At 64.5% G+C, this 45,690-nt stretch carries 49 protein-coding genes and 6 pseudogenes; 29 read left to right on the top strand and 26 right to left on the bottom strand.

Annotation, left to right across the window (positions count from 1 at the left end):
* Window positions 1-321 precede the first annotated feature (321 nt).
* Window positions 322-1,557: pseudogene (locus AB0H42_RS31600) on the bottom strand (IS3 family transposase).
* A gap of 253 nt (window positions 1,558-1,810) precedes the next feature.
* Between AB0H42_RS31600 and AB0H42_RS31605 the strand changes: the two are divergent.
* Entirely contained in the window at window positions 1,811-2,557 is a 747-nt protein-coding gene (locus tag AB0H42_RS31605) for a helix-turn-helix domain-containing protein (protein WP_357062705.1), read from the top strand.
* A 49-nt stretch (window positions 2,558-2,606) separates the two neighbouring features.
* On the opposite strand, the gene AB0H42_RS31610 is transcribed toward AB0H42_RS31605, so the two are convergent.
* The 15 genes and pseudogenes from AB0H42_RS31610 to AB0H42_RS31680 form a co-directional block, all read right to left on the bottom strand.
* Complete coding sequence (locus AB0H42_RS31610; protein ID WP_357062756.1) at window positions 2,607-2,990, bottom strand: transposase; 384 nt, start codon at window positions 2,988-2,990, stop codon at window positions 2,607-2,609.
* A gap of 423 nt (window positions 2,991-3,413) precedes the next feature.
* Entirely contained in the window at window positions 3,414-4,610 is a 1,197-nt protein-coding gene (locus AB0H42_RS31615; protein WP_357062706.1) for a cytochrome P450, read from the bottom strand.
* Window positions 4,611-4,640: 30 nt separating this feature from the next.
* Window positions 4,641-5,699 carry a PDR/VanB family oxidoreductase gene (locus AB0H42_RS31620; RefSeq protein ID WP_357062708.1) on the bottom strand — a complete coding sequence of 353 codons (1,059 nt, stop codon included), beginning with the start codon at window positions 5,697-5,699 and terminating at the stop codon, window positions 4,641-4,643.
* 121 nt (window positions 5,700-5,820) lie between these two features.
* On the bottom strand, window positions 5,821-6,687 hold the full coding sequence (locus AB0H42_RS31625) for an alpha/beta hydrolase (protein WP_357062709.1): 867 nt from the start codon (window positions 6,685-6,687) through the stop codon (window positions 5,821-5,823).
* A 24-nt stretch (window positions 6,688-6,711) separates the two neighbouring features.
* Window positions 6,712-7,500 (bottom strand): enoyl-CoA hydratase/isomerase family protein, encoded by a 789-nt coding sequence (locus AB0H42_RS31630; RefSeq protein WP_357062711.1) that lies wholly within the window; start codon window positions 7,498-7,500, stop codon window positions 6,712-6,714.
* A 13-nt stretch (window positions 7,501-7,513) separates the two neighbouring features.
* A complete protein-coding gene (locus AB0H42_RS31635) occupies window positions 7,514-8,083 on the bottom strand; it encodes a flavin reductase family protein (protein ID WP_357062713.1) in 570 nt (189 codons plus the stop codon).
* Window positions 8,077-9,144: an LLM class flavin-dependent oxidoreductase gene (locus tag AB0H42_RS31640; protein WP_357062715.1), complete on the bottom strand. Its 1,068-nt coding sequence runs from the start codon at window positions 9,142-9,144 to the stop codon at window positions 8,077-8,079. The genes AB0H42_RS31635 and AB0H42_RS31640 overlap by 7 nt, the downstream gene beginning before the upstream one ends.
* A 379-nt stretch (window positions 9,145-9,523) precedes the next feature.
* Window positions 9,524-9,674 (bottom strand): annotated as a pseudogene (locus AB0H42_RS31645) (IS1380 family transposase); the annotation flags it as partial.
* Window positions 9,675-9,708: 34 nt separating this feature from the next.
* A pseudogene (locus AB0H42_RS31650) lies at window positions 9,709-9,993 on the bottom strand (IS3 family transposase); the annotation flags it as partial.
* A 324-nt stretch (window positions 9,994-10,317) separates the two neighbouring features.
* Window positions 10,318-10,851, bottom strand: a complete 534-nt coding sequence (locus tag AB0H42_RS31655; RefSeq protein WP_357062716.1) for a chorismate mutase — start codon at window positions 10,849-10,851, stop codon at window positions 10,318-10,320.
* A 169-nt stretch (window positions 10,852-11,020) separates the two neighbouring features.
* Window positions 11,021-11,251, bottom strand: coding sequence for a hypothetical protein (locus AB0H42_RS31660; protein ID WP_357062717.1), 231 nt, complete (start codon window positions 11,249-11,251; stop codon window positions 11,021-11,023).
* Window positions 11,252-11,336: 85 nt separating this feature from the next.
* Entirely contained in the window at window positions 11,337-12,119 is a 783-nt protein-coding gene (locus AB0H42_RS31665; protein ID WP_357062718.1) for an SAM-dependent methyltransferase, read from the bottom strand.
* Window positions 12,120-12,257: 138 nt separating this feature from the next.
* Window positions 12,258-13,424 (bottom strand): acyl-CoA dehydrogenase family protein, encoded by a 1,167-nt coding sequence (locus AB0H42_RS31670; RefSeq protein WP_357062719.1) that lies wholly within the window; start codon window positions 13,422-13,424, stop codon window positions 12,258-12,260.
* Between the two features lie 174 nt (window positions 13,425-13,598).
* Window positions 13,599-14,663 (bottom strand): aldo/keto reductase, encoded by a 1,065-nt coding sequence (locus AB0H42_RS31675; protein WP_357062721.1) that lies wholly within the window; start codon window positions 14,661-14,663, stop codon window positions 13,599-13,601.
* A gap of 68 nt (window positions 14,664-14,731) precedes the next feature.
* Window positions 14,732-15,457 carry an SDR family oxidoreductase gene (locus AB0H42_RS31680; protein ID WP_357062723.1) on the bottom strand — a complete coding sequence of 242 codons (726 nt, stop codon included), beginning with the start codon at window positions 15,455-15,457 and terminating at the stop codon, window positions 14,732-14,734.
* Window positions 15,458-15,595: 138 nt separating this feature from the next.
* On the opposite strand from AB0H42_RS31680, the gene AB0H42_RS31685 reads away from it, so the two are divergent.
* Complete coding sequence (locus AB0H42_RS31685; protein WP_357062724.1) at window positions 15,596-16,159, top strand: TetR/AcrR family transcriptional regulator; 564 nt, start codon at window positions 15,596-15,598, stop codon at window positions 16,157-16,159.
* A gap of 250 nt (window positions 16,160-16,409) precedes the next feature.
* On the opposite strand, the gene AB0H42_RS31690 is transcribed toward AB0H42_RS31685, so the two are convergent.
* A complete protein-coding gene (locus AB0H42_RS31690) occupies window positions 16,410-17,048 on the bottom strand; it encodes a TetR/AcrR family transcriptional regulator (protein ID WP_357062726.1) in 639 nt (212 codons plus the stop codon).
* 130 nt (window positions 17,049-17,178) lie between these two features.
* Between AB0H42_RS31690 and AB0H42_RS31695 the strand changes: the two genes are divergently transcribed.
* From AB0H42_RS31695 to AB0H42_RS31715, 5 genes are all read left to right on the top strand, one after another.
* Entirely contained in the window at window positions 17,179-17,610 is a 432-nt protein-coding gene (locus AB0H42_RS31695; RefSeq protein ID WP_357062727.1) for an Ohr family peroxiredoxin, read from the top strand.
* 30 nt (window positions 17,611-17,640) lie between these two features.
* Window positions 17,641-18,216, top strand: coding sequence for a hypothetical protein (locus tag AB0H42_RS31700; RefSeq protein WP_063129791.1), 576 nt, complete (start codon window positions 17,641-17,643; stop codon window positions 18,214-18,216).
* Window positions 18,216-19,628: an NAD(P)/FAD-dependent oxidoreductase gene (locus AB0H42_RS31705; protein ID WP_357062729.1), complete on the top strand. Its 1,413-nt coding sequence runs from the start codon at window positions 18,216-18,218 to the stop codon at window positions 19,626-19,628. The genes AB0H42_RS31700 and AB0H42_RS31705 overlap by 1 nt, the downstream gene beginning before the upstream one ends.
* Before the next feature lie 1,180 nt (window positions 19,629-20,808).
* Window positions 20,809-22,182 (top strand): FAD-binding oxidoreductase, encoded by a 1,374-nt coding sequence (locus AB0H42_RS31710; RefSeq protein WP_357062731.1) that lies wholly within the window; start codon window positions 20,809-20,811, stop codon window positions 22,180-22,182.
* Window positions 22,183-22,287: 105 nt separating this feature from the next.
* Window positions 22,288-22,509 (top strand): NAD-dependent epimerase/dehydratase family protein, encoded by a 222-nt coding sequence (locus AB0H42_RS31715; RefSeq protein WP_357062732.1) that lies wholly within the window; start codon window positions 22,288-22,290, stop codon window positions 22,507-22,509.
* A gap of 495 nt (window positions 22,510-23,004) precedes the next feature.
* On the opposite strand, the gene AB0H42_RS31720 is transcribed toward AB0H42_RS31715, so the two are convergent.
* From AB0H42_RS31720 to AB0H42_RS31730, 3 genes are all read right to left on the bottom strand, one after another.
* Window positions 23,005-23,211, bottom strand: coding sequence for an SAM-dependent methyltransferase (locus AB0H42_RS31720; protein ID WP_063129796.1), 207 nt, complete (start codon window positions 23,209-23,211; stop codon window positions 23,005-23,007).
* A gap of 111 nt (window positions 23,212-23,322) precedes the next feature.
* Window positions 23,323-24,084: a heme-binding protein gene (locus AB0H42_RS31725; protein ID WP_357062734.1), complete on the bottom strand. Its 762-nt coding sequence runs from the start codon at window positions 24,082-24,084 to the stop codon at window positions 23,323-23,325.
* 32 nt (window positions 24,085-24,116) lie between these two features.
* A complete protein-coding gene (locus AB0H42_RS31730) occupies window positions 24,117-25,085 on the bottom strand; it encodes an NADP-dependent oxidoreductase (protein ID WP_063129799.1) in 969 nt (322 codons plus the stop codon).
* Window positions 25,086-25,299: 214 nt separating this feature from the next.
* On the opposite strand from AB0H42_RS31730, the gene AB0H42_RS31735 reads away from it, so the two are divergent.
* On the top strand, window positions 25,300-25,662 hold the full coding sequence (locus tag AB0H42_RS31735; RefSeq protein ID WP_357062735.1) for a helix-turn-helix domain-containing protein: 363 nt from the start codon (window positions 25,300-25,302) through the stop codon (window positions 25,660-25,662).
* Window positions 25,663-25,887: 225 nt separating this feature from the next.
* Here AB0H42_RS31735 and AB0H42_RS31740 read toward each other — a convergent pair whose 3' ends face one another.
* Entirely contained in the window at window positions 25,888-26,025 is a 138-nt protein-coding gene (locus AB0H42_RS31740; RefSeq protein ID WP_357062737.1) for a VOC family protein, read from the bottom strand.
* Between the two features lie 89 nt (window positions 26,026-26,114).
* Here AB0H42_RS31740 and AB0H42_RS31745 point away from each other — a divergent pair, with 89 nt between their 5' ends.
* The 3 genes from AB0H42_RS31745 (at window position 26,115) to AB0H42_RS31755 (ending at window position 27,828) form a co-directional block, all read left to right on the top strand.
* Window positions 26,115-26,693 (top strand): hypothetical protein, encoded by a 579-nt coding sequence (locus AB0H42_RS31745; protein WP_063129818.1) that lies wholly within the window; start codon window positions 26,115-26,117, stop codon window positions 26,691-26,693.
* Window positions 26,693-27,073: a hypothetical protein gene (locus tag AB0H42_RS31750; protein WP_357062739.1), complete on the top strand. Its 381-nt coding sequence runs from the start codon at window positions 26,693-26,695 to the stop codon at window positions 27,071-27,073. The genes AB0H42_RS31745 and AB0H42_RS31750 overlap by 1 nt, the downstream gene beginning before the upstream one ends.
* A 107-nt stretch (window positions 27,074-27,180) precedes the next feature.
* Window positions 27,181-27,828 (top strand): SDR family oxidoreductase, encoded by a 648-nt coding sequence (locus AB0H42_RS31755; RefSeq protein WP_357062741.1) that lies wholly within the window; start codon window positions 27,181-27,183, stop codon window positions 27,826-27,828.
* A 75-nt stretch (window positions 27,829-27,903) separates the two neighbouring features.
* Here AB0H42_RS31755 and AB0H42_RS31760 read toward each other — a convergent pair whose 3' ends face one another.
* Window positions 27,904-28,428 carry a CGNR zinc finger domain-containing protein gene (locus AB0H42_RS31760; RefSeq protein WP_063129821.1) on the bottom strand — a complete coding sequence of 175 codons (525 nt, stop codon included), beginning with the start codon at window positions 28,426-28,428 and terminating at the stop codon, window positions 27,904-27,906.
* A 25-nt stretch (window positions 28,429-28,453) separates the two neighbouring features.
* Between AB0H42_RS31760 and AB0H42_RS31765 the strand changes: the two genes are divergently transcribed.
* Complete coding sequence (locus AB0H42_RS31765) at window positions 28,454-28,645, top strand: hypothetical protein (RefSeq protein WP_063129822.1); 192 nt, start codon at window positions 28,454-28,456, stop codon at window positions 28,643-28,645.
* A 22-nt stretch (window positions 28,646-28,667) separates the two neighbouring features.
* Here AB0H42_RS31765 and AB0H42_RS31770 read toward each other — a convergent pair whose 3' ends face one another.
* Window positions 28,668-29,135, bottom strand: a complete 468-nt coding sequence (locus tag AB0H42_RS31770) for a N,N-dimethylformamidase beta subunit family domain-containing protein (protein WP_357062743.1) — start codon at window positions 29,133-29,135, stop codon at window positions 28,668-28,670.
* Window positions 29,136-29,553: 418 nt separating this feature from the next.
* Here AB0H42_RS31770 and AB0H42_RS31775 point away from each other — a divergent pair, with 418 nt between their 5' ends.
* The 4 genes and pseudogenes from AB0H42_RS31775 (at window position 29,554) to AB0H42_RS31790 (ending at window position 32,216) form a co-directional block, all read left to right on the top strand.
* A complete protein-coding gene (locus tag AB0H42_RS31775; protein WP_063129824.1) occupies window positions 29,554-30,351 on the top strand; it encodes an IclR family transcriptional regulator in 798 nt (265 codons plus the stop codon).
* A 13-nt stretch (window positions 30,352-30,364) separates the two neighbouring features.
* The gene (locus AB0H42_RS31780) at window positions 30,365-31,231 is read left to right on the top strand and encodes a sugar phosphate isomerase/epimerase family protein (RefSeq protein ID WP_063129825.1); all 867 of its coding nucleotides are present in this window, start codon (window positions 30,365-30,367) and stop codon (window positions 31,229-31,231) included.
* A gap of 232 nt (window positions 31,232-31,463) precedes the next feature.
* A pseudogene (locus AB0H42_RS31785) lies at window positions 31,464-31,628 on the top strand (helix-turn-helix domain-containing protein); the annotation flags it as partial.
* A gap of 45 nt (window positions 31,629-31,673) precedes the next feature.
* Entirely contained in the window at window positions 31,674-32,216 is a 543-nt protein-coding gene (locus AB0H42_RS31790; RefSeq protein ID WP_232330642.1) for an IclR family transcriptional regulator, read from the top strand.
* Window positions 32,217-32,277: 61 nt separating this feature from the next.
* Here the strand turns inward: AB0H42_RS31790 and AB0H42_RS31795 are convergent, their stop codons facing one another.
* The gene (locus AB0H42_RS31795; RefSeq protein WP_357062744.1) at window positions 32,278-33,051 is read right to left on the bottom strand and encodes a sugar phosphate isomerase/epimerase; all 774 of its coding nucleotides are present in this window, start codon (window positions 33,049-33,051) and stop codon (window positions 32,278-32,280) included.
* 278 nt (window positions 33,052-33,329) lie between these two features.
* Between AB0H42_RS31795 and AB0H42_RS31800 the strand changes: the two genes are divergently transcribed.
* The gene (locus AB0H42_RS31800) at window positions 33,330-34,772 is read left to right on the top strand and encodes an aromatic acid/H+ symport family MFS transporter (RefSeq protein ID WP_063129827.1); all 1,443 of its coding nucleotides are present in this window, start codon (window positions 33,330-33,332) and stop codon (window positions 34,770-34,772) included.
* Window positions 34,750-35,607, top strand: a complete 858-nt coding sequence (locus tag AB0H42_RS31805) for an alpha/beta hydrolase (RefSeq protein ID WP_357062746.1) — start codon at window positions 34,750-34,752, stop codon at window positions 35,605-35,607. Before AB0H42_RS31800 ends, AB0H42_RS31805 begins: the two co-directional genes overlap by 23 nt.
* Before the next feature lie 80 nt (window positions 35,608-35,687).
* Here the strand turns inward: AB0H42_RS31805 and AB0H42_RS31810 are convergent, their stop codons facing one another.
* Complete coding sequence (locus AB0H42_RS31810) at window positions 35,688-36,584, bottom strand: alpha/beta hydrolase (RefSeq protein ID WP_232330639.1); 897 nt, start codon at window positions 36,582-36,584, stop codon at window positions 35,688-35,690.
* 341 nt (window positions 36,585-36,925) lie between these two features.
* Between AB0H42_RS31810 and AB0H42_RS31815 the strand changes: the two genes are divergently transcribed.
* From AB0H42_RS31815 to AB0H42_RS31865, 11 genes and pseudogenes are all read left to right on the top strand, one after another.
* Entirely contained in the window at window positions 36,926-37,783 is an 858-nt protein-coding gene (locus tag AB0H42_RS31815; RefSeq protein ID WP_232330640.1) for a TIM barrel protein, read from the top strand.
* Between the two features lie 96 nt (window positions 37,784-37,879).
* The gene (locus AB0H42_RS31820; RefSeq protein ID WP_357062748.1) at window positions 37,880-38,950 is read left to right on the top strand and encodes a Gfo/Idh/MocA family oxidoreductase; all 1,071 of its coding nucleotides are present in this window, start codon (window positions 37,880-37,882) and stop codon (window positions 38,948-38,950) included.
* An 85-nt stretch (window positions 38,951-39,035) separates the two neighbouring features.
* A complete protein-coding gene (locus AB0H42_RS31825; protein ID WP_063129831.1) occupies window positions 39,036-39,647 on the top strand; it encodes a nuclear transport factor 2 family protein in 612 nt (203 codons plus the stop codon).
* Window positions 39,648-39,762: 115 nt separating this feature from the next.
* Complete coding sequence (locus AB0H42_RS31830; protein WP_357062749.1) at window positions 39,763-40,650, top strand: dioxygenase; 888 nt, start codon at window positions 39,763-39,765, stop codon at window positions 40,648-40,650.
* 41 nt (window positions 40,651-40,691) lie between these two features.
* Window positions 40,692-41,714 carry a maleylacetate reductase gene (locus tag AB0H42_RS31835; RefSeq protein WP_232330643.1) on the top strand — a complete coding sequence of 341 codons (1,023 nt, stop codon included), beginning with the start codon at window positions 40,692-40,694 and terminating at the stop codon, window positions 41,712-41,714.
* An 85-nt stretch (window positions 41,715-41,799) separates the two neighbouring features.
* A complete protein-coding gene (locus tag AB0H42_RS31840; protein ID WP_063129834.1) occupies window positions 41,800-42,552 on the top strand; it encodes an alpha/beta hydrolase in 753 nt (250 codons plus the stop codon).
* 72 nt (window positions 42,553-42,624) lie between these two features.
* Window positions 42,625-43,506 carry a rhodanese-like domain-containing protein gene (locus AB0H42_RS31845; protein WP_357062751.1) on the top strand — a complete coding sequence of 294 codons (882 nt, stop codon included), beginning with the start codon at window positions 42,625-42,627 and terminating at the stop codon, window positions 43,504-43,506.
* 33 nt (window positions 43,507-43,539) lie between these two features.
* A pseudogene (locus tag AB0H42_RS31850) lies at window positions 43,540-43,593 on the top strand (hypothetical protein); the annotation flags it as partial.
* A 37-nt stretch (window positions 43,594-43,630) separates the two neighbouring features.
* A pseudogene (locus AB0H42_RS31855) lies at window positions 43,631-43,789 on the top strand (hypothetical protein); the annotation flags it as partial.
* Window positions 43,790-43,929: 140 nt separating this feature from the next.
* The gene (locus AB0H42_RS31860) at window positions 43,930-44,322 is read left to right on the top strand and encodes a hypothetical protein (RefSeq protein ID WP_357062757.1); all 393 of its coding nucleotides are present in this window, start codon (window positions 43,930-43,932) and stop codon (window positions 44,320-44,322) included.
* Window positions 44,323-44,442: 120 nt separating this feature from the next.
* The gene (locus tag AB0H42_RS31865; RefSeq protein ID WP_357062753.1) at window positions 44,443-45,069 is read left to right on the top strand and encodes a pentapeptide repeat-containing protein; all 627 of its coding nucleotides are present in this window, start codon (window positions 44,443-44,445) and stop codon (window positions 45,067-45,069) included.
* 84 nt (window positions 45,070-45,153) lie between these two features.
* On the opposite strand, the gene AB0H42_RS31870 is transcribed toward AB0H42_RS31865, so the two are convergent.
* Window positions 45,154-45,543 carry a serine hydrolase gene (locus AB0H42_RS31870; protein WP_357062755.1) on the bottom strand — a complete coding sequence of 130 codons (390 nt, stop codon included), beginning with the start codon at window positions 45,541-45,543 and terminating at the stop codon, window positions 45,154-45,156.
* Between the last annotated feature and the right edge of the window lie 147 nt (window positions 45,544-45,690).

Consider the following 45,690-nt stretch of genomic DNA (forward strand, 5'->3'; position numbering starts at 1 on the left):
TATACTCAACACGCTCGCGCTGTTTTATGGTGAGCGGATAACTGGGAATTAAACGGAACGGTCACTGTTCCGCCCACAAAAATTCTGACACTCTCTGCCGGATCAACGGCGGTCGCGGTGTGGCTGGACTTGTGCGGATCGATGCCGATCAGCATCATCAGATTCGGTTCCTCGTCTCATCGGGTGGGGAATCCATGGCCGACATGTCGACTTCAAGAACCTCTCACAGCAGCTTGTCGCCACACCTCTGTCGAGTCAGACCGTGAACGGAGACCGGACGGGTAGACACATTGTCAAGCCCCGGGTTTTATGGAGAGCGGATTAATTGGTTTCCAGGCTTGCCGTGACCGGGTCGGCCACGGCATGTAGTTGCTCGTATTCGGCTGGTGGAACGTGTCCGAGCTCGCCGTGAAACCTCCGATTGTTGTACCAGTCGATGTACTCGACGGTCGCGAACTCGAGGTCATCGAGCCCGCGCCACGGGCCCTTGTTACGGACGAGTTCGGCCTTGAACAGCGAGTTGAACGCCTCGGCCATCGCGTTGTCGTAGGAATCGCCTACCGAGCCAACCGAAGCGACCGCGCCGGCCTCGGCGAGGCGCTGCGTGTAGCGAATCACACGATATTGGACTCCTCTGTCGGAGTGGTGGGTCAGTCCGGCCAGGTCAGCGCCATCGGCTCGCCGCCGCCAGATCGCCATCTGCAGCGCGTCGAGCGCGAGGTCGGTGTAGAGACTGGTGCTGACCTGCCAGCCCACGATCATCCGCGAGTACACGTCCAGCACGAACGCCGCGTAGACCCATCCTGCGCTGGTGCGGACATAGGTCAGGTCCGCGACCCACAGCTGGTTGGGCCGCGACGCGGTGAAGTCGCGTTCGACCAGATCGGCAGGCCGGGCGGTTTCCGCGGCGGGTCTGGTGGTGCGCGGGACCTTATCGCGCAGCAACCCGCGTAGTCCGGCGCACCGCATGAGCCGCTCGACCGTGCATCGTGCGATGTCATGACCTTGCCGGTTCAATTTCGGCCCAGACCTTTCGGGCGCCGTAGACGCCGTAGTTCTGCTCGTGGACCCGCTCGATCACTTCGAGGAGTTCGGCGTCACGCAGCGTCCGCGTGCTGGCCGGGCGGGTCTTGTGGGCGTAGTAGGTCGACGATGCGATCGCAGCGGGCGTCTGTTCGAGCGCCGCAAGGACCGGCTGGACACCGTGTTCGACCCTGTGGGCGTCGACGAACTCGACCTTCATCGCGACGGACGGTCCAACTCCGCCGCGAAGAAAGACGCCGCGGACTCGAGGATCTGGTTCGCCCGCCGCAACTCACGGTTCTCCCGCTCGAGCTCGGCGATGCGGGCCCGCTCGCTCGTGGTCGGGCCCGGGCGCAATCCCTCGTCGCGTTCAGCACGACTGACCCAGGTCCGCAACGCTTCGGGGTGGATACCGAGCTGATCGGCGATCCGCTTCACCGCACCGGCACGCGCGGCCGGATCCTTCCTCGCCTCGACCGCCAACCGCGTCGCGCGCTCACGCAGCTCGTCGGGGTACTTCTTCGGTGCAGCCATGACTTCGAATCCTCCGGGTCTTCGATGTCTCCATCAAACCCGGGGCGCAACACATCACGGGCAAGTCAACCGCTAGGGCGACAGACGGTTCACGAGTCAGTCCGTCCGCACTCCTACGGCACGCTACGGGGCAGCTGACCCCGACTACGAAACCGCTGCCATACAGATAAGTCGACGGTTCAGGGTCTTGCTGCCGGTAGAGTCGAAGGGCGCGCTCGATATAATCAGTGCGCCGATCAAGGGAGATCAAGAGATGCCTGCCATGACGGGGAAAGGGAAGCTCAGCGTAACAGCACGCGCCTTCGGGATTCTCGATCTGCTGCGGGACAGCATCTCGATCACCCTCTCAGGCGTGGTCGCTGCCACGGAACTGCCCCCGGCCACCGCACATCGATATCTCGCCGAGCTCGTCGAACTCGGCGCGCTCGAGAGACTCTCGAACGGGGGCTACCGGCTAGGATTCCGCATGTGGGAGCTCGGGGCGGCGACGGACTGGAGTCGCCGAGTCAGAACGGCGGTCGCCCCGTACATCGAAGCGCTGTCGATGGAGACGGGGCACGCGATGGTGCTCTCGAAGTTCGACAACGGGCGCCTGGTATGCATTGAGCGTCGATGGGGGCGGGAACCGCGAATCTACATCGTGCACTCCGGCCAGGAGGTCCCCCTGCTGGACACGAGTGCCGGATGGGTTGTTCTCGCATCGCAAAGCCCTGAAGCAGTGCATACCTATATGGACGGCGCCGCTGTGCCGTCGCGAGAGGACGGTCTCCTCACAAAGCTGGACAAAGTGCGCAGGAACGGATTCGCCGTCGCGCGCGGTGAGCCGATCCCGAGTCAGCTGTCGCTTTCAGTGCCGGTCTCGAACGGCGCGCAGGGAACCGACTACGTGCTCACCCTGCTTGCAGCGCCGGGATCGAATCAACTCGATCGGTACCTTCCCAAGTTGACCGGCTTCGCGCGGGACATCGAACTCCGCATTCGCCAGACCGATCGCGCTTAACCTCGATTTTTCGTGAGTGGTGTCGGCGGGGTCAATTCGGTTTGGGTTGCTAATTCCGCTGGTCGGGGCAGCGTGAGCTGCCCCGACCAGCGGGTTGGCTGCCGGATTCCACAGGCCCGGAAAGGGCGCGCCTTCCTGATTCGCAGGGACGGTTGATGCTGGTCAGGGGGCTGCGAGGCGCAGTGAATGCAGTGGCCGCGAGAGCGGTGAATGGGTGGTGGGCCGGCAGACGCAGGTGAACACGCCGGGCGTGACGAGCGAGGCGGGCGGGAATCGAGAACAGCCGTAACCGTGGGGCTTTTGCTTCCCATCGGCGTGCGGGTGTCTGACCGAATGCCAGGGTCTGCATCCAGGCGGTGAGGTCCATCGCGAGTGTGACCAGATGACCACCCTGGTGTGAACCGGCACGTCGACACACCGCCACACAGCCCACCAATTAGAAAGCGAATTCCTGGTGCGGGACACTAGATCCTGTTTGCCGAAATCGACGCGGTCGCGTGTGCAGCACGCACGCTGGTTCCTCGCGTACTCCTCCTCATCCCGCTCGCCGGACCCGCACTATCTGGCAGTACTGGCCGCGTCCCGGCTTTGTCAGGGCTGCTCCCGCCCTCCCCGGCACCACCCGGATCAGGCTGCCCTCAGCTCCTCCGACCTGCTACGACAGGCCGAAAACGAAGGTCTCTCACCTCCATTCGAAACACAGCGCCTCACGGCGCAAACCGAAAGTGGGGCCAGAGCCCTTAAAAAATCCACCGTCCCCATCGCGGACAGGGCACGGTGATTCGGGCCCGGAGGAGGGCAGGTCCCGGGGTCCCCGCCCCGGTTCACCTCACCGGCCGTCGAGTCGCGGAGCCGCCTACGCCGGCTCCCACTCGATCTTCAGCGGGAGCACACTGAACGAGCGCATCGTGTTGCTGGGAATCGTCTCCGGCTCGCCGACGAGCGTGATGGACCGAGCGCGCTTGACCAGCGCCCCCAACAGCGCGAGAGCTTCCAACCGCGCGACGTGCTGACCGATGCACTGGTGTATGCCCATCCCGAACCCGACGTGACCGGAGGGGTCGCGCGAAAGATCGAAGGCGTCCGGATCCTTCCAGCGCCGCGGATCGCGATTGGCGCCCGTGATCGAGAGCCAGATCTTCTTGCCAACGGGAATGACCGAACCGGCGAAACGCGTGTCCTCGACGGCGGAGCGGAACATCACCGTCAGCGGACTGTGCAGCCGGACGCTCTCCTCGAACGCGACACGGGCCAGAGACGGATCACTGCGGAGACGCTGATACTGGTCCGGGCGTGCCGCGAGGGCGAGCAGGGTCGCGGTGATGCCGTTCACCGTGGTGTCAACGCCGGCCGTAAGGAGTGATCGCACCAGCATCGGCGCCTGATCGTGTCGGATCTCGCCGCGGTCGGCGGCGGCGTAGATCTGCGCACCGAAGCCGACGCTGTCCAAGGCTTTGCGCTGGCACTGCTCCGCGACCCACTTCTCGACCGGCGGCAGCATCGGCTCGAGTACCCGGACGAGCTCGTTGCGCGGGCCGCCGGTGTTGAAGTTGTAGTGGCCGTAGGGCAGGAGGTTCTCACGGCCGTCAGGCCGCATGCCGACCGCGTCCGGGAAGACCCGCAGCGGGTAAACCCGGGCGATGTCCAGCGCGCCATCGACGACATCCCGCGCGGAGAGCTCATCGACGAGCTTTTCGGCGTCGGCCTCCCACTGGGCGCGGAGACGACGCATCGCCCTCGGGCCGATGATGTTCATGGTGACCGCGCGGGTCGCGTCGTGCCACGGCGGATCCGCTTCAATGAGGGCGCTGGGTGGGCGCCATTGCTTGTCACTGCGACGACTGAGGAGGCCGATGCCGTTCGAGCTCTCGAACGACTGCCAGTCGCTGAAGATCGTGCGCACGTGCTCGTATCTGGCAGTCCCATAGCAGCCGTACTTGGTGAAGTAGACCAAATCGCCGAGCTCACGGACGTGCGCATGGAAGTCGTTGTGGTTGGCGCGTGCTTCGGGGGAATAGGGATCGAGATCCGTCTCGACGACAGAACCGGTCACATTCTCGGTCCTCGTTGACATATTCGTCTCCTACAGGTCCAGGGTCAGGTGGTCATCGATCGATCGGGAGACGCAGATGAACATGCATGAGTTGTCGGCGCGCTCGGCCTCGTCGAGGAGGGAGTCGCGGTGATCCGGCCTGCCCGAGATCACAGCCGTCTCGCAGGTTCCGCAGACACCCATCCCGCAGGAGCTCAGGACCGGCACGCCCGCCTCTTGCACGACTTCGAGGATCGACTTCTCCGGGACGACATCTATCTCCACTCCGCGCCGGACGAGACGGATACGGAAGGATGTGGCACGCGCGGGGGCGGAGAGCACGACCGCTTGGAAGCGCTCCATCTTCAGCAGATGGGCGTCGTCTCGCCCCACCGCCGCGGACTGCAGCTCGTCGAGGAAGCTCTGCGGTCCGCATGCGTACACCGGGATGCGCACCGCGTCGCGATACGCTGCGCTCAGATCGAGTCGCCGCCCCTCCTCGCTCGCATAGAGCTCGACATGAGGACCGCGCTCTGCGAGCTCGTCTGCCATGGCCATGGAACGGCGTGTCCGTCCCGTATAGAGGAGCCGATATGGAAGCTCCATCCGCTCGACGGCTTCGATCATCGGCAAGAGGGGCGTGATGCCGATGCCGCCGGCGAGGAACAGGTACTCGGCCGCTGGCACGAGCCTGAAGTTGTTCCTCGGCCCTCCCACGGCGACGAGGTCTCCGACTTCGAGCGTGTCATGCAGATAGGCCGATCCTCCTTGTCCCCCCACGTCGAGCCGAACGGCGATCTCATAGGTCAGCGGATCCCAGCGGTCACCGCAGAGGGAGTACTGGCGAACGAGGCCGTTGGGAAGGTGGAGGTCTATGTGTGATCCGGGAGTCCAATCGGCGAGTCGGTCACCGAGGGGGTGGCGCAGCTTCACGCGTATCACGCCATCGGCGATCGGAGTCTTCTCCGCGACGCGCAGCGCGTCCGCCGCCGTTGCGCCTGTCGTCACATCGCTGACGCCCATTGCCGGGGCCTCCTCCAACTCAGAGCCAGGTCGCGCGTTCGAGGTTCGACCTTCGGCGGTCTCGACGTCTCTCGTCGTGAACGGCATCGTCCCGGTGTCCAGTGCTTCTTGTGATAGGTGAATGGTGTCGTGGTGTCCGACGCCCTCATCGAGGGACGTCGGACGTGTGCCGCGGAGCCGACCTGAATCACCGGGGCGGAGCTCTCGGTCATGGGAACCTTGCTCCGGCGGTCGGGCGCGGATGGGCGTGACACCAGAAGTCGGAGATGATGCCGACGAGCTCCTCGGCGCGATCGATGTTCGGGGAGTGCCGGTGGTTGATGAGCCGGACCACGACATCGGGGTTCGCTCTGCGCACGTGATCGGTCCAGTCCCTCTGAACCAGCTCGTCTTTCGTGCAGCGAATGAGCATGATCGGCTGCGGCACCTCTCCCAGGGGACGCGGCCAGGTGTCGTCGACCGGATGCTGCAAGGATGCGGGCACCGAGATCGCCGGCGCACTGACCGCTTTGAAATGACCCGGCACGCTCGCCCACCGAAACCTCTCCGACACATGGTCGTCGAAGTAGGCGGAGTCGTCCATCAGCAACCGAACGATCTTCGCGATGCCGTCTCGCGTGCCGTCCCACTCGCCCAGCTCCCGCTTGGCCTTCTCCGTGCGCCAGGGGCCTCCCGTGCCCGCAATGCTCACGGCCGATCGTACCGGGAACGACTCCGGAAGGGTCAGCGAGCGAAGGGCGACGGATCCGCCGAAAGACGTGCCGACGACGTCCACAGGCTCCGTCACTCCGACCGCGATCAGGAACGCGGCGAGATGGACGATGCGGAAGGAGTAGGGAGACCGGTCGAGGAACACCACCTTGTCCGTGCCTCCGAAGCCGAGCATGTCCGGCACGAGGACACGACGAGTCTCCGCGAAGGCGCTGATCGCGTTCTTCCAGCTCGTCGATGCACTGCCTCCCCACCCTCCGTCGTGGAGGAGGAGGAGCGGCGGTGCCTCGCGGTCGCCCGCTTCCAGGTAACGCGTGCGGTAGCCGCCGCATTCGACCCGCTGCTCGGCAACGCCGCCGGTCATCGTTTCGCTCCTGATCCCGGCCGCTCAGCGGCCCTCGAATACGACGGGGGCTGCCTCTACTCCTCGGGCAAGCGCCTCCGAGCGGGCGATACGGCCCCGCTTGGCGTCCTCGGTTCCATGCAGCGGCATCGCGATATCGAGCATCGCCGCATCCGCGGCCGGAACGCCGCCCCCGGACCAGACTTTGAGGATCTGGCGGACCGCTGCGTAGGAGCGCGTCGGCCCGCTTGCAAGACGCGTCGCGATGCTCAGGGCCTCTGCCTCCACCTTGTCCTCAGGCGCCGAGTATGCGACCAGACCGAACTCTGCTGCGGTCCGCCCGTCCAGCGGGAGGCTGAGCATCGCGTACTTTGCAGCGCGGGCACGCCCGACGCGCTCAGCGAATCGCTGCACGCCGCCGGCGATGGGCATTGATCCGACAGAGACCTCGATCTGACGGAACTCTGCGTCGTCGGCAGCGACCACGATGTCGCACGCGAGCGCGATCTCGACGCCACCCCCGAAGACGGAACCGCGCACGGCCGCCACGGTGGGGATGTGAAGAGCCTCGATCGCGCGGAACGCTTTATGATACTCGGACGCGAGCAGGCGGAACTCGCCTGGCGGCATCGTGGCGAACGCCGCGATATCACCGCCGCTGGTGAAGTTCGGGCCTTCTGCGCGCACCAGCAGAGCGCGGGTGGTGTCCGAAGCCGCTTGATGAAGCGAATCGCGCATGTCCTCGTAGAACGCAACGCCCAGCAGGTTGTGCGGGGGGTTGCAGAGCACCAGGTGGCCGATGTCGTCTGTGCGTTCGTACCTTACCACTGCCATCTTCGTTCCTTCTTTAGTCTTCTCGATCTGTCTGGACTCGACTCCGCGGGAACCGAGACGATGTGCCCGTTGTCAGCAGCCGGGCCGCTACACCGGGACGTGCGTGCCGAATGTGCGACCGGTAGTAGGTCAACGGCGGAGCAGCGGTCGCATCCGCCTCGGTCACGAGTCCGATGAGAATCGTGTGGTCACCATCCGTATATGCGCCGCGCAGGATGCCCTTCACCCACGCAGCGCTGCCTGTGAGGCGCGGGGTCTCGCCGGACAGGCGGAAGTCGACACCCTCGAACTTGTAGGAGTCCTTCGACGCGAACTGGCGCGCCAGCGCGCCTTGATCGGCCGCGAGTACGTTGACTCCGAAATGCCGGTTGCGGCGGACCTCGGCCAGCAGGCGGGAGGAGTTGTCCAAGCTGACGAGAATCATCGGAGGATCCATCGACAATGAGCAGAAGGCACTGACCGTTGTTCCTGAGACATGGTCGCCATCGCTTGTCGTGACGACGGCGACGGGGCTGCACACCGCAGCCATTGCGTCCCTGAAGCGGGCGTCCGATGACCCAGCTGGTGCCGCCTGCGTCAGCATGCCGCGACCTCCTCGAGCGGTGCGTCCTTGCTGGCGCGCAGTGCGGGCATCACGTGATCGGAGAACCATTGGAGATTGCGTCGGGCCTCGTCGTACGACATGTCACCGAAGTAGGGCATGACCTCGAGGTAGTTCACCGGCGAATGCTCGATCTGGGCGAGCAGTTGGTCGCGGACCGAGTCCACCGTTCCGACGATTGCGTTGCCCAGCTCGAGCCCCCGAGCGGGGCTGGCAATGCCATCGACGCGGTAGTCACTGTGATCGTGCCACAACTTGGTCACCCGTTCGCCGAAGAGGCCATAGGCGGCGTTGTAGCGATCAAGCGCCTCTTCATCGCTCTCCCCGATGAAGAGAACGGAGGATACGCCGACGCGGGGCAGGTCAAGCGTGGATCCCTGCACCGGATCGACCTCGCCTCTCAGCTCTTGCCAGACACGCCAGTACTCCTCTGCTGCCGGCACGAACTCCCCCGCGTTCCACCGTCCGACGAAGTTGACGTTCTCCTGCGCGGCCCATATCGCGCTTCGCGTGTTGCTCGACGCGTACCAGATTGGTGGGTACGGGCACTGAAGCGGCCCGATGGACAGCTGAACATCATAGTCCTGAAGCAGCGTTCCCTCATGCTGGACGCGGCCCGACTCGAGAGCGCGCAACATCACCTGAAGAGACTCTTCATACACCGGGCGCATCTGCTCAGACTGCACACCGAAGTACGCCGACTCGTAGGGGCTGATGCCACTTCCGACCCCGACTTCGAGGCGTCCGCCCGAGAGGTGGTCCAGTGTCGCAATCTCCTCGGTGAGCCGCAGGATGTGGTATGCGGGAAGCACGTATACCAGTGCCCCAATCCGCATCCGCGTCGTGCGCTGGGAAAGGGCAGCCAGGAAGATGTTCGGGGAGGGGCAGACGGACAGCGCCGTTCCGTGGTGTTCAGTCACATGATAGTGATCGATCCCGAGTTTCTCGGCTTCGACAGCGAAGCGCAAGCGCTCGTCAAGGACTTCTCCTGGAGCCTGGACGCCCTGGTCGAAGGAATCGAAGATTCCGAACGTGAACGACATTGTTCTCCCCATTCCGAGATTGGTGTGTGATTTGAAAGCTACCCACTGACCACCTGCGTCGCGCACACGGATTTCCGCCTACCCGAAGTGAGTTCCGTGGCGCGTGGCGTGTGTGATCGCGAAGAGCCGGTTGAACACCTTCTTCCATGGCAATCCCCTGGAGGGTGGAGCGTGAAGCGGCGCCCGGAGCGGGCAAGGTGCGCTACGACATGGACAGGAATGCGGCGGATAGTCGCGGTAGTGGGTCTCGCGAGCTGCCCGCCTCGGTCGGCGAGGATCCGCGCGGTGCAGGGATGTTGAACGCAATGACGGCCGCCCCAGGCCACACACTCTTCGTGGCGAACAGCGTCGGTTGTTGCACCTGCTTCGAGTTCAGGTAGGGGATGTGGCGCACCACCAGCCGCCAGCGATACTCTCGTTCTTCTTGCGGGATCGAACGCGGTGAATGGCGCCTCGGCGACTTCGGCTTTGGAGATCCACTGCCCGGTGGCCCCGTCGCGGATCACGTCGGTGTATTCGACACATGGACTGCCCCGAGTTCGGTTGACTCGCGGATTTGGTCTTTCAGGTCGCGAGTGCGGGCCGGTTCATTGCCTCGAACTCGATCGGGGTGAGCCGGCCGAGTCGGCGTTGCCGGCGGATGCGGTGGTAGGTTTTCTCGATCCAGACCACGATAGCCAGCCGGAGCTCGGCGCGGGTCGCCCACCGTTTCCGGTCGAGCACGTTCTTCTGCAGCAGCTCGAAGAACGCCTCCATCGCCGCGTTGTCACCACAGGCTCCGCCCCTGCCCATCGAGCCTCGTAACCCTTTGACCGACAGCGCATTCACGAACTTCCGAGAACGAAATTGCTCAGGTTCAACCGGTGGCAAGAATCAGCGACCGGCGCCGGGTCTCCGAGGTACCCCGTTCACCATCGCTCCATCGCGGAGAACCATCAGCTGCCTTGCGGTCGAACGGATATCGCCGACCCCTGCCTCCGTGGCGATCTCGGCGAATTGCCCGTGTATCCAGCGGCGATGCTCGGTAACGGTCTTTCGCGCAGGATCGCCGGGATCGGCGAATTCCGCCCCGGGCGTCGATGAACGCTGCTCTCCCGGGCTCTGCGTATCCGTGGACGGGCCCGCTTTCCGGGCAATGTCCGGAAAGCGGACCTGTAGTCATCGAACCGGGTTTCAGCCTGTGCTGCACACGGAGCGCACCGCCGTGCCGAGCGCCTGCTGGTGCAGGATGTCCAGTCCATCCAGGAGTGCCGCTGATTCGGCGGCCAGGGGGAGTTCGATGGCGCACCAGGCGGGCGTGGTGCGCACATCCACAGTGGCCCTGAGTTGTTCGAGCAGGGAGCCGGTCAGCTGGTCGAGCTGTACGCGGATCCGGGCCAGGTCCGGGCGCGTATCGGGAGCTTGGTCCGGATGTGCCTTCCAGTGGGCAAGTAGTCCGTTCTGTACGACCTTGCTCGCGGTGATCTGGTCCTGGAAGAAGGCCGCGGCCGTATTCGGGTCCAGCCCGATCGCGGCGGCCTGGCTCCGTACTCGGTCGAGCACCTGTTGTTCGCGGACGGGGTCGTCGACAGCTGAGCCGGTGCCGAACTTGGACGCTGCGACGTCGTTGCTGACGCGGAGGCGCTCCACGGCGAGGTCGATCAGCCCGCCGAGCCTGCCGAACGACGCGTTCGCCGTGACCGCGGCACTCGGCGAATCGGACGTCACGGGGGAAGGGGTGGCCACGGCCATAGGGGTTGCCAGTGACATCGTGCCGGCCATCGTTACAGCGGTGACTGCGATTCCGCGCGCCACCCTCTTGCTCGTGCCCAACTGCTGACCTCGCTTCCATGGGAGAGCCGTGCGATTTGTGTGCGGGAGTCATTTCGGTGAGTCCCTATTCAGGTTCGATGACGTACATGATGTGGCGACCTCGATCGATCCAGGTCCATCCGCCGGATCGCGCAAGGTCGGCCATCTCGATCGTTGTGGTCGTCCCGGCGCCCCAGACGAACGGCGGGCGCAGTATCACGGTGTGCATCGTGGGTGTATCCCGCGGCAGTAGTGCCTGTTCGGTGGCGAGTTCGACGCGGCTGTAGGCGATATCGGGCCGCGTGAACGACGGCATCGCAACCGGCCAGGACAGACGTCCACTTGTACGGGGACCGGGTCGCACAGTCGCCGGCCGAGACGGACCGGTGGGGCCGTAGCCACTACGGGACCTGGGCGACGCCGACATGAAATCCGCTGCGCTCGAGTGCCGGTGCCGGATCCTCCTGGTACCACTCGGTGGCGGACACCAGCCCCGGAGCAACGAGTTCCAGCCCCTTGAAGAAAGGCACGACTTCACTACGAGTGCGCAACCGCAGCGGGATCGCGGCCTGCTCGTACGCGGCCTCGACCTTTCCCTCCCACTCGGGATGCTCGTCGACCGTCCCGTGCGAAAGCAGCAGGAAGCTGCCCGATGGAAGGGCTTCCACGAGTGCTCGCACGATGCCGTATGCCTCGTCGTCCGGCAAGAAGTGCAGAAGAGCGAACAGCGATAGCGCGACGGGGCGGTCGAAGTCCAATACCTCACCGGCATGTTCCAGGATCGACGCCGGCTGTCGCACGTCCGCGTGCAGGAAACGGGTGACGCCCTCACGGGTACTGGTCAGCAGCGCTTCCGAGTGCTGCAGGACGATCGGATCGTTGTCCGCGTAGACGATCCGGGCGTCGGGCGCGATGGCCTGCACGACCTGGTGGATATTGGGCTCGGTGGGGATTCCGGTGCCGATGTCGAGATACTGGGCAATGCCGTTCTTCGCCAGCCAGCCGGTGGCCCGGTGGATGAACGCCCGGTTCCGGGCCGCGTTGCCGCGCGTTTCCTCGGGAAGTGCCGCGCCGACCTTCTCGTCGACCGGGTAATTGGTGCTACCGCCCAGCAGCCAGTCGTATACACGTGCGGGGTGGGGCTTGCTGGTGTCGATGTCGACACGGGAATCACCGGTAAGCACCGGAAACTCCTTCCTGTTGTGAATTCGGGCGCCGTGTTCGTCACCCCTCGAGTACCGCCGCCCACGGTCGGCATCCGTCGGTGGCGGGAACGGCGACGAGCCGCGGGCCCGAGATGGCCCGTTATCGCTTCTCGATCATCATGTCTCCTGCGAGTCAGGGGTGGTCGCGAGGATGCCGGCGTGGTTCTCCACTGCGAGGTAAGTGTTGAACTGCACGTGCCGGCTGCCGACGTGCAGGTCACGCCAGAACCGCTGCAGTGCGTTGCCGGTGGCGAATCCGGCGGCTCCGTGCAGGTCCAGCAGCAGGTTCACCCCTTCTTGGCACCGCTGTACGACCGAGTTCAGTCGCATGCGCAGCGCCGTGCCGTCCCGGTCGGCGAGTGCCGGCTCGGCCGCGAGCTGGTCGATCTCGGCCGCGAGCACGACCAGGTCACGCTGGGCGCTCTCGATCAGGTGGGTGGCTTGGGCGAACCAGTGCCGGGCGCCGGGCGAGGCTGCGAGGCTGTCGTACTGCGTCATCGGGGGCTTGCGCTCATGGAGCGTGGAACCGACCACATCCAGGGCTCCACGAGCGGCTCCGACCAGCGAGGCGAGCAGCGTCACACCACCGCCGAGCTGGCCGGCAGGCCGGCCGGAGAACAAGTCCGGTGCACCGTTCGGACCCGTGGGCACGGACAGTACGCGGGCGCGGGGCACGAACACGTCGTCGGCCACCAGCGTATGGCTACCGGTGCCGCGCATTCCGGCCGTGTCCCAGGTGCGCTCGATATCCAGATCCGAGGTCGGCGCGAGCACGAGGACGAACTCAGCAGACCCGTCACCATCGCCCACCATGGCCGGGATGATGGCCCACGGCGCGTCCTCGCAGCCCGAGGCGTAGGGCCAACGTCCGGAGATATGGAGACCCTTGGCGACCCGCCGTGCCCTGCCGGGGGGTTTGCCGGCACCGCACAGCCGCGTGTCGGGGTCGGCGTAGAACTCCGCGAGCACCTCCTCGGACATGAGCGGACCGAAGGCCCGCTGCGCCTCGGCGCTCACCGCGACCAGCCAGGCCGACGACGAGCAACCGCGGCCCAGCTCGGAGATCACGCGAACGGTGGTCGGGAGGTCGGCGTCGAGACCACCGAACCGGGCGGGTGTGGCCAGCGCGAACGCACCCGCATCCCGCAGCGCCGCGGTGCTCCCGGCGGGCAGCCGCCGGTCGCGCTCGGCGCGGCCCGCGTTCGCGGCGAGTACCGGCACCGCCGACCGGGCCGCCGCCACCAGGTTCTCGACGTCGGCGGGCTGGATCTCCGTCGTGGTCATAAATATCCTTTCACTCCACCTCTTGGTATACGAACTAGTACGTCTACATATCAGCGTACTTTCCCACCACGGGGTCGACCACGGCAAGCAAATATGTCGCATGTCACGGTCCCTGCATCCGGGTTGACCCATCGGTTCGCTCGATGATGGGTCGGCGCGGCGGCCGCCGCGTCGTCAGCGGCGGGCCTGGATCTTCAGGTCGCCGCGGGTCTGGACGCGGATGTGGTCGCTCGCGAGTAGTGCGTGGGGGAATCCGAGGTCGATCTCGCTGACCTCGTCAAGACGCGCCAGGTGGGACGGAGTGAGGTCGACCTCCAGGGCTCCCAGGTTCTCCTGCAGTTGCTCGGCGGTTCGAGCCCCGATGATCGGCGCTGTCACCCCTGGGTTCTGCAGGGTCCAGGCGAGCCCCACCTGGGCCGGTGTGTGGCCCAGCTCGTCGGCGACCTCCTTGACTACGTCCACGATGGCGAGGGCGCGTTCGGTTACTCCGCCGAGGGCCACGTTGAAGCTCTTGCGGACGCTCTCGCTCTGGCCGGAGGGCGGCGTGTTCAGGTCCTGTCGGCTGTACTTGCCGGTGAGCACCCCTCCCGCCAGCGGTGACCACAAGACGGTTCCCAGGCCCAGCTCGTTCGCCATCGGGATGAGGTCACGCTCTCCGGTGCGCTCGATCAGGTTGTACTCCAGCTGGAGTGCCACCAGCGGTGACCAGCCGCGCAGGTCGGCGATCGTCTGCATGCGTGAGATCTGCCAGGCCGGGGTGTTGGAGATGGCCACGTAGAGGACCTTGCCCTGCCGAACGAGGTCGTCCAGACCGCGAAGGATCTCCTCCACAGGGGTGGTGGGGTCCCACACGTGCAGGTAGAGCAGGTCGACGTAGTCGGTGTTCAACTGCCGCAGGCTGGTCTCGACCGCCCCGAAGAGGCTTTTTCGGCTCGCGCCACCGGAGTTGGGGTCGCTGGGCCGGCGCAGGGTCGTGTACTTCGTGGCCAGGACCAAGCTGTCTCGTCTGTCCCGGGCGAACTCACCGAGCATGCGCTCCGATGTGCCGTTGGTGTAGGTGACCGCTGTGTCGATGAAGTTCCCGCCGCGTTCGACGTACTGGTCGAACAACTTGCGCGCCTCGTCCTGCTCCGCGCCCCAGCCCCAGTCGTTGCCGAAGGTGGCCGTCCCGAGCGCGAGCGGCGAGACCCGCAGACCGGAACGCCCGAGTTGCCGGTAGGTGTCGAGAGTGAGTGACATCGTGTTTCTCCTGTGGTTGTGGTTCGTAGTACTCGTGGGCGCGAATCGGTGGCCGGCTCGCCCGGGTTTCAGACGCCGAGCCCGTAGCCGCCGGCCACGGCGATGTCCTGTCCGGTGACGTAACCGGCGGCGTCCGAGGCGAGGAAGGCGACGACTTCCGCGACCTCTCGACTGGATCCGAAGCGCTCGAACGGGATCTTCGCGCGCATGGCATCCCGACCGCTCCCGGGAACTCCCAGCTTGTCGAACAGCGGGGTTTCGATCGGCCCGGGACTAACGGCATTGACACGGATTCCGCGCGGAGCCAGTTCGAGCGCGAGCGAGGGCAGCATTGTCAGTAGTGCACCGCGCGTCGCTGCCCCCAGCGTGGCGCCAGGGCTGCCGCGACGGGATCCGACGCCCACGGTGAAGACGATCGATCCGCTGTCGTTCATGAGCGGAAGGGCCTTCTGGAGGGTGAAGTACTGGCCCTTGAAGTTGATGTCGACCTGCTCGTCGAACGCCTCCTCCGTCACATCGGCAATCGGTGCAGGGCGGAAGATTCCGGCGTTGAGGAACAGCAGGTCGAGAGATCCGAAACGTTCGGACACCGTCGCCAACAGAGCGTCGGTATCGGCCGGAACTCGAAGATCGGACCGGACGGCCAGTATGTCGTCGGGAAGTTCGAGCCTTGCCCGCGCGACGGAATCCGGGTTCTGTCCGGTGACAGCGACCCGATATCCACAGGCGTGCAGCAGTTCGGCGGTCGCTCTGCCGATTCCGGTCGTGCCGCCGGTGATGAGCGCTGCGGGCATTGGGGGCCTTTCGTCGAACGGGGAGGATCGGGCTACACCGGTAACCGGAGAGGTCGCCGCTTTCGCCAAGGTAGACTAACCGGAGATATCCCCGATTCCTTCCCTACCTCGCCCCCGACACTCCCGATCGCGAAGACCATGACACCTCCACGGAACGGCCTGCGCGCCGATGCCCAACGCAACCGCGAACGCCTGATCGTCACGGCCACCGAGGCTTTCGCCTCCGGGCGAGCGATCTCGTTCGATACGATCGCCAAGCGCGCGGGCGTGGGAAGCGGCACCCTCTATCGACATTTCCCCACCCGGGAGGACCTGGTCGAGGAGGTCTACCGCGACCAGATCCGCCCTTTGCGCGAGGACGCACAGGCCCTCCTGGCCGCCGAGCGACCCGCACGAGCTCTCCATATGTGGATGTGCCGCTTCGCCGAGTGGGCGAGTGAGCGGCGCGGCATCTGCGAAGCCCTGGTCGCCATGAGCGCTTCCGGACGCTTCGGCACCGGACCGGTCTGCGATGAGGTCCAGCAGATCCTGGGCATGATGCTCGAGGCCGGGGCCGAAGAAGGGGTACTGCGCAGCGATATCGACCCGGTCGACATCGGCGGCATCCTCGCAGGCGTGCTCTCCGTAGCCGGCGCGCGCGAGCAACGCGACCAACTCGACCGCATGCTCACCGTCGTCGTCGATGGCCTGAGGGCGCGCTAGCTGTCGAGAATTGTTGCCCGTATGACTGCGGAACGACTGGAGCGGATAGGCCACCAGCCGTCGGGACGACGCATCATCACCCGGTAGGACGGTTACCAGACCGCAGTGTGCCATCACCCGGATAGCCCGGCCTCGAGCGCCTCTCCCACACACCGAGGCGCGGCAAGAGCGCCGCGAAGCCGGCCCATTCCAGGCCACCCAGGACGAGGCGGCAACCGGGAAGCCGCGCAGGACCGAATCCTGCGATGACTCAGCGAGCAGGCAAGGCCCTGACCTCCGGGGCCGTGGAGGCCGCGAGGACGCCGTCGAAGGCGGCGCCGAGCGCGGCTGCGATGTCGGCCGACGTGCCGAGGTAGCCGTTGACCATCGCTCCGTCGCGGAGGATCATCAGCTGCTTCGCCACACTCGTGACGTCGGCTGCGCCGGCGTCCTCCGCGATGGCGGCGAACTCGTCGAGCATCCACTGCCGGTGCGCATGGACGGAGACCCGGACCGGGTCAGCGGGGTCGGAGAATTCTGCGGCGGCGTTGATGAAGGCGCACCCACGGAAACCGGGCCGGCAGCTGTGAGCACCGATGTCGTCGGCCAGCGCGCGCAGGGAACCGCTGGGATCGCCCGGCCGCCGACGGCTCCGCACCCATTGTTTCTCGGCCTCCGACTGCACCGCGAGGTAGGCGACGACGAGGTCGCTCTTGGTGCGGAAGTGTCGATAGAAGGTCACCTTGGTGATTCCGACGCGCTCGATGATGCGGTCGGCGCTGACGGCCCGGATTCCCTCGGCATAGAACAGCTCGCTCGCGGCTTCGAGGATGCGCTCGCGCGTCTGCGCACCGCCCCTACCCTGCTGCCCCGCGCTCGCCTGGGTACCTGTCACCCCGTCGTCACCCATGTTCCCTCTCAATCGCGATTCAACCCACTTGCGCTGGTGTACCAACTAGTCTACATTCCTCTTTGTAGACGTACTAGTACCCCCACATAGCAGCCAGTCCGTAGACCGGCCCCACCAAGGGAGAACTCTCATGTCCGACACCCTCTACACCACCACCGCCACCTCGACCGGCGACGGCCGCGCGGGAGGTCGCGCCGTCACCGACGACGACCTGCTCGATGTGACGCTGGCGATCCCGCGCTCGATGGGCGGACCGGGCGGCGCGACCAACCCCGAGCAGCTCTTCGCCGCCGGTTGGTCCTCGTGCTTCCACTCCGCACTGAAGATGGTTGCCGCACAGAGCAAGACGAAGCTCACAGACTCCACGGTATCCGCCGAGGTGTGGATCACCAAAACCGAGAGCGGCGGCCTCGCACTGGGCGGCGCACTTCGCGTGCATATCGGCGGTGGCATCGATCAGGCGGCCGCCGAGAACCTCGTCGCCGCAGCGCACACCGTATGCCCCTATTCGGTCGCGACCCGCGGCAACGTCCCCGTCACGCTCACGACCACCGTCGCCTGACCGTCGAACGAATCACCTCGGAGAGACATCATGCCCATCACAGAAACCACCCCGGCACTCACCTACAGCCGATCGCTGCGCACCCTCTACTTCGTCCGATTCGTCTTCGCCATCATCTGGGTGGGGATCATGTTCTCCGCAGCGGCAAAGGCGACCGAACCGAACGCCCTCCTGACGGTTCTGCTGATCGTCTACCCCCTCTTCGACGCCGGGGCAGTGCTATGGCAGCTGCGCGCCGACCCCGACAAGCAGCGCTCCAAGACCGCTGAATGGATCAACGTCGTCGTCAGCGTCGCCGTCGCCGTCGCCGTCGGCGTCTCCTCCTCGATCGCGATCCCCGCAGCCCTCGCAGTCTGGGGCGTCTGGGCGATCATCTCCGGCATCCCGCAGCTCATCGCCGCCATCCGCAACCGGAAGTCCGGAGGCCAGGTCGCGCAGATGCTGTCGGGCGGCATCTCGGTGTTCGCCGGCAGCGGGTTCCTGATCCAGGGGCTGCAGGGCAACGGCGCGATCTCGGGTGCGGCCGGCTACGCGGCGCTCGGCGCGATCTTCTTCCTTGTCTCGGCGATCCGGCTGAGCATCATGCTGCGGAAGCGGGCCGTCTGATGTCCGAGGAGAACACGGCATACGACTACGACCTGATCGTCATCGGCGGCGGGCCCGTCGGCGAGAACGTCGCCGACTACGCCACCAAGCGCGGGGTCCAGGCCGCGATCGTCGAGGCCGAGCTCGTCGGAGGCGAGTGCTCCTACTGGGCCTGCATGCCCTCCAAGGCGTTGCTGCGCTCCGGGCATGCCCTCCGGGCAGCCCGCCGACTGGCCGGAGCGCGCGAAGCCGTCGCCGGCGACGTCGACGCCAAGGCCGTCCTCGCCCGACGGACCGCGTTCACCAGCGACTGGAACGACGACGGGCAGGCCGCATGGCTCGACTCCGCCGGCGTCGACCTGATCAGAGGCCACGGTCGCCTCGCGGGCCGCCGGCAGGTGACCGTCGGCGACCGGATCTACACCGCACGGGCGGTCGCCCTCGCCACCGGGTCCGTCCCGGTCGTTCCGCCGATCCCGGGGCTCATGGAATCCAAGGCATGGGGCACTCGCGAGATCACCTCCGCCGACCACGTGCCGCAGAGCCTGATCATCCTCGGCGGTGGCGTCGCCGGCACCGAGATGGCGTTCGCCTTCTCCTCGCTGGGCACCCAGGTCACCATGCTCTCGCGCGAGGCGCTGCTCGGCCGTGAGGAGCCGTTCGTCGGCGCGCACGTCGCCGCGGCGCTGACGGACGAGGGCGTCGATGTGCGCATCGGTGCATCGCCCGTGCGAGTCGACCGCAACTCCGACGGAACCGTCACCGTCGCACTCGAGGACGGCACCGCTCTGCAGGCTGGGGAGATGCTCGTGGCCACCGGTCGCCGTCCGGCGACCACGGGGCTCGGGCTCGAGGCCGCGGGCATCGACGCGAAGCTACCGGTCGACGACACAATGCTCGTCGAAGGCACCGACTGGCTATATGCGGTAGGCGACGTCAACCGACGTGCCCTGCTCACTCACCAGGGCAAGTACCAGGCGCGGGCGGCCGGCGAGGCGGTCGCGGCCCGTCTGCAAGGCGCGCCGCTCTCCGACGGCCCTTGGGGGCGGCACGTCGCCACGGCAGACCATGCCGCCGTGCCACGAGTGGTGTTCTCCGACCCCGAAGTCGCCGCTGTCGGCTACACCGAGGCCCAGGCCCGCGCCGAGGGCCGCAACGTCCGAACGGTCGAATACGACCTCGGCGCGGTGGCCGGAGCCGCGCTCCACGCCGACGGGTACGCCGGGCGCGCCAAGCTCATCATCGATGAGCACCGGCACGTCGTAATCGGCGCGACGTTCGTCGGCCAGGACGCCGCAGAGCTCGTGCACGCGGCGACCATCGCGATCGTCGGGGAAGTCTCCCTCCACCGGCTCTGGCACGCCGTCCCCGCCTACCCCACGATCAGCGAGATCTGGCTGCGGCTCCTCGAGGCATATGGCCGCCCCGCCTGAACCACCGCCAGCTCAACACCTCGACGCCACGTCTCGACTGGGTGCGTGAGCGCTTGCACCAGCTCACCACTCGTCTGCCCCCACGGCCCGATCGCGTTCGCGGCGCGGTCGAACCCGACCAAGCCGGACGTGCTTCATGCTGCGCCGCTTCTCTCCAACGACAAGGGAATCGCCCTGCGACAACGCTCTCCGTCGTCGCAGGGCGATTGGGGGTGCAGAGCTCGCCGAGGCCATCTCGCAGGCAACGGCGGACCGTGCGGGCAGCGATGCCCTTCGCGGCCTCGCCGACGCCCATCGCGCCTACGCGACCGCGAGGCCCGGCGCGTGGGCCGTATTGCAGCGGCCCGCCTCGGCCACCACCGGCACGTCCGAGGATGCGGCGAGGGTGGCCACGCGGACCCTGGTCGTCCTGCGCAGCGCGACTTGGCCTACCTCATCTCGAACGCGCGGCCATCCTCTGTCCAGTGCTCGCAGCGCAGGCCCCAGGGCATCAGCTCGACACCTTCTCGCCGAGTGAGTGCGGCGGCCTCGTCCGCCTGCGCGAACGCCGCGGCCAGGACTGGCTCGAGCGCACAGACTGTCCGTGGGGCGTCGACAGGGCGGTCGAGCACCCTGGTAGCGGTGACGACACCGCTACCTACGAGGTCAGGATCAGCGCCGAACTGCCTGACGGGGTCGTCCCGCGCCGGAAGGACGCGAACCCCAGCCGGCGCACCAGAGCTTTCGCCACAATGCCCTTGACCCCGACGGCCTGCACGACGTGCTCTTCGCCGGGTGGGCGACAGTCGAAAGGAGGGTGTCGATGATCGGAGCGCGTGAGACCACCGTGCTGCCATGGCCCGGCGACCCGACTTCGGAGTGGACGGCCGTGGAAGAGCACGCACAGTCGCACCATCTGCCGGACCGTCCGCAGGAGCGCTGATGCCGCGAACGTAGAACATCCCGTTCGCCGCGTCGAGGATGCGCTCCCGCGTTGCCGACCCCGCGGGGTTCGTGGCACAACTTCGTTGGTATCGGCGTCCATCTGCTCCTCCGGTCCGGACTGTGCTGTTTGCGCCAGCGGCGCACATAGTTTACGTTCTCTGGTAGACGTACCAGTTACCCTACACAGCCTGGGTCGCCTCGGAACGACGACCGGCTGCTCAGACGTCTTGCCGAGTCCGGAAACGAAAGAGAAGCGATGCCTGCGACAACACATCAACAACTGAACCGTCTCACCGATACCCTGCGGAACACCGTCCACCCGGGCTCGGTGGTCACCACGGGGCCGGATTACGAGGCCGGCCGCCATATATGGAACGGCGCGGTATCCGCTCGCCCCGGCGTCATCGTCCGGTGCGCGGACGCATCCACGGCACGGGCTGCCGTACTGGCCGCACAGGAATCCGGAGTAACGCTGTCGGTGCGGGGTGGTGGCCACGACTGGGCCGGCCGAGCGTTGAGCGATGGCGGCTTGACCATCGACCTCTCCGGGATGCGCGGTGTAACCGTGGACCCCGTGGCGAAGGTTGCCGAGGTCTCGGCAGGGGCCACGGCCGCCGATCTCGCGGCCGCCACCCAGCCGTTCGGCCTCGTTCCGGCGACCGGCACCGTCGGCTCGGTGGGCATGGCCGGCCTCACACTCGGTGGCGGCTACGGCCCGCTCAGCGGCCGATTCGGACTCGCGCTGGACAATCTCCTGTCAGCGGAGGTGGTACTCGCCGACGGCTCCGTCGTCACCGCCGATGCCGAACAGGAACCGGACCTGTTCTGGGCATTGCGCGGCGGCGGCGGGAACTTCGGTCTCGTAACCTCGATGCGTGTGCGTCTGCACGCCGTGCCGGCGTTGCTGTCGGGCATGATCGTATTCCCGTGGGAGCAGGCCGGAACAGTGCTGGCCGGGTTGCCGGATGCCCTGGCCGAGAGCCCGGACGAACTGACCGTCCAATTCGGCATCCTGTCCGGCCCCGACGGCAAGCCGGTGGTGTTCCTTTCGCCCACGTGGAGCGGCGAGGACGTTGCAGCGGGAGAACACAAGCTGGCGCGGCTCGACACCCTCGGCACACCTCTTGTCTCCCAAGTCGCCTCCACCACCCTGCCCGAGATGCTCGCGGCCATGGATGCGCAGTTCCCCTTCGGCCGGCACACCGAGATTCGCACTCGTTCCGTATCGTCACTGACCTCTGGAGTGCGTGACATGCTGACCCTCGCAGGCTCCCCCCTGACCTCACCCCTTTCCGCCGTGAGCGTGCACACCCTGCTCGGCGCGGGCGCACGAGTGCCAGCGGCGGAGACGGCATTCGGTAACCGCGACCCGCACTTCATGATCGAGATCATCGCCCTCTGGGAACCAGACGACACCCGCGCGGCGGAGCACCGCGCCTGGGCCGGCAACCTCACCTCGATCCTCGAACCCGAGGCCCTGCCCGGCGGATACCCCAACCTCCTCGGGCCGGACGACACCGCACAGGTCGCACACGCCTACGGTCCGAACACCGAACGGCTACTCGCAGTGAAACGCCGCGTCGATCCGGACCACGTCTTCCACGCAATTCCACTGCCGGATCCGTCTTGACCCGGCAGCCCACCCCTGAACCGACCGAGTCGCCGAATCTCGGCGAGCAACTCGGAATGCGGTGCTCGAGCGGCATTCCAGCTATCGATACGACGGGAGTTGGATATGAAGGTCTTCGTGACGGGCGGCAGCGGGTTCGTCGGTCGGCGCCTGGTGCGCCACCTCACCCGCGAGGGACACTCGGTGCGGGCGTTGGCACGTTCCGACCGTGCTGCCGAGCAGATCACGGCCGCCGGCGGGAAGGTGGTGCCGGGCGATCTGGCCGACTCGACGACCGGCGGCGCATCGCCCGAGTGGACATCTGCCCCCATAACCCGCCGTACGTAAGACGCCAAACGATCGCCTGCAGCCGATCGTAGAATCAGGCCGGAAGGCGGATTACCCGCCCGTCGGGCGTGAAGACCTCCAATTAGAGGCACACGCCGCGGAAAACCACGCCTCGAGCCGGTCGAGCGGGGCGAGCTCGTCGAACGAGGTCGGATTCGGGTACAGCGCGTGCAACTCCTCGAAAGTCCGCTCGAGTAGCGCCGCAAGCACACCGAGTTTCTTCCCGAAGTGGTAGTAGATCGAGGTCGGTGGGAGCCCGGACCGCGCGGACAGGGTCCGAGATGGCCATGCCGTCGTAGCCCTTTTCGCCGATGAGAGCTCGGACTGCGTTCAGGATGGCCTCCCGACTACTCGAGCCCGCAGCAGTCGGAGCGGAGTCGGATTCCCTCACCATGCGGTCATGATAGGTCGCGCAGAGACGCAACTTCCCTACTGGGCGTCCCCAGGCACTTCGCGCGGCCGTCGATCGACGGATCCCGATAGGGTCGTAAGCAGTCATAGGATCCGGGCGACGCCGACGTGAAATCCGCTGCGTTCGATTGCTGGTGCCGGATCCTCCTGGTACCACTCGGTGGCGGTCACCAGCCCCGGAGCAACGAGTTCCAGCCCCTCGAAGAAAGGCGCGACCTCACTGCGGGTACGCAACCGTGCGGGATGGGGCTTGCTGGTGTCGATGCCGAGACGGGATTCGCCGGTAAGCACTGGACACTCCTTCCTGTTGTGAATGTCGGGCGCCGCATTGATCACGTCGTGAGTACCGGCGATCCCACGCCCATCCTCAATCCGGAATCGGGAATCCCTGCGCCCGCAGGGCTACTGGGCGGCGTTCTCGTCCTCCTCGGCGCTGCCGCCGGAAATACCGAGACCTCCGACGCACACACCGTTGTCGAAAAGCGGGAATCCGCCACCCACGGCCAGCAGCCGTGGATGGTGGGCCAGCGGAGCCACCCGCGGGTCGGAAACCAGAGCATTCCAGCTGTGGGTCGCGAGCCGGAAGGACGCCGCGGTCCACGCCTTGTCGACTGCGACCTCCGCGGCGATAAACGGTACAGTGTCGGCGCGTTCGAACGCCACCAAGTGGCCATCGGCGTCGGTGATCGCCGTAGCGACCTCGATACCGGCCTCAGCGGCCGCCGCACGCACGGCCTCGACCAGCGCGACCGCGGCGGCGCGGTTGATCGAAGGCACATTATGTGTCTTCGGCAGGATGTTATCGGACATACCGATCTTCCTCTTTCGCCCTGTTGTATGGGTTCGCTGCAGTCCGGACACCGGGGTGGGTGCCACCCTGGTCACCTTGATTTCGTCGAGAACCAGCAAGCTGTTCACCGTGGGACCGATCTCGTCGCGCCAGCGGTCGCTCTGGTAGACGTTCGCGTAGAGGGTGGCGCGCTCCTGTTCGTTCTCGAACCGGCGGATCCACACATAGCCGTCCGGATCCTCCTCGTCCACGAACGACGCCGTGACCGACATTCCCTGTTCGACCTGGAACGGGATGATGACGCTCTCCATATATCGGACCAATTCGTCGCGACGCCCCGGCTGGACCTGATACCGGCGAATCTCGTAGAACATCGGATATCTCCTGGTAGTTGTCGTGGCGCAGTTCAGGAAACGACACGCAGGACGAGCTTGCCGCGGGTGCGGTTGGACTCGCCGCGAGCATGCGCAGCCGCGGCCTGTTCGAGGGGGAAAACCTCTTCGACTTCCACTGCCACACTGCCCGAGTCGATCAGTTCACCGATACTGGTGAGTGCCGGTCCATCGGGTTCGACCAGAAACGGCGACACCCGCATTCCTTTCGCCTCCGCCGCGGCAGCCAGCTCGGGCGAGACGCCGGCGGGAACGGCGACGAGCAGCCCACCGGGGCGCAGCACATCCAGCGATCGCGTGCTGGTGTCGTCGTAATGGTCGCCCACCAGGTCGATCACGATGTCGACGTCCGCTACCGCGTCCTCGAACCGGACTGCGGTGTAGTCGATCAGCTCGTCGGCGCCTATTTCGGTGAGCCAGCCGTGGCCGGCGGCGCGAGCAGTGCCGATCACGTAGGCACCGAGGTGCTTGGCGAATTGGATCGCCAGATGCCCGACGCCGCCGGCGGCCGCGTGGATCAGCACGCGCTGCCCCGCCCTGATCTGCGCGGTATCCACCAATGCCTGCCACGCGGTGAGGGCGGCGAGCGGCACTCCCGCGGCCTGTTCATGAGTGATACTCGTCGGCTTGCGAGCGAACTGCCGCGCCGGAGCGGTGACGTATTCGGCGTAGGCGCCCGCCGCCCGCGGGAACCAGGGCATTCCGTAGACCTCGTCACCTTCTTTCAGAGTCGTCACGCCGAAGCCGACCTTTTCCACCACTCCGGAGACGTCCCAGCCCAGGATGAACGGTGGCGCGCCGAGCTCCCCCGCCATTCCCTCGCCGACCCGGGTTTTCCAGTCCACCGGATTGATGCCGGCGGCATACACTTTCACCCGGACCTCGGTAGGCAACGGTTCAGGGCGCGGTATTTCCGCCACCAAAAGTACGTCGGGACCGCCGAGGGCGTGCTGGACAATGGCGCGCATCGATGTATCGGACATTCGTTTCTCTCCCGATCTGAATGAGGGGGAAGGACCGGAGCGCGATCTCCCCTTTGACAGACGCAAGGTATCCCCAGAGATATAGTTACCCGCAAGGGAGAGAACTTCCTATTGGAAAGTATGAAGGTGAGGGGCTTGCGAAATGACGACTTCATGCCTGACGGGCCTCCATTCCGACCATGACGTGTACGCCGAGCAGTGCCCGTGCCGGACATTGCTCGATCTGCTGGCGAACAAGTGGTCTGCCCTGGCCATCGGCGCACTCGAGGACGGCCCACAGCGGTTCGGACAGCTGCAGCGGCACTTGCAGGGAATCAGCCCGAAGGTGCTGACCCAGAACCTGCGGCGACTCGAAGAGTTCGGCCTGGTCGAACGCACCATTTATCCGGTCGTACCGCTGCACGTCGAGTACGCCCTCACCGAGTTGGGACACAGCGCCGCTGCGCCGCTGCGGATGTTGCGCAATTGGGTGGAAAACAACATCGACAGCGTCGCCCTTGCCGGCGCGCGCGAGGCATCCTGCGCGAGTGAAACAGACGGATTTGCAGACCCGACAACCGACCGAGCAGGCCGGTAACGCCAACGGGCTCCGGTTGTCCGGGAACCGATCGAATCGTCCGCCGACGAGGATGTTCCAGGGGCCGCGATCGTGGCGGTCGCAACCGCCACGATGCGCCAGTGGAGTCCGGAATCGACTGCCCTCCCCGCCGGCCGCCACGAACGCTCGAAGATCGCATACCGGCCGCTGAGCCGGACCGGTCCTCGACCCGGGTCTGGCCGCTGTGTCCGCGACCAGGCACTGTCACGCCCGCAGGCAGCAGGGGTGGTCTGCGGGGTTGTGGAGCACACGTGAGTATTCGGGACCGGGCTGGTGCTCGACTTTGGTCGCCCCGAGCTGGATGGCTTCGGTTTCTGCGGTGTCGAGGTCGTCGACGCTCACTTGCGCCGGTGTACGAAGTCGTCTACATTCACGATGTAGACGTACTAGTAACACTACAATCGGTCCTTATCTGAAGAAGAGAGCTCCTCATGTCCGTTTTGGAGACCACCGCATCCGACACCTCGACCCTCCCGTACAGCGACGCCCTGCGACGCCTCTACGTCATCCGCGCCGTCTTCGCCCTCATCTGGGCGGGGCTCATGGTCGCCACCTCCACCACAACCGGACCGCTGCTGACCGCCCTGCTCGTCATCTATCCGCTGTTCGACGCCGGAGCAGTGCTCTGGCAGCTGCGCGCCGACCCCGACACGACCCGCCCCAAGGTCACCGAATGGGTCAACGTGGGCGTGAGCATCGCGGTCGCCATCGCACTCGGTGGGGCATCGACGGTTTCCATCGCCGCCGTACTCGTTGTGTGGGGCGTGTGGGCGATCGGGTCGGGCATCCCGCAGCTGATCACCGCGGTCCGCAACCGGAAGTCCGGCGGCCAGGTCGCACAGATGCTCAGCGGCGGCATCTCGGTACTGGCCGGTGGCGGATTCCTCTCCCAGGGACTGGCGGGCGCGAGCGATACCGCGGGCGTCGCCGGCTACGCGACACTCGGCGGGTTCTTCTTCCTCGTCTCAGCGATCCGGCTGAGCACCGTGCTACGGAAGCCGGCGGCCTGATGTCCGACGAGAACACGACATACGACTATGACCTGAACGTCATCGGCGGCGGACCCGTCGGCAAGAACGCGACCGACTACGCCACCCAGCACAAGATGGGGGTCGCGATCGTCGAAGCCGAGCTCGACGACGGCGAAAACTCCCCCCTGGCCCACATGCCCTCCAAGGCGCTACTGCGCAACAGGAACGCGATCCGAGCCGCCCGCCGCCCGGACGGTGCACGCAACGCCGGCACCGGGAGGGGCACCGCGAAAGCCTACGGCATCTGGCAGGCCGAGCTCGACGCCGACGCGAACCTGAACCTGAACGTGGACGTGGACGTGGACGTGGACGTGGACGTGGACGACACGATGCCGATCTCCGGCACCGACTGGTTCTAGCGTCGGCTTCAGGCCGCGACGAGGGCCGCAGCGTCCGCACAGTCGAGTTCGGCCTCGGCGCGTGATCATCGGCGCAATGGTTGTCGCCGGCCGCGACGCGGAGGAAGTTGAGCCGAACCGTCGAACAGGCACGCGAGGGCAGCACGATTGTCCAGCGGGCGGTCGACGTCCGCGACGAGGCCGCTGTCATCGAGTTGGTGGACGGGACAGCCCAGTCGTTCGGCCGCCTGGACGTCCTTGTGAACTGCGCGGGTGTGAGCGACGTCGGTCTGGCCGCAGGGCTGGACACGCAGACCTGGCAGTACATCATCGCCATCAACGCGAGCGCAGTCCCCTACGCCGCCAAGGCCGCCATCCCGCATCTGAAGCGGACACGGGGCAATATTGTGACCATCGGCTCGTCCAACGCGCTGCGCAGCAACTACGGCCAGCCCGCCTACGGGGCAGCCAAGAGTGCCGCAGAAAGCCCGAGCGCCAGCATCGCTATCGAACACGGCGCGGAGGGCATACGCTCGAACACGGTGCACCCGGGCGTGATCTATCCGACCGGCATGACCGGGTTCATGGCGATGCTCCGGGCGCCGTTGAGACGCATTCGGCGCACATTCCCACGCGTCGCATCGGAGCACCCGAGGAATCCGCTGCTGTCGGCCTTTCGTGCAAGCACCGAAGCCAGTTACGTCAACGGCGCGAGCATCACGGTAGACGGCGGGCTGAACCAAGTGATACACCTTCCACCTACCGTGCGCATCTGAGCTGATGCACCGAACGCGACCGTTCAAGCCGGCGCCGGCGAGCACTGCGGTCTGAACCGCGCCGAGCGCGTCGGCTCAGACCGAGCGGGCGCGGGCACGGTGGCGCTGCACCGCGGAGCGGTTGGCACAACGCACCGAACAGTAGCGCTGCCGTCCGTTGCGTGTGACGTCCACGACCACGCGGTCGCACCCGGTCGCCGCGCAGCGGGCGATCCGATGCATCCCTCGGGTGACGAGGTGCAGCGCGGTGCCGACCGTCACGACCGCGCGGATCACATACGGAAGCCCCTCACCCGGGTCCCGGTAGTGCAGATGCCACCCTTCTCCGTCGTGGTCCGTCAGGCGCGGGTGGGCGGCGGCATCGGCCATCTGAGCGTTGAGCAGTTCGGCGCGGCGGCTCGAATCTGCCGCGTCGACGATCTCGAGCCACGAGTCGATCACCGCCCGCGTGCGCTCGTGGTCGTCCGGCGCTTCCTCGAACGGGCCGGTCATGCCCGCCCCGCGGATACGAGCCTCGAGGCCGGCGCGGTCGGCGGGCCAGTCGTTCGCGAGGGAAGCCGCCATGAGCACAGCGTATTCGCCGTAAGGGTTGAGATGCATAAGGACATTACATCATTGTGGTGGCATGACCGATCTCGACAAAGCCGACCTCCCCCGCCTCAGTCCGCCGACTCACGAGCACGGATGGATCGTCGAATCCTCGCACCGGACTCTCGACGGCCTCATCCTCTACGTACGGTGCACCGACTGCGGGACGCGGCGCATCGATCTCGCCGACTCGGCGACGCCGCCGCGCGCCCTGAGCCGCGAGGCCTGATCGAAATGAGGCGCCTTCGCGATCAACGGGGATCACAACCCGGCCGGCCGTGCCTCGCCGAGGCAGCGGCTCCAGGTGCTCGGCGTTCGAGGCTCTGCGCAGACTGATTGTGCCGACCGTGCATCAAGCTCACCGGTACACTGCCTCGAGTTGGAGCACGGTCGCCGTGATGCCCCAGCGACATTTCGATCGTTCGCAGAAATTCGATCTTTTCGCCGGCCAGCATGTTTCGGGTCAGCTTCGAAACGTTGTTGCCCCCGCCGTTCACCTGCGGTTCCTTGCCGCGCAGACGCCACAACCCACCCAGTTCGCCGGTGGTCGCGTGGTGCCACTCGCCGTCGGCGAGGTAACTCTCGTATGCGGCCATCATCGGAGTCGTGGGATATTCGGGATGGCTACTCGTGAGCACGACCCGGTAGGGATTCAGGGCGTCGAGTCCATCCCGATGGATCTCCTCGTCGGTGATCACATCGAACTCGTAACGGATCACTGGGGTTCCTTACTCCCGAGGCGTTCCGGCAGCAATGGACACCGACCGAGTTCAACCAACCGCAACTCGCATGCTCAGGTGACCCGCCATCGGGGCCCCGTCACACCCCCAGCACCAGTGGACCGTCGGCAAGCTCAGCGATATCTCCGGGCCGCCCCACCGCTTGATCGTCACTCACTGAGCGATCGCGGATCGTTCATCATTCCCGCAATCGGCCAAGGATCCGCTCGGGCAGCGGTGAGTGCACGGAATGCGGGCTTGGACGATACGCAGCGAGCTGTTATCGGCGGTCGCCCACCTCCGCATCGAGGATGCATATGGAACAGCATTCCATTTTGGATCACCGTTTCAAAAAGTCCATTGATCGGTTAACATGATGCCGAGCAGGCACGCCGCATAGTCAGGAGATGAGTCAGGTATGGGTGCACTCACGCGGGGGCTCGCTGTTCTGGAGCTACTGTCGTCCTCGCCGGAAGGCATGCAGCTCGGCGACATCGCCAAGAAACTCGAGATTCCCTCGAGCGCAACACATCGACTGCTCACCGAACTGGTGGAGAAAAGCTATCTGAGACAGAGCGCACACGACGGGACCTATGCGCTCAGCATGAAGATGGTGACGCTGACACTCAGCTATCTCAGCCGTGTCGACCTGGTCGATCTTGCGAAGCCGTCGATCGATCGGCTGGCGGCAGAGTCGGGCGTCTTGGCCCGACTCGCGATTCCGGGTGACGGAAGCCTGACGTGGGTACTCAAAGCTCAAGGATCGCGAGGGAACATCAAGTACGACCCGCCCATGGACTACAGGGTCCAATTGTCGTGTTCCGCGTCCGGACATGCATGGCTCAGTACGATGGATGACGAAACCGCCTTGGAGACCATCTTCCGGCAAGGGCTGGTGTGGGAGGGATTCGGGCCCAACGCGCCACGCACCGTGGACGAAGTCGTCTCATGCATTCGCGATACCCGCGAACGCGGATATGCCGTGGTGTCGGAGTCCTACGAACCGGGGGTGTCGGCCATCGCAGTGCCGATAGTCAATCCAACACTCGGTATGGCAACCGGAGTCCTGAGCATTGCAGGTCCGAAGAGTGACATCGACCCCGCGAAACAGAAGCTGCTCATTCCCTCGTTGCAGAGGGAGGCCGGCGAGCTCGCTTCTGCGCGGCTCGACTACGCCCAATACCTACTGCCCGTTCGTCAGCGGGCTGCAACCTGAGATCGGAGAGCTCATGATCGTGGGAATAGACTCCTACTGCTTTCACAGATACTTCGGCGAGGTCTACCCCGGCCTCGAAACCGAACCCGCTGACCCGATGAACGTACCGGACATGATCGACCGTGTTGCGGACTTCGGAGCAGATGCTGTCTCGATCGAGTCGTTCATGCTCGGCCCCCAGGACACGAGCAATACAATTGGGCGGAGAATTCGCGATCGCGAACTCGATGTTCTCTGGGCCTGGGGCCACCCGGATGGTCTTGGTTCCGGGGCAAATCCGCAGGCACTCGAAGATCTCTACTACCACGTCGACTTCGCGTCCGAGGTCGGTGCGACCGTGATGCGGATCTGCGCCGGCGGCCGTCGAACCCGCCCGGCTTCCTGGAGTGAACACAAAGACGCGCTCCTGCCGCTGCTCGTGAAGGCGTGTGCATATGCGACCGACCGGGGCATCACACTCGCCATGGAAAATCACATCGACTTCACCGCGGCGCAGGCTGTGGAGATCGTCGAAGCAGTGGGTAGTTCGAGTCTTGGTTTATGTCTCGACACCGGCAATCAGCTGCGCATGCTCGAGGATCCCAAAGCGGCAATTCGCTCGATGGCACCCTACGCAAAAGCATGCCACTTCAAGGACGTCACCGCGTACAAGGGTGACCCCACCACGTTCGGCTTCTGGCCGTCCGTCGCGACCGGTGACGGGCTCATCGACTTCGAGGATGCGCTACAAGCATTGTCCGAGAACCACTTCGAAGGCATCCTCGCACTCGAGATCGACTATCACCACCCTGACAACGGGACTCTCGACGAGGCAATCGAACGCAGTCTCGTCAAGATGCGATCACTGGTCGAGAACCTTGCCGACAGCGCAGTGGCGTGAACCTTCCCGTCGATCGATCCTCGGGCTGATCCGAATGTTTCGATTTCCGTGCTCGTCGGAACTGATCGGTCCATCTGCATTACGGTTGCCGGCACCGTGAAATAGAGACCTATTCGGGATGCAGGAAGTCAGGTAACGACCAGTTTGAATCGTTCTGCCTGCCGGCAGGTGCGAACGGGTCGTAGAGAGGCGATCCGCCGGAAGCAGGAATCCAGATCTAGAAGAGGCAACTATGGCAGGAAATGTGGGAACACCCGGATCCAGTGTGGCGAGTAGGTTGCTGTCGGTTCTCGCGTGCTTCGACACGGCGAAGCCCGAACTGACACTCTCCGAGATAGCGGGTAGGGCCGAACTTCCCATCACTACGACGCGGCGTCTGCTGGCAGAGTTGACCGAGTGGGGTGGGCTCGATCGACTTGTCGACAATCGATACCGAATCGGAATGCGACTGTGGAAGATCGGCGCCCTCGCCCCTCAGCAGCGTGGGCTGAGAGAAGCTGCGTTGCCTCTCATGCAAGATCTGTGGGCAGCCACCCATGAGAACGTTCAATTAGTCGTACTGGATGGCTGCGAAGCATTGTGTATCGAGAAGATCTCCTGCACCACAGCTGTTGCCAATCGCACAGAAGTGGGCGGACGGCTTCCCCTTCACGCAACTGCGGTGGGTAAATGTCTTCTCGCGAATTCACCGCGGGATCTGTTGCTGGAAGCGATCGACCGAGGGTTGAGCCGACATACACGGTACACGATCACCGAACCGGGGCGGTTGGGTTCTGCTCTTCGAGATGTGCGCCGGAACGGTGTGGCGCTCGCACAAGAAGAGATGACGCTGGGCGTCGTTTCCGTTGCGTCGCCGATCATCGGCAGTGGTGGAGTCTTGGTCGGTGCATTGGGCGTCGTCGCGCACTCCAGCAAAAATCTGAGCCGATTCGGACCGGCCGTTCGAACCGCTGCCCTGGGCATCTCGCGTCTGTCGTCAACCTGATTTTGCCTCCGCCTCGTCGGCGTGCTCGACCCCCGACTCCCGGAATGCCATACCCGACCGATCAGAGTGAGTCGAGTAACCGGTCCGTCGCTTCTCGCAACTGCATCGCGGCTTCGTCGAACGGCAACCGAGCCAGCTCTGGATTGGGTATCTCGATGGAGATCGGGATATTCGACGGCAATTCTTGCAGGAGCTTGCGCAGATCGAGTTCACCTGCACCGGGAGCCATTCGGGATGTTCGAGCTTCGTAGCGCAGCGTATCGATATCGGTCGGCCCGACAATGGGTCCATCGCTTATCTGAATATAGGGCAGGCGAGATCGCGGTATCTGCGCGAGGACATCCCACTCGGCGCCCGCCCGAAAGAACTGCAAGGAATCGATCACAATGCCGACATTGCTACGCCCGACCTGTGCGGCGAGATCGACCGCAGCGGCCAGGTTCGAGACTGCCGAGTACGTGATGAACTCCAGCGGGAGAATCAACCCGAAACGATCAGCAGCGTCGGCCAGGCGCCCGAAAGTATCAGTCAGTCTGGGGATCTCGAAATCATTCCCCACGGTCAGCACGTATTTCGAACCCATGTCGGCAGCCGCTTCGAGAGCTGGAATCAGAGTGTTCACATCGGTATCGCTTCGGAGCCACACCGCCTCGAAGTCGAGTATCTCGACACCGTTGTTCTTCATGTGTTCGACGAACCGAGAGCGCATGGCCCGGTCTTCTATCAGGTCGAACACCGGTCGGCCGGGATCCGGTGAGACGATCCTTATCCCGCATCGATCGAAACCTCCGGCCGCTGCCGCGGAAACCAGCTCGAACGGGTCGGCATGCAACATCGTGAGGTGATGGAGCGAGACGGAACGGGGTGTCCGGGAGGGCTGCATGGGTCAATGTCTCTTTCGAAGATCGTGTGCGATTGCGCTTCTATCCATACAGTATTTCGGCCGGGCACCCGCGGACCGAGCAACCCGAGCCACTCAGTGGCACCGGATTGTTTCTCGGATGTGATCCGTACCGCATTGTGGAGCGACGGCGAGAAATCTCGCCGACGACGCGGGAGTGTGCAGCAGCACACGATCCTTGCGCTCTCCTCGCTCCAGGAAAGGAAACCGTTGTGGCAAATGCAGCGGGAGTGACGATTCGCGATGTGATCGATCGCAATCCGATCAGCTGGTTTCAAAGACGAACACTCATCCTGTGCTATCTGTGCATCGTCGTCGACGGGCTCGAAATCACGGTCGTCGGGTTCATGTCGGGTGCGCTCAAGGACGACTACGGAATCACCACTGCGCAGCTAGCGCCCGCAGTGACCGGGGGCCTTGCGGGATTGGCAATCGGGTCCTTCGTCGCCGGCCCCCTCGGTGATCGATTCGGCCGAAGAGCGGTGATCGTCTGGGCGATCGGCGCTTTTACGGTGGTGACGCTCGCAACGGCATCGGCCGACAATGTCGCGGTCTTCAGTCTCCTTCGTGTGCTCACAGGTATCGGTTTGGGAGCCTCGATGCCGAATGTGGCAGCGCTGGTGTCGGAGTACGTTCCCACAGCCCGCCGCCGAACAGTGGTGGCCTTGGTCTGGTCCGGGTTCACCACCGGTGCAGCGGTGGGTGCGATCGTGGTGCCTTTCATCGTCGAGGCCTTCGGCTGGGAAGCAGCAATCCTGCTGTGCGGTGCAATAGCGGCCGGCATTTTCATTGCTATTGCTCGCGCCCTGCCCGAGTCCGCGCGATTCCTCGCAAACTCGGGACGCGACCGCGACAGCCTCGTCGAATACTGCAACCGCATCGAACCCGGAAGTGCCACCACGGCGACTGCTTTCGCCCGCGAGTCCGCCGCGCATACACGCTCCTATCCGATCGGCGCACTCTTCGCATCTCGACTGCGACTGGGAACCACGACCATGTGGATCGGTTTCGTAGCCGTGATGTTCACTGTGTACCTGACCAACACGTGGTTGCCGTTTCTGTTCAAGGAAGCTGGATTCGCGATCGGTACGATCGCACTGTTGACCACGCTGCTGCAGGTCGGCGGAACCATCGGATGCGCGGCGATCGGATTCATACAGGACCGCTTCGGAGCACACGTCACACTGGTATGGGCGAGCGTGCTGGGTGCGGCGATGGCCATGTCGATCGCGGTGTCGCCGTCGTCGACCACGCTACTGGCAGTGTTGATCTTCGTGCTCGGCATGTGCACCAATTCGATTTCGACCGGCTACACGGCGGTGTCGGCGACGTTCTATCCGACCGATGTCAGGTCGACAGGAACAAGCTGGGCGGCCGGTATATCACGCGTCGGTGCCGTGGCCGGAGCGGCAGTCGGAACGACATTGGCAAGCATGGGTGTAACATTTCAGCAGGTATTCCTACTCCTGCTGATACCGATCTCCGTCAGTGCAATCTGTATGTCACTGAAAGGGTTGTATTACCGGAATACCATTGGTGCGACAGACATTGATATGCGCGATCCATCGCCGGAATCTCGCGTCGAGATCGCACAGAGCGTAAACCTTCAGAGAAATGAAACGGAGCTTGTCCATGTCCAGAAACCTCTCCGCTGAACTTCGTCACGTGTTCCACCGTGTCGCTGCCGATGTCTCGTTGCACGCCGTCGTGGCCGGCTCCGGACCAGCCGTATTTCTCATCCACGGCTGGCCCCAAACGTGGTACGAGTGGACACCCGTGATCGATCAGCTCGCCGAGCATCACACCGTCGTCGCCGTGGATCTGAAGGGCGCCGGCAATTCGTCCAAACCAATGACCGGTTACGACAAGGTCACCATGGCCGCGGAATTGGATGCTCTGCGGGAGGCACTGGGATTCGAGACCGTTCAGGTCATCGGCCACGACTTCGGAGGGATGGTCGCCTATGCCTGGGCTGCAACGCACAGAGAAGCCGTTACGCGGCTCGGGATCTTCGACGTACCGATCCCCGGCGCAGATCTGTGGGACACGATCTACGCAGACCCGACAGTCTGGCACTTCTCGTTCCATCGCAACCCCGATCTGCCGGAGTTCTTGATCACAGGCCGCGAATACGGGTACGTCGAATCGTTCTTTCGCGGTCGCACAAGCAATCATGGCGCATTCACCGACGACGATGTCGAACTGTATGCTCGCGCGCTTGCGCAACCAGGCGCCATCCGGAGCACCCTGGGGTGGTACCGGGCGTTGGAGCAGGACGCCGAGGACAATCGTAAGTTCAAGCAGGAGCCCCTCACCATCCCCGTGCTTGCACTGGGCGGGGCGGACCGATGGGGGCCCAAGATCGCTGAAATGGTATCCGAATTCGCCACCGATGTGACCGGAGTATCGATCCCGGAATGCGGACATTGGGTCGTGGAAGAACGTCCCGACGTAGTCTTGGACGCACTTGCGAACTTCCTCGAACGATGAAACCCTCGCCCTGCACGACGTAACCGCCTCGGCGCCCGACACCACGACCTGGACTCGGGCGCCGAGATGGCCACCGGTCCCTAGGTTTTCGCACCCATGAAGAACGTGTGCAGGACCGAAGCCAGCTGAGTGGGATTCTCTTCAGGTGGATAGTGGCCGGCCCGCTCGATCACGGCTGAGCTGACATCGGTCGCCACCTTCGACATCGTCGAGATCGAGTGGCCGGACTGGCCGCGTTCGCCTTCTATTGCCAATACCGGCATAGGCAGTAGCGTCTGTCCCAGTTCGCGATTGTCGGACCGGTCCTGCGGCAGTGCCCGATAGTGCGCGAGAGTGCTTCTCAGGCCGCCCGGCTGAGCCATTGATCGTTCGTACTGGTCCAACGCATCGCTCTCCACCGACGAGGGATCTACGACTCCGACGGTGCTCCGGCGCATCCAGTAGTCGATGAACAGACGTTCACGCCCGCGGACGAGTTCTTCGGCGATATCGCCCGACATGTTGAACCCGAAGTGCCAGCTCCCACCGTGCGCGACATCCATCAACTCTTCCTGGCCGAACGATGGAAGGCTGCTCTCGATGAACGTCAGAGTCCGTACTTCTGCCGGCCACTGAGCGGCATAGGGGTATGCCACCGCTCCCCCGATATCGTGCCCGACGATGTGAACGGGTCCCAGTTCCAAGTGGCGGATCAATCGGCGCACATCGTGAGCAACGGTCTTCTTGTCGTATCCGCTGGAGGGCCGTGATGTGTCACCGAAGCCCCTGAGATCTGGGACTATGAGATCGTATCGATCGGCGAGGAGCGGGATGACCTTGCGCCAGGCGAACCACGTTTGAGGCCAGCCGTGCAGCAGAACAACGGGGACGCCGCGGCCGGCCCGAACGTAATGAAGTTTCAAGTCGTCCAGGTAGAGACTGTCGTGTCTCATACCGGCTTCGCTCTCGATCGTCGGACTCGAATTCTTGCGCGTCACAGTTCTCTCTTTCATATATCGAATGTCGTCGAAACGTCCTGGATCGCCGACAGGTGGTGCCGGACCTCATTCGTCCCGCGTATGCGGTTTTCGAGGTCGGTTCGGTCTGTCACGAATGGTCCTATCAGGCGGGTTCACCCACCAGCAGTATCCGCCGCTCAGTGGCAATTCGACTTCTGGCCACACGGCCCTGTGCTTGTCTCTCGCTGCGGGCCGGTGCGCCGTGATCGGCGTGCGGTAACTCCGGTGCGGATGCCCGTAGTTACCGCAAACTCGTCAACTGCCACTCAGTGGCAATTCGACCTGGAGTTCAGAAGGCTCCTGCGCCTAGTTTGTCCACTATGAGTGACGCCCGACCTCGCCCGCAAGCCCATCTGTCGATGGGAGCGATATGTTTTCGCGACCGACCTTTTCCGCAGATCCTTGCGTCGGCTGCAGCCAGTGGATTCACCGGCATCGGCTTGACCGTTGGTCAGTGCGTTGCGGCACTCGAAAGGGGCATCGGACTCGACGAGCTGCACGGGCAGGTCGTCGATGCCGGTTTGCATATTGCCGAGTTGGAACTCATCAGGTTGGGGGAGGACGGACCGGTACGACACGCGAACTCTCTTGTCGAAGAACTTGCCCACTCGCTCCGACCCGACCGTGTTCATGTTGCCGCCTTCGGCGGTGAACTACAACGGATCGAAGATGATTTCGCCACGGTCTGCGACCGGCTGTCTCACGTTCCGATAGCTATCGAGTTCATGCCCTACAGCCGCATTCGAGACCTGACCGAGGCGCTACGTATCGTCGAGAAATCTGGGGCAGCGAACGCGCGTGTTGTTCTCGATGTCGTTCACTTCTTTCGTTCAGGAAGTGTGCCCGGCGAGCTCTCCGCCGCAAATCTCAGCCGGGTGGCCGGCGTCCAGCTATCGGATGTTTCGCCTCGGCAGGGGGTATCACCGGCTCACGAGGCACGTCACCTGCGCACCTACCCGGGGCGTGGTTCGCTGGACATCGAAGGATTCCTTCGCACCATCGGCTCGCACATCGATCTCCTTCCTCCACTGTCGATAGAACCGATATCCGACGCACTGGAGTTGCTTCCGCTTCCGGTCGTGGCCGAGGAAATCATGTTTTCTACCCTGACCATGCTGGAGTCCGCAGGTTGGTCTACTTCGGATCACGGGTTCGTCCCGGCGCCACACCTTCGATAAGCCACTCAGTGGCGCGCGAGACTACCGGTACTTCGCCCACGGGGAAATACTGATACTTCCCGCCGGTATCGACGAAGAGAACAGACTACTATCGAAATGAGTACATCGTTGAAGCCGAGTCCGTTGCGTATAGGCATCATTGGTGCCGGTGTCATGGGCACCAAGCACGCCGAATTCATCGACCGCGAACGGAATGCGACATTGGTCGGCGTCGCGGACCCGTTCTCCACGACGCTTGCCGACACGGTCGGGGTCCCCAACTATTCCGACTATCATGACCTGCTCGCCGCACCGGACATCGACGCGGTCATCATTGCCAACCCCAACGGCGAACACGTACCGACTGCGCTCGCGGCTATCGACGCCGGAATTCCGGCCCTGCTCGAGAAGCCTGTCGCAATCTCGGCGAACGAGGCGTCGGTATTGTCGACTGCTGTCGACGAAGCGGGTGGAGTGGTCCTTGTCGGTCATCATCGTCGGCATCATCCGGCCGTTGCCGCCGCGCGGGAAATGATCCGGGGAGGAGAGCTCGGTCGAATCGTCGCGGTGAACGGCATGTGGCTGACCAAAAAGTCAGATCAGTACTTCGAACAGCCCTGGCGCCGTACGAGCGGTGCCGGAGTGATGTTGATCAACCTGGTCCATGACCTGGACCTCGTGCGTTACTTGATCGGTGAGGTAACAACAGTTCAGGCAATCGCGAGTAACGCTGCCCGGGGATACGAGGTCGAAGATACCGCCGCCGTGATCGTGGGCTTCGACAATGGTGCGGTCGGCACGTTCATCGTTTCGGATACCGTTGTCGCACCCTGGGGTTGGGATCAGTCGACACAGGACGATCCGCAATTCCCGTTCAGCCCCGACGCGTCCAGCTATTCCATCGCGGGCACCGAGGGTTCGTTGACCTTCCCGCAATTGGGTCACTATTATCACGATGGCGAATCCAACTGGAATCTGCCGCTGTCCAGGCGATTTCGTGCCATCGCGAGCGGAGACTCCTACACCGGGCAACTACGCCATTTTATCGATGTGGCACGGGGGACGGCCGCGCCGATCGTAACAGTCGACGATGCCGCGGCAACCTTGAACGTCATCGAGTCCGCGCACAGGTCCGCAGAGACCGGCGCACTCGTCGCCGTGGAACCCGTTCAGCCCTCCCCGCGGTGATTTGCTCGGCGGGCAACATCTGTCCGGTCGAGCGAGTCACCGGGAATAACGAACCGAATTTCGAATGCTTCACGAAAGGTAACTGATGTCGGATCGAGAAAGCGCCTCGGCGATCAGAGATGTCGTCGAGAATTGGGCCGTATGGCGTGATTCAGGTGACTGGGACAGGTTCGCCACAGTCTGGGCCAGCGATGGATACATGACCGCGACCTGGTTCCAGGGGTCGGCGCAGAACTTCATCGCGGTAAGCCGCAAAGGATTCGAGAACGGGGTCCGCATTCTGCACTTTCTGGGTGGAACGTCGGTCGACATTCGAGGTAAGCGCGCGATCGCGCAGACGAAGATGACCATCAACCAACGCGCACACGTGCACGGAGTCGAGGCAGATGTGGTGTGCACCGGCAGGTTCTATGACTTCTTCGAACAACGCGACGGCGACTGGAAAATTGTCCGCCGCCAACCGGTGTACGAGACCGACCGGCTCGATCTCGTCGACCCCGCAGCGACGGTGGCCCTGGATCCAGATCGGCTGGCATCGTTCCCCGTCGGCTACCGCCACCTCGCGTACCTGCAAACATCGCTCGGTTTCGATGTGAAACTCGGATTGCCGGGGCTGACCGGTGATGCGACCGAGACTCTGTATGCGGAGGGCCGTGAATGGCTGAACGGCTCTGACACGGCCGGTATTCCACTCTGACCCCCGGACGGGGGATCGGCCCAGGCCGCGACGAGGGGGGCCGACAGGTCTTGAAGCCCAGCGACCCCGAACGATGTGCCGCCGACGCGGCGATTACTCACACGAAAGGCAGCCGATGGCGACCGACTTCTCCGAAACGACCGCCACGGAGGCTGTCGTGCAAAGTTTCTCCGGCACCCGAGACGAACGGCTGCGGCAGATCCTGACCAGCTTGACCGTCCATCTGCACGACTTTGTCCGGGATATCGAACCGACACAACGTGAATGGGAACAGAGCATCGAGTTTCTGACCGAGGTCGGACACATGTGCGACAACGTCCGTCAAGAATTCATTCTTCTCTCCGACGTACTGGGCGTATCGATGCTGGTCGATGCGATCAACAACCGAAAACCGGTCGGCGCGACCGAGTCCACCGTTCTGGGCCCGTTCCATATGGTCGATTCACCCGAATCGGAACTGGGCGCGAATATCGCTCTCACAGGTGATGCCACATGCGTTGTCCGTGGCACCGTGCGGTCCGTGGACTCATCGGCAGTGCCCGGCGCCGTGGTCGACGTGTGGCAGGCGGACGAGGCGGGATACTACGACGTGCAACAACCAGACCTGATTCCCGACCGCAACCTTCGCGGACTCTTCACCGCGGACGGCGAAGGACAGTTCTGGTTCCGAACCGTCATTCCCAAGTTCTACCCCATCCCGGCAGATGGACCGGTGGGCAGACTATTGAGTGCCAGCGGGCGTCATCCCTATCGTCCGGCACATATTCATTTCATCGGTGGGGCCGAGGGGTACTCGCCGGTCACAACGCACCTGTTCATAGAAAGTAGCCCGTACCTCGACGACGACACGGTGTTCGGTGTCAAGAAGAGTCTCGTTCGTCCCGTGTTACAGGTAGATGACCCCGAACTCGCGGAGCGGTACGGCGTACCGAACCCGTTCGACTTGATCGAGTTCGACATTGTGTTGGACGCGATTGCGGAATCTGCAGAGGTCGGCGCGTGAGTGTACCCGGATCCTTCGTTCATACAGCTCACCCGTCGCGGGTGCTGTTCGGCAGTGGTCGAATACGTGAGCTGCCGGAAGAGCTCGATCGGTTGAACCTGTCGAGGGTAGTCGTGATCTGCACCCCACGGCAGAGACCGCACGGCCAGGAGATCGCGGTCCTGGCCGGAAATCGGGCGCATTCGGTGTATGCGCACGCGACGATGCACGTTCCGAACTCGGTGGTCGCCGCCGCGGACGAGTACGTCACCACCCATGAGATCGACGGTGCCGTCGTGGTGGGTGGTGGCTCCGCGGTCGGACTGGGTAAGGCGCTCGCGCTCGGGACAGGACTTCCCGTTCTTGCCGTTCCCACGACGTACTCAGGATCGGAAATGACCCCGATCTGGGGGATCACCGATCCGGGCAACAAGACAACCGGGCGTGATGTAAGAGTGCTGCCGCGCACGGTCATCTACGATCCCGACCTGACCGTGAACCTCCCGGCGCCACTATCGGTATCGAGCGGACTCAACGCGATGGCACACGCCGCAGAAGCGCTCTACGCACCGGACGGATCCCCGCTCGTCGAAATCATCGCCGGTGAAGCGGTGAGAGCTCTGGCGACCGGTCTGCCGAAAATCGCCGGCGACCCGATGAACTCCGACGTCCGACGCGAGCTCCTGTACGGTGCATGGCTTGCTGGCACCTGCCTCGGTGCAACGAGTATGTCCCTGCACCACAAACTCTGTCACATAATCGGGGGGGCGTTCGGCCTGCCGCATTCGGAGGTACATGCAATAGTTCTTCCGCATGTGCTGGCCTACAATTTCGTCGGTGCCCCGCGTTCCCGTGAATTGATGTCACGCGCGATAGGTGTGGACGACCCCGCCTCGTGGATCCACTCTGTCAGCCGGCAGATCGGGCCGGCGACCTCGCTCCACGAGCTCGGCATGCGCGAAGAAGATGTCGAGGCGGTGGTGGTCGAAGCTGTCGCGAATCCGTATTCGAATCCGCGACCGATCACGCCCGAGGCAATTCGTTCTATCGTCACGCACGCATTGACCGGCAGTCCGCCCGAATGAGTTCTATTACGTGGCGTCACCGCCACAGCACGCAGCATCTCTCCACCATCACGGCGCAACACCACGGCGACAAAGGAGTCCCGATATGGACTACGCACCTACTGCATCCGAAGACCTCGTTCTCGTTCACGGTGCCTGGCACGGAGGGTGGACGTGGCAACCAGTGGCCAGCTACCTGCGAGCCTTCGGTCACCGGGTCAGCGCACCGACAAGCCCGGGATTGGGTATCAACGATGACCCCCGCGGCGTCACCCTCGCCGACTGTGTCAACTCTCTCGTCGATCACGTCGATTCATCCGATCGCACGGGGGTGACGCTGATCGCGCACAGCTGGGGTGGTTTCGTCGCTGCGGGCGCCGCACCACGGCTGGCGTCACGGTTGAAGCGAATCGTGTTCTGGAGTGCGTTCGTCCCGGAGGAAGGCCGTTCGCTTCTCGACGAGGTGCCACCCGAGTACGTCGAATCGTTCACTGCGTTGGCGGCAGCGTCGCCCGACAACACCGTGGCTCCCCCCGCGGAGAGTTTCCACGAATCGTTCATGGCTGACGCGAGTCCGGAGGCAGCCGCAGTGGTTCACGCCATTCTCCGCCCGCAACCGTTCCGGACGTTCACCGACGAACCTGTCGATGGGGAGAAGTATCGCCTTCTCGATATTCCGCTCGAGTACGTGCTTTCCAGCGACGACATTGCGTTGCCCCCCGGAAAATTCGGATGGGCGCCGCGTATGCCCGACAGATGCGAGGTGGCACCCACACTCGTGGCGGGCAGCCATGAATCGATGTTCACTCGGCCGGCCGAATTGGCGGAAGCTCTGTTGAGCGTCTGCGTCGCTCGGTGAACCGGCATCATGAACAGAGAATTCGATGACGGACGCCCACTGTGAACACCTCCACCATCGGAGATGAACGTTATGTCACCGAACACTGTCCCGCACATCGTTTCTGTCGAATGGCTGCAAAAGCATCTCGGTGACACCGGTCTGGTAGTGGTCGATGCGACGTGCCACAACGACGTCGCGGCGGACGGATCCCACTCACCGGTCAGCGGATATGCGCAGTTTCTCGAGGAACATATCCCCGGCGCCGTATTCGCCGATCTCCTGGGAGCGTTCGCTGAATCAGCTGCCGATCGCGCATGGGCGATTCCGCCATCCGGCCGGTTCGCGAAAGCAGCAGGTGCTCTCGGAATCGGTGCTGGAGTGCACGTCGTGGTATACGACCAGCAGGACGGAACCTGGGCGAGTCGCTTCTGGCGGCACCTCCGGTTGGAGGGTTTCGCCGCGGTGTCGACCTTGAACGGTGGACTACAGGCATGGAGGGCGGCCCGATCACCGGTGACTTCTGGACCGCCTACGTGCACGCCGAACGTGTTCGTACCGCGGAGAAGGCCCGGACTCATTCGATCGACTGCCGAGGTGTTCGCTGCGCTCGACGATGAATCGACCGTCCTGGTCAACACTCTCGACGAGGCGACGTACCGGGGTGAATCTGCCGGCTACGTCCGTCGAGGCCATATCCCGGGCAGCATCAACATACCGGTGTCCGGACTCCGGTCACCCTCGACCGGACGAGTACGACCCATCGTGGATCTTCGACGGGAATTCACCGCTGCGGGCTTGCTGGATCCGGGTAAGACGGTGGTGACCTACTGCGGCGGTGGCATAGCTGCGACAGGGCTGGCGCATGCGCTGGCATTGTGTGGTCGTGATGACGTAGCTGTATACGCGGGATCGATAAGAGCGTGGTCTGCACGTCTTGATCTGCCGTTGATAGAAGGGCCACATTCGTACTGAATCACGGCCACCGGCGGGGACTTCTTTGTCGAGGTGCCCCGCGCAGATATCTACATCCTGCACGACTGGGACGACGAATCCTCGCTGCGTATCCTCGACTCGATCGCAACCGCCGCGAACCCCGGTGCCCGCCTGCTGGTACTACGTCGACGGCGTATTCACCGCCGAGATCACCCTCGACACCGCGCGCGAGCACTACCTGACCGTGAAGGACGGCGCGGTGCGCGCCGGGCGCGACCCCCGCGATGTCGCCATCATGCCCGGCCTGCTGCTGACGCTCGGCTCCACCGAGGAAGAAGCCCGCCGCCGAGTCGACGCACTGTACGAATCGAGTCCCAGCGCGTATTCCGCGGCGTGGCTGTCCCACGCCATCGGTGTCGACGTGGGCACCCTGGAGCTCGACGAGCAGTTCCGGACGAGGTGTTGCGCGGCCCTGCCGACCCGGAAATCTTCACCGGCAGTAGCGGCTTCCGCGAATCCATTCTCGAGCAGATCCGGCAAACCCGGCCGACCGTCCGGGAGTACCTGCGTCAGACCCGCTACTCCGGTTCCGGGCACGGCGGTTTCGTGGGCACCCCGGAACAACTGGCCGACCGTATCGACCAGTGGTACCGCAGTTACGCCTGCGACGGGTTCAACCTGCAACCCGACATTCTCGTCGACAGTCTCGAGGTGATCGCCGACGAACTGGTCCCGTTGCTGGTATCTCGCGGCCTTTTCCGCGCCGACTACGAACCCGCAACGCTGCCCGGACATCTCACCGCCGCCGCGGCAGCGTCTCGGCACCGGGTCGTCTCCGCACCGTCGCACCACTGAAAACGGCGAGACGGGTAATCGGCACGGCCCACGGCAGCTTCGGCTGCCAGGCCGGGAGTCGTGGATTCCACGATCTACAGTGGGACCATCGCGGCGTAATCGGATCGGCGAAGGAGCGCAATGCCACGGGACCTGGCCGATCTACCGTTCGCACAATGGCTCGAACCAGCCGGCGCCCTGGAACTCGAGCGTGAGTACAACTGTCCCCGGTTCGAAGATATGGTTCTGACCGAACCCGACCTCCGCAGTACGGTGTTCGACCAGTGTGCCTTCCGCTCGGTACAGATCGACCGGGGCGTGGCCGGTGGTGCGCGGTTCGCCGATGTCTGGCTGCACGGTGTCCGGTTCACCGGTACCGATATGCCCGACGCCGCCTGGCTGGACGCGGAAGTGATCGAGGGCGCCTGGTCGGGTGTGGAGGCCAGTGGCGCCGAATTGCGCCGGGTGGTCTTCCACAATTGCAAACTGGACTCGGTGAATTTCCGGAATGCCCGGTTGACCAATGTCCGCTTCGTCGATTGCGTACTGCGGCATGTCGACTTCGGAAGCGCCGAGTTGTCGGAGATAAGTTTTCCGGGTTCCGAGGTGTCGGCCTTGACGGTGCGCAACGCACAGCTGAAGAAGGTCGACTTCCGGAGCGCGCACAGTATCGGTATCGCCGACGGCGTGAATCCTTGCGCGGCGCGCTCGTCACACCCGGTCAGCTGCTGGACCTCGCGCCGACACTGGCCGCGGCGGTCGGGCTGACCGTCCAGGAGTGAACTCGCCGGATATACCTCCGGCACTCCTCTCCCCGCACCGCGGGACAGCTCCCCACTGGCCCAGAACAGTTCAGTCCGTCACGGACTCCAGGACGGCCGTGGTGGCGTCGGCGATGGCCTGGTTGCTGGGTGCGGCCGTGGGGTAGCCGATGGTCGAGCGACTGAAGATGACCAGTACGACCGACGTGCCGGTGGGGCTCCACACCACGCCCGCATCGTTCACGGTGCCGAAGCCGCCCGCCCCGGTCTTGTCCGCGGCCACCCAGCCGATGGGCAACCCGGCGCGCATACGTTCGCGCGAGGTGACGCTCGACCGCATCCACCCGGTGAGCAGCCGCCGATGTTCGGGGGCCAGGGCGTTGCCGAGGATCAGCTGGTGAAAGCCGGTGGCCATGGCGGCCGCGGTGCTGGTGTCCCGGGTGTCACCGGGGAGGCCTTCATTGAGCTGGGGCTGCTGCACGGATAGGTGTCACCTGACCGTGCAGCAGCCCCATTCACGGGCGGGGCGCGCCGGAGCAATGATCAAAACCTGTGGATGACCGGGAGGGGTACCTTCCCGGATGATCTTCGAATCCGAGGTTTGATCAGGCCGGCGCGCCAACGCCGG

The organism is Nocardia sp. NPDC050799 (genome assembly GCF_040654015.1).
In the GTDB taxonomy this organism is placed as follows: Bacteria; Actinomycetota; Actinomycetes; order Mycobacteriales; family Mycobacteriaceae; genus Nocardia.

Bases quoted from the DNA above. Each gene is read 5' to 3' on its own strand.
- AB0H42_RS31635 (WP_357062713.1), bottom strand. From the start codon at position 8,083: ATGCTGACGCAGGCGGCACCAGCTGGGTCATCGGACGCCCGCTTCAGG.
- AB0H42_RS31640 (WP_357062715.1), bottom strand. From the start codon at position 9,144: ATGTCGTTCACGTTCGGAATCTTCGATTCCTTCGACCAGGGCGTCCAG.
- AB0H42_RS31830 (WP_357062749.1), top strand. From the start codon at position 39,763: ATGGCGACCGACTTCTCCGAAACGACCGCCACGGAGGCTGTCGTGCAA.
- AB0H42_RS31690 (WP_357062726.1), bottom strand. From the start codon at position 17,048: ATGGGTGACGACGGGGTGACAGGTACCCAGGCGAGCGCGGGGCAGCAG.
- AB0H42_RS31685 (WP_357062724.1), top strand. From the start codon at position 15,596: ATGACACCTCCACGGAACGGCCTGCGCGCCGATGCCCAACGCAACCGC.
- AB0H42_RS31660 (WP_357062717.1), bottom strand. From the start codon at position 11,251: ATGCCGTCGTTCACGCGGCCCGATATCGCCTACAGCCGCGTCGAACTC.
- AB0H42_RS31605 (WP_357062705.1), top strand. From the start codon at position 1,811: ATGCCTGCCATGACGGGGAAAGGGAAGCTCAGCGTAACAGCACGCGCC.
- AB0H42_RS31760 (WP_063129821.1), bottom strand. From the start codon at position 28,428: ATGCATCTCAACCCTTACGGCGAATACGCTGTGCTCATGGCGGCTTCC.
- AB0H42_RS31625 (WP_357062709.1), bottom strand. From the start codon at position 6,687: ATGACCGGCGGCGTTGCCGAGCAGCGGGTCGAATGCGGCGGCTACCGC.
- AB0H42_RS31710 (WP_357062731.1), top strand. From the start codon at position 20,809: ATGCCTGCGACAACACATCAACAACTGAACCGTCTCACCGATACCCTG.
- AB0H42_RS31620 (WP_357062708.1), bottom strand. From the start codon at position 5,699: ATGCCGTTCACGACGAGAGACGTCGAGACCGCCGAAGGTCGAACCTCG.
- AB0H42_RS31725 (WP_357062734.1), bottom strand. From the start codon at position 24,084: ATGTTCTACGAGATTCGCCGGTATCAGGTCCAGCCGGGGCGTCGCGAC.
- AB0H42_RS31840 (WP_063129834.1), top strand. From the start codon at position 41,800: ATGGACTACGCACCTACTGCATCCGAAGACCTCGTTCTCGTTCACGGT.
- AB0H42_RS31815 (WP_232330640.1), top strand. From the start codon at position 36,926: ATGAGTGACGCCCGACCTCGCCCGCAAGCCCATCTGTCGATGGGAGCG.
- AB0H42_RS31780 (WP_063129825.1), top strand. From the start codon at position 30,365: ATGATCGTGGGAATAGACTCCTACTGCTTTCACAGATACTTCGGCGAG.
- AB0H42_RS31795 (WP_357062744.1), bottom strand. From the start codon at position 33,051: ATGTTGCATGCCGACCCGTTCGAGCTGGTTTCCGCGGCAGCGGCCGGA.
- AB0H42_RS31805 (WP_357062746.1), top strand. From the start codon at position 34,750: ATGTCCAGAAACCTCTCCGCTGAACTTCGTCACGTGTTCCACCGTGTC.
- AB0H42_RS31745 (WP_063129818.1), top strand. From the start codon at position 26,115: ATGTCCGTTTTGGAGACCACCGCATCCGACACCTCGACCCTCCCGTAC.
- AB0H42_RS31820 (WP_357062748.1), top strand. From the start codon at position 37,880: ATGAGTACATCGTTGAAGCCGAGTCCGTTGCGTATAGGCATCATTGGT.
- AB0H42_RS31865 (WP_357062753.1), top strand. From the start codon at position 44,443: ATGCCACGGGACCTGGCCGATCTACCGTTCGCACAATGGCTCGAACCA.
- AB0H42_RS31825 (WP_063129831.1), top strand. From the start codon at position 39,036: ATGTCGGATCGAGAAAGCGCCTCGGCGATCAGAGATGTCGTCGAGAAT.
- AB0H42_RS31695 (WP_357062727.1), top strand. From the start codon at position 17,179: ATGTCCGACACCCTCTACACCACCACCGCCACCTCGACCGGCGACGGC.
- AB0H42_RS31750 (WP_357062739.1), top strand. From the start codon at position 26,693: ATGTCCGACGAGAACACGACATACGACTATGACCTGAACGTCATCGGC.
- AB0H42_RS31705 (WP_357062729.1), top strand. From the start codon at position 18,216: ATGTCCGAGGAGAACACGGCATACGACTACGACCTGATCGTCATCGGC.
- AB0H42_RS31700 (WP_063129791.1), top strand. From the start codon at position 17,641: ATGCCCATCACAGAAACCACCCCGGCACTCACCTACAGCCGATCGCTG.
- AB0H42_RS31675 (WP_357062721.1), bottom strand. From the start codon at position 14,663: ATGTCACTCACTCTCGACACCTACCGGCAACTCGGGCGTTCCGGTCTG.
- AB0H42_RS31680 (WP_357062723.1), bottom strand. From the start codon at position 15,457: ATGCCCGCAGCGCTCATCACCGGCGGCACGACCGGAATCGGCAGAGCG.
- AB0H42_RS31765 (WP_063129822.1), top strand. From the start codon at position 28,454: ATGACCGATCTCGACAAAGCCGACCTCCCCCGCCTCAGTCCGCCGACT.
- AB0H42_RS31790 (WP_232330642.1), top strand. From the start codon at position 31,674: ATGCGACTGTGGAAGATCGGCGCCCTCGCCCCTCAGCAGCGTGGGCTG.
- AB0H42_RS31715 (WP_357062732.1), top strand. From the start codon at position 22,288: ATGAAGGTCTTCGTGACGGGCGGCAGCGGGTTCGTCGGTCGGCGCCTG.
- AB0H42_RS31630 (WP_357062711.1), bottom strand. From the start codon at position 7,500: ATGGCAGTGGTAAGGTACGAACGCACAGACGACATCGGCCACCTGGTG.
- AB0H42_RS31730 (WP_063129799.1), bottom strand. From the start codon at position 25,085: ATGTCCGATACATCGATGCGCGCCATTGTCCAGCACGCCCTCGGCGGT.
- AB0H42_RS31775 (WP_063129824.1), top strand. From the start codon at position 29,554: ATGGGTGCACTCACGCGGGGGCTCGCTGTTCTGGAGCTACTGTCGTCC.
- AB0H42_RS31845 (WP_357062751.1), top strand. From the start codon at position 42,625: ATGTCACCGAACACTGTCCCGCACATCGTTTCTGTCGAATGGCTGCAA.
- AB0H42_RS31670 (WP_357062719.1), bottom strand. From the start codon at position 13,424: ATGACCACGACGGAGATCCAGCCCGCCGACGTCGAGAACCTGGTGGCG.